Origin of the sequence: Bradyrhizobium sp. UFLA01-814 (genome assembly GCF_046718885.1) — a bacterium.
GTDB lineage: Bacteria > Pseudomonadota > Alphaproteobacteria > Rhizobiales > Xanthobacteraceae > Bradyrhizobium > Bradyrhizobium elkanii.
Window position 1 is genome coordinate 1 of the sequence record NZ_JAQOSR010000053.1, and the last position, 48430, is coordinate 48430.

Consider the following 48430-nt stretch of genomic DNA (forward strand, 5'->3'; position numbering starts at 1 on the left):
CCATAGGCCTCACGGTAGTTCACCGTGATCCAGTAGCCGTAGAGCTTGGCGACGCCATAGGGCGAGCGCGGATAGAACGGCGTGGTTTCCTTCTGCGGCACCTCCTGCACGAGCCCGTAAAGCTCCGAGGTCGAAGCCTGGTAGAACCGCGTTTCCTTTTCCATGCCGAGGATGCGAATCGCCTCCAAGAGCCGCAGCACGCCGATCGCATCGGCGTTGGCGGTGTATTCCGGGCTCTCGAAACTGACCTGGACGTGGCTCTGGGCGGCGAGGTTGTAGATCTCGGTCGGCCGGATCTGCTGCACCAGGCGGATCAGATTGGTCGAATCCGTCATGTCGCCATAGTGCATCAGGAACGGCACGTTGCCGGCATGCGGATCCTGGTAGAGATGGTCGACGCGGGCGGTGTTGAACGAGGATGACCGGCGCTTGATCCCGTGCACGGTGTAGCCGAGACCGAGCAGATATTCGGCGAGATACGCGCCGTCCTGCCCGGTAACGCCGGTGATCAGCGCAACGCGCCGCTTTGAGTCCTGAGCCATCATTGCCTTTCCAGTTGCGCGAACAGGCATCCTGGCATCGTCTTTTGGAATTAATTTTCAAGAAGTCAGATAGGGCCTGCTATCACCTTGAGGAGAGCGATATTTCACCTAACCATACACATCATATCGGCAAGCACATCATATACATTGATTTATAGCATTGCAGACCCCGAACATTTGTTCAGGCGTTAGGAGCTAGGACATCGCGGTTAGCGCGCCACAGACAAGCATGCAACAAACGTATCTCAGTGCACATGCGTTCGAGGCCGTATCAAAGCGACGTGATCACGGCGAAGAAAGTCCCTAATACGAAGTCGGCGTGTGGCGTTGTGTTCCGCCGCGGTCACTGTCACCGGCATGCCGTTCGGCGGGATACGCTGCGGGTTGCACCTCGATGCATACGGACGTGCTGCTCTTCGATATATGCGATAGCCATGGACCGAAATCATTCCCGTCACAGGCTGTCATAGCCATAGAATGTGGTCAGGGAGCTATCTGACCCGCCGTATCCGTCGTAGCGGCATTGTCGCGCGCACAAATCCGCAGCAAATGTTCTTCGGAATCGGGCGCGCGGCGGATTGTTTCAGCATTTGCGACCTGCGTCTGCATTCCGCGAGGAGTGCCTTCCTGGGATCGGGGTGGGAAGTAGTGGCGCTTCACTCCGGCAGTACGAATGAAGTCTGCGAGACCATCAAAAAACAGCTTGAATCTCACGCAGCGTTAGGTTGTAGGCTTGAACCATGCCTAAAGCGACGCGCCGGCGTCAACAGTTCGTGGCAGATCAACGGTCGAACGTCACGCCTCACTTGCGATTCGTACCTCGAGCGCGGCAAGCGACGGCGTCGTAGCCAAGTAATTGGGCGAGTTTCTCTCGAGCGGTCGTAGCCTGCACCAGATGGTCGGAAGCGGATTAGGATTTCAAGCGCGAGAAGATCTCACTAGCGAAAGAAAGCTAACGTGTTTCGTTATGTCGGGCTTCTGCTCGATATGCCGAATTGGTCAGAATCATGGAAGACGTCTTGGCTGGCGGGGCACGAAGGTACCAATTCCCCGATCAATGAGGCAGACCGCGATGAATGCACCGTCTGTTGAGGATCAACATCTTGAAACTGTGCTGCGCTAGCTCGATGCCCATCAAGAGAAAACCGACCGTGCTCATTCATCGCGATTCGTTCTCATGCACCTTGTTGCTGGCTCTTATGGCGTCATTGTCTGCGTTCGGCGTTGACATGATTGCCCTAAGTCTGCCGGCGACAGGAATCAACCTCGGAGCGACGGCAGGCGACGTCGTTGTGGCGATGAGCGCCTATGTCATGAGTTTTGGAATGACGCTTCTCGTTTGCGGACCGATATCGGATTGCTTCGGCCGTAAGCCAATCGTTCTAGGCGGTTGCGTACTCGTGGTAGTTGCAGGCGTAGGGTGCGCTCTCTCCAACTCCTTGTCACTGTTCCTGTTCTTTCGCACGCTCCAGGGTATCGGTGCTTCTATCATCGGGATTGCTGCGGTCGCAATTGTGAGGGACCTCTTCAACAGCGAGACCGGAAGGGTACAGATGACCAACGTCGTTCTGGCAATCTCCGTTGTTCCGATGGTTGCACCAATGGTTGACATTGTCATTCCAGCGCACGGTTTACGGACCCTCTACGTCGTACCTATCGCAGGAGGATTGATTCTGCTTACGGCGATGTCGTGCTTCAGAGAAAGTGCCAAAGTCCATCAAAGCGTTGGATTCGATCCTACAACGATCGTCCGAAACTATCGTCGCGTGCTGCGTCACCCGGTCTGCGTCGGAAACATCCTTTGCAATGCGGCGGCGGCCGGAGCCGTATTCGCCTCCGTCACTGGATCATCGCTGTTCTTCTCCAACGTTCTCGGTCCCAACGCTTATGGTACGATCGTTGGAGCAAGCTCGCTGTCGATCGTGACAGGTGCCTGGCTCAACAGGAGTTTCTGTGGCCGCGGTGCATCGTCCGCGCAGCTGCTTGCGGTCGGCCTCACACTCTCGACCATCATGGGTGTATCTTTGCTTCTCATGGCATTGGTGGGGGACAAATCGGCTGTTGTGGTGTTGTTGATTTTGGCGGGCGTCGGGTCGTCGTTCGGCTTGATTTCGCCGTACGTTATCAGCGAGGCAATGCGGCCTATGCCAGAAATCGCGGGAACTACGAGCGCGGCACGAGCATTCGCACAGATGGCAGGCGCCGCGTTGTCCAGCGCCTTAGTCGTCGGGCTCTCTGACGGGCATTCGCTGCTTTCGATGGCAGTGGTAATGCTTGCTTTTTCGTTATTGGCGGTAGCCGCCTACGTCGGTGTCGTTCTTCCCGCCAATGCGTCGCCGTGGTCGGCCCAAATGCAAGCTCGAGCCAAGAGGAGAAACCGTGATCTCCCATAAGTTCAAACTGGTCTTGTTGGACCGCTACGGGTGTACGTTTGTGGCACGTTGAGGTCTGATCGGCCGCCGCGCAGACCCGGCGCTCCTCCTGATCAATGGTTCGGCATCTTCTCGCCACAGCTCATCCATTTCGCGCAGAGGCGGTGGACCGTGGCGGTCAATCTTCGGAAATGGCTTCAGTGACGCCCCGAGGTGTATACCGTCGCAGGGTTTGCCGACGATATCGCTTGGCAATGCGCTGAACTTGAGCTGTTCAAGGCGGTCGTGATCGGCCACAGCATGGGAGGTCGGATCGCGTTCTAATTGTGCGGCCACTATCCGCAAGCTGGCCGCGGGTTTGTTATGATTGATACAATTGTCAGGCCATCGCTGATCTTACGCAAATCTCGCCAGGTTAAGCCGCCCCTGGACGGTGAAGGGGATTCGTCTATCTAAGCGATCTTGAAGGCGAATGCGTGAAACCGGGCTGTGATTTCGACGGACCCGATCAGCGAAAGACGGTCTATGAGACCCATGTGCTTCCGCATTGCGAGAAACGCCGTCGCATGCGGTCTATCGATGATACGGAACGCCATTTTGAACTATGACCCGATGCTGGCGGAGAAAGCCTGCGGGGTTCCCCCTGGCCTATATTGATCGCTGATGTTCCGCTAGTGAACATGGCGTGCGGCCTCGATCAGGGAGATCTGTCCAGAGCTGGTTACAGCGATGACGATGCTCGACGGACGTTTCACCACGATCGAAGTTGCGGATTAGGTGCATGCCATGCTCGATCGCTTCTTTGCTGTCGATCCCCGCAGACACAGAGGTCGATTTAGAAGCCTCAGATCCGATCTGGAAAAGCTACGCGGTGAGGAAGCCGTGACCGTATGCCTTTAATCTCACGTCACTAGGTGAGATCGGATTTGGCAGCGTTTTGCGTGTGTCTGCGAGAAGTACACGGCCGGCGCCTTTTGCGCTAGCAACGAGAAAGGGTCCTTAGGACGTGGCCCGTTTGCGCGGTAGCGTTGGCGTCGGTGGAAGCGGTTACAAACGCTCGTATAGTTCTTCAAACGTTTCGATATCGGGGCATTACCTCCGTACAATTGAGCCATCGTTCTCTCTTGACCTAGTCTTGCTCCTATCGAATTAACGCAGCTTGCATCAATCTTGGCATCGCCCTCCTTAAGGGCTGGATCCTGCCAAAAGCGATTCACGATACGCGTGACGAGACGCATAGCAGGTTGAGCCACGTCATTCAGCCGCAGAACATATCCGGAGAGAAGATGAGAAGCGGATTGTTCTTGTGAGATTTGACGAGAGGACAATGAATGCGCTTGATGGGGCGCGGGGCAAGATGAGGGGCCTGCGATTATGAAGTTCTACCGCAGGGTAAGCGGTTCGTCGCCCTCGATCGAACCCCGTCTATCTCAAGGGCCAGCCGGCTTGCAAGACGTATCCACGCAGCCTGTTCAATGCGACCCTGATCACCATCTTCCGTATCGCGCGAAGGGGCTGCTTACGCGCGAACTGGCTGTCACGCGCGTTCGTCAAGACTTGCCTGAACGTTCGGCTCATCTGGGACCCGCTTTCGTCTGCTGTCGTATTTCCGGTTAGCCAGCGGTGGGTCGCCAAGCAGCGGTGAAGCTGATTGAGCTTAGATGGCTAAAACGTTCGATCTAGCTCGCACTTTGCGTGACGCTGATGGATGGACGGAGAACATCCAGCCCTGGTCCATCCGCGCCAGGCCTCTACAGCGAATCCGCCATCAATTTATTGTTCTGTGGTTCTGAAATCATCGTCGTGGTTTGACGTGGGGGCGCATTGATCGGCATGTGTGGAGTTATTGGCATCCTAGGTCGTGGTCCGGTCGTCGGACATTTGGTCGAGTCACTCCAGCGACTAGAATATCGCGGATATGACTCGGCAGGCATCGCCACACTCGAGAACGGCTACCTCGAGCGCAGGCGTGTCGAGGGCAAGCTGAAACGCCTTTCGGAGAAGTTGCATCACGATACACTGTCGGGTCACGCTGGCATTGGCCACACGCGTTGGGCCACCCATGGCAAGCCCACCGAGCGCAACGCACATCCACATATGGCGGACCACGTTGCAGTCGTTCATAACGGAATCATCGAGAATTTCCGTGTGCTACGTGCCGAACTGGAACAGAATGGCGCGGACTTCGCCTCCGAGACCGATACCGAGGTGGTGGCACATCTCGTCGAATCCTACTTGAAGAATGGCTACTCGCCGCAGGACGCGGTGAAGGCTTCGTTGCCGCGGCTGCGCGGTTCCTTCGCACTGGCGTTTCTGTTCAACGGCCACGAGGACCTCATGATCGGCGCGCGCAAGGGATCGCCGCTTGCGATTGGGTATGGTGATGGCGAAGTGTATCTAGGGTCGGATGCTATTGCGCTTGCGCCATTCACCGACAGCATCATCTACCTTGAAGACGGCGATTGGGCCGTGCTTACCCGTGCGAACGGCGTCATTTATGACTCGAGCGGCAGCATCGTCCACCGCGAAGCGTCAAGCCATGGCACGTCGTCGCTCTTGGTCAATAAGGCAAATTATCGTCACTTCATGGCCAAGGAAATACACGAACAGCCGGAAGTGGTTGGGCAGACCCTGGCGCACTATGTCGATATGGCTCGCAGGCGCATAGAACTGCCATCCGAAGGGCCGTTCGACTTTAAGGCCATACAGCGCATTTGGATCACGGCTTGCGGTACGGCGAGCTATGCCGGCCAAATTGCCAAATACTGGTTCGAGCGACTGGCGCGCGTGCCGGTCGAGATCGATGTGGCCTCGGAGTTCCGCTATCGCGAAGCGCCGTTACGCAAGGGGGATCTTGCGATCTTCATCTCGCAGTCCGGGGAGACCGCCGACACGCTAGCCGCGTTGCGCTACGCCAAGGCACAGGGGCTGCACACGATCTCTGTGGTCAACGTCCCGACGTCAACGATCGCGCGCGAGAGCGAAGTTGTGCTGCCGACCTTGGCGGGGCCGGAGATCGGCGTTGCTTCGACCAAAGCCTTTACCTGCCAGCTGATGGTGATCGCGGCGATTGCGATCGCCGCAGGTAGAGAACGAGGCGAACTGTCCGAAATCGATGAAATCAAGCTAGTCAACGAACTGATCGAAGTTCCGCCGCTGATTGCGGCAACGCTGGCTATCGAGCCGCAGATCGAGAAGCTCGCGCATGAGATCGCCAAATCGCGTGATGTGGTCTATCTCGGCCGCGGCACGTCATCTCCCCTGGCGATGGAGGGCGCGCTCAAACTGAAGGAAATCTCTTACATTCATGCAGAGGGCTATGCCGCCGGAGAGCTCAAGCACGGTCCGATCGCGCTGATTGACGAGGCCGTGCCGGTGGTGGCGATCGCGCCGTACGATCGGCTCTTCGAAAAAACGGTCTCGAACATGCAAGAAGTTGCGGCTCGCGGTGGTAACATCATCCTGATTACCGATGCAAAGGGGGCTTCGGAAGCCGCAATAGGATCTATCGCAACCATTGTTCTGCCCGACATGGCTGCAACCTTTACGCCGATGGTCTATGCTATTCCGCTGCAGCTTTTGGCCTACCACACGGCCATCCTGATGGGCTTGGACGTCGATCAGCCACGCAATCTCGCGAAATCGGTAACGGTCGAATAAGCCGATAGTCGCCGGAAGTGCTCCTCGCGGTTTGTGCATGTCGTTCGGCGTGCATGCCGGCAAAGCGGCGCTCGATCAGATGCAGGATAGAGCGGACGGTTTGTTGGCTCAGTCGCCGCCGCCGCCGCGGCGCTTCTGCAGTGCGGTATCAAGGCACTTGATCAACATATGTGCGGTGAAGGGCTTCGCCAAAAACCCAACGGCTCCGGCACCCAGCGCAGCGGCACGAACCCGGTCATTGGGAAATGCCGTGATGAGGATGAAAGGCGCGTCGTAATTCTGAGCTCGCATCTCCGCGACCAGATCCAAGCCGTTCATCACCGACATCTGCACATCCGTAATTACACAGGACGTTTCGTCCAGCTGAGGCGACTCCAGGAACTCCTTGGCCGACGCAAATGTATGGACGATGTAGCCGCGCGACTTGAGCTGGTTCTCTATCGCAGCCCGGACTGAGGCGTCATCATCGACAACGGAAATCAAAGGCGTGGACAAGACCAGCCCTCCTGACCCTGGAAAGCGCTTGCCGACGGCATCAGCACCTTGGAAGATAAAGTGGGCATGAGGAGCGAGCTTGTAAAATCATACTTAGGTTTGTTCGCCGCGGTTGGCGTGAAGTCCGAGCTTCTCAGCCATTCTGATCAAATCGGCGAGCGAGCGCGCACGCATTTTTCTCATCACGTGCCCCCGATAGATCTTGACGGTAATCTCGGCGAGCCCGAGCTCAGCAGCTATTTGCTTGTTCATCAGGCCAGTAGCGACCAGCTTCAATACCGCTTGCTCGCGTGGGCTTAAGGTCTCGAACAAAGATCGCAGATTCGCAACTGTCTGCTCGGCCTCACGTCTCTTGCGATCCCGTTCGGTCGCCGCCGCCACCGCATCAAGAAGTTCCTGCTCGCGAAACGGCTTGGTGAGAAAATCGACCGCTCCTCCCTTCATGGCCCTGACGCTCATTGGAATGTCGCCGTGGCCGGTGATGAAAATAATCGGAATGCGAATATTCGACTTTGCCAGCTCAGCCTGGAACTCGAGCCCGCTCTGTCCCGGTAGTCGGATGTCCAGAACCAGACAGCTGACAACGTCCGGAACGTTGCTCTGCAGCATTTCGTGGGCTGATCCGAAAGTCACCACGTCCAGTCCAACTTGTTGAAAAAGGTTTGTGAGCGACCGACGCATCGAGGCGTCATCTTCGACAACGAACACGGTCGCACTTGTCGGCTCCGTTGCCGTTCTGCTTTCTCGCGGCGTATCAAAGCGCCCAATCACGATACAATCTCCTTATGCAAGGGCAGAACAAACTGGAAGGTCGCGCCCGGCCCTTGTTTGCGGACGATTGACAGGCGCCCTCCATGGGCCTCCACAATGGAACGGCAGATCGACAGGCCCATTCCAAGGCCGCTCGCTTTGGTGGTGAAGAACGGATCCAAGATGCGGTTCGCATCATCCTCGGCGATCCCGATGCCGCAATCAGTCACCGAGAGTTGCACCCGGCCCATATCATCTAGGGATGACTGAATCACGAGTTCGCGCGTGCGGTCGTCAATCGTTTGCATGGCTTCGATCCCGTTCATCACGAGATTGATGATCACCTGCTGCAGTTGAACACGGTCGGCCAGAATCGCGGGAAGCGTCGGCGCCAACTTAGTCCGCAGGGTGACTTGGTGATTGGCCAACTCGCGTATCACCAGCGCGATGGCGTCCTTGACGACATCGTTGATATCGATTGTGACCATTTCGATCTCGCCTTTCTTCGCAAGTGCCCGGATGCGGCGGATCACTTCGCTTGCCCGGATCGCGTCTTCGATGATCCACTCCACCGAGCTGCGCGCAGCAGGAAGATCAGGTGTCTTTCGACCCAGCCAACCAAGGCACGCATCGGCGTTGCTGATGATGGCGGCGAGCGGTTGGTTTACTTCGTGGGCGATGGAGGCTGTCAGCTCGCCAAGCGTCGTTACGCGCGTCACATGCGCTAACTCAGCTTGGGCCTTCCTCAGCTCTTGTTCGGCCTGATCTGCCCGAATCATCGCGGTGATGTCGGTGCTGACACCCCTGTAGCCAAGAAAGTTGCCGCTTCCGTCAAAAAAGGGCTTGCCGCTGGTCCGGACGTAGGTCGGACGGCCGTGCCGGTTGACGGTTCGGTAGATCAGATCTCGAAATGGGAGACGTGCGTCTAGCGTCGCCTGATGTTGTCGCCACTTGTCGGGTTCTTCTTCGACGTCGCGCGCAATTTCCCGGCGGGGCAGACCGATGACCCCTTTCGCCACGACGCCCGCGGCGCTGGCGTGCTCCAAGAATTGGGTAAGCAGGTGGTCTGGTCCGGTTTCCCATAACCAGTCGGACGCCGTTTCGGCGTAGTCGCGAAAGCGCTGCTCGCTTTCGCGCAGCGCAGCAAGGGTGTTTTCTAGACGTTCCCTGGCTGCGTGATGCTCGGTGACATCCATATGCGTTCCGATGAGCTCGACGGTGGAACCATCGCTTCCTACCACGGCGTGCGCAATGGCGTGTATGTACCTTATCGCGCCACCTGGAAGGCGGATTCGGAAGTCATATTCGAAGTTCCCTGTCCTCTGCTCGATGGCCTGACGCTGCACTTCCTGCTGCAGGGCCAAGTCGTCTGGATGGATGCGCGACCTGATGGCATCAAGCGATATAGGCTCTTCCGGGTCGAAGCCAAACAGGCGGCTGACTTCGGCGGAGCGATACGCAAAGCAGCGACGGTTGCAGTCCCAGGACCAGGTGCCCGTGTGACTGAGCCGCTGCGCGTCGGCCAGATAGGCTTCGCTCCGGCGCAGCTGTTGTTCCACCTGCTTTGCTGCCGTGATATCAGTCGCCGCCCCGACAAACTCGATATCGCCAGACGCGGTTCTCGTGGCCTGTGCCAGCGCGTGAATGTACTTTACCGACCCATCGGGCATCAGCAGTCGGTACTCGTGCTCGAAATCCTGGCCTTGAAACGCTCGATTCATAACGTCTTGGACGGAAGCCTTATCTTCGGGGTGGGTGCGGTCAAGGACGAGCTGCGGTGTCGGTTTGATCTCAGGATCGTATTCAAAAATACGATAATTCTCCCTGGACCAAAAAACCTCGCCGGTGGCGATGTTCCAGCCGAAGCTGCCGGTGTGGCTCAATTCCTGCGCCTGGGCCAGATGGGCTTCGCTCCGCTTCAGAGCAAGTACAGTCCGTCTTCGCTCAGTGATATCTTCGCAAGCGATAAGGACGATGGGCTTGTCATCAGCCCACAGCATGGCTTTGGCGTTTTCGCGCACCCACAGCACTGAGCCGTCCTTTCTCACCTTCTCGATATCCCAGGTGTGCGATTGGCCGATATTTGTAAGACACTCTCCTATGCATTTGCGGACAACTTCGCGATCTTCGTCCCGAAAGATCTTCAGCACAGATAGGCCGACTAATTCCTCGGGCGCATAGCCGAGTTGTGTCGCGCCGAAGGTGTTGACGTTAAGGACCGTTCCGGCTTCATCGACCATGAAGTACATGACCGGATTGTGCTCAAAGATCGCGCGCCATCGTTTCTCGCGGTCACGCAAATCGGCCTCGCTGTTCCGTAGCTTGGCTGCGATCTCACGCGCAGTCTCCCTCTCGTGGCGAACGTTTCTGATTAGCTGCGTTCCGACAATTGATGCGGAAAGGAAAGCGACAAGCACAAGAAGGTCTTGGGGGTCGTCAATCTGGAGACTGAATGTTGGTGGCGTAAACAAGTAGGCCAAAGCCGCGACGGAGAGGATAGAGAGCGCAGATGATGCGATGAAGCTACCCATCAGCGAAAACAGCAATATCACCACCAGATAGGCAAACGCTGTCGCCGCGAAGTGGCTGTTAACGTATCCGGAAGTTAGCGTCACCGCCGCCAGCGTAATGCTACCGAAAGCAAGCTGCCCTACTGAATGTCCGAACTTGGTGAGCTGATTATACATGCCTGCAGCCGTCCGCCATTCTCTGGCGGAAGAGGTTAACATATTGGGCAAAAATGCGGCAATTCCTTTCGCCCCGAACAGCACTTTGGGGGCGGTGCCGAAAACGGTCGGCGGTCACTAAACTCAGCATGAGCCGAAGCAAGGCGCATTACAAACGTTCGTATAGTTCTTTTAAACCTTCCAATATCGAAGCTGCCAACCGTGCCCGAGCTACCTCAAGCATTTTTGGCCCGCATCTCCACCCCACTGCGATCGATTGCTGAAGCGGATCGTCGTGGACTGGTCTGCTGTAAACGCGTGTTGTACAGGCGCCTAGGGCGTCTCGCAGATTGACGCTTTTTGCCACAGCCGAGAGGAGTTGATCAGTTGGTCGCCGACTGGGCTTTGAGTGCTTCCGAGCGCGGCGAGGTTCCGACTACAATCCGAGACAACCATCCGAAGTCGCGCACAATGAAGCGAACGGTCATTGCGATGACAACGATTGACACCCCAAGCATGCCGGCGACGGAGAGTCTGGTCGAGATATCCCATAATTCTCCGAACTGAACGAAGTCCATGAGGCGAAAAACGGTGCCCTGGAGCAGATAGAGAAGCAGCGTGCTTTGGCCAAGCTCCACCGCGATAAAACGAGCTATTCGATTTGAGGAACTGAGTTTCCAGAGCTGAGCGATTATTTCAAACGCGATCCAAGAGGCCGCTGCAGAGCCAGCGAACATCAGCAACACTTGCTCAGCCGAGGCAGTGTCGTGAATCAGGGCGAGATTGTTGTAGACGTAAGTCTCTTTGCTCCAAGCAAGAAAGCACGCGCAAGCAATTGCAGCGGGAGCGAACATCAAGAGGATTTTGTTGCGTGGAAGAAGGCGTGTCTGACGTTCGGTCGACTGGGAGAGCAAGAATCCGAGGCAGAAGAATGGGTAAGTGTATCTAAGCAAGGGCGCTATGGAAAAGGTGACGGGCATGACTGCGACAGCAAATGCAGACATGCCTACAATCCACATCGATAGGCGACGGAAGATCGTCAGAAGACCCTTTACGACAAGGAAAGAAGCAAATGTTGCCCATATAAACCAGTAAGAACCGACTAAATCGTTCAAAAAATCTCCGCCAACTATACTGCCCGAGGGCAAAAACACCGCAACTTTAACCGCCTCCAAAATGGCCCACCAAAACAGCGTTGGCAGCAACAATTGGGTTGCGCGCTCTTTGATGCTACGAGCGAATGATTTTCCAAGGAGGGCTCTCGAAGACAGATATCCGCTTATCGCCATAAAGAGAGGCATATGAAACATGTAGATCGACTTGAAATACGGCGAATCCCAGTAGCCATTGTCTCGGTAGATGACGTATTGAAGCAAATGTCCAATGATCACCAAGATGATGAGCATGCCTTTGGCAAAGTCAAAGCTTAGATCTCGCTTGTCTGCTCCGGCCGCGTGTGAGCCGTGGCCAGTCGATGGAGTTGCGCGATAAAGCATAAAACCTCTAGCTTGGTTGTGCCGCAGCACCGTTCCGGGACATCCGTTCCTTAAAGATAGTTGTGCGGCCTCTAGGCAGACGACTTGCATCAAGGGTTTACTCAGGCCGTGTAGTGGTGTCCACGGCCTTGTAATTCTGGTGTGTCGTCCAAAACGTCAAGTCCGGCCGGCGCTGCGTCACGCTGCATCGTTTCAGATGAGTGCGCTGGCGAGTAGATGCGTCGCTCGCGTCGAACAGGCGAGGTCCGTGTCCTGGTCGTCCAAGCGCGGATTGCGCTTTCTTTCGTCTGCAGATTGTCACCCGATCCGATTGAACTAAGTTGAGCATTCCGCCATGAGACTGAATCGTTTCTTCCTGCCTGAATGTGCGTTCAAGAGTCCGGCTTGCGCCGAGTAGGCCAATCACATTTCTCGGGAGCAAGCCACAGGGCTCGGCATCCACCGTGCATGAAGACAACCGCGGCTCCACGACAGGGCTGAGGCGACCAGGCCGAGCCGTTCCGAAATCAATTTTGGTCGTGCTTCAGGAGCCGCGTGGCGATTTGATCGATGCGTGATCCATAGTCACGGATGTCCCTAAACGCGCTGCGTCGCTCCGTGCCCGGAGGAAGGCGAACCGTTGCCTCGACTAGGGTAAAGAACTGCTCTAACAGGCTGTCTAGCTCGCGAAAGTTCACCTTCCATCCTTCTAAAGCTGCGGGGAACACAGAGAGGTGCGGACGACCTCCGCACCTCATGCTTTCGTGGATTTACAAGAACCCGATGGAAATCCATGGCAATGCAGCCACCACGATCGTGCCGAGGAGCAAGGCCAATATGTATGCAACGATCGGGCCAATGCCTTCGTCGGGATGAATCCGACTGATGGCGCACGCCGCGTAGTATCCGACCCCAAATGGCGGCGCGAAAAGCCCAATTCCCATCGCCAGAACGACAACCATCGCGTAGTGGACCTCATGCACGCCGACTTGACGTGCAATGGGAAAAAGCAGCGGGCCAAAGAGCACGATGGCAGGAATGCCTTCGAGTACGCTCCCTAGGATAACGAACGCAATGATAGTGACGATCAGAAAGACCGGCACACCACCCGGCAAGGAGGTCATGAACTTCGCAAGCGATGCCGAGAAGCCCGACTGGGTTAAAGCCCAGGCCATTCCTGTTGCCGCGCCGATGATGAAGAGGATCGCGCCGGAGAGAGCCGCGGTCTCAACCAACATCGGATAGAGGCGACGCCAGTCAAACTGGCGATAAATGAGAAGCCCAGCCAATATGGAATAGACGATGCCTATCGTCGAGACCTCGGTGGCGGTCGCGACCCCTTCGACAACCGCGGCGCGGATCAAAAAAGGGAGCGCGATAGCGGGAATCGCGATCAGGAAGGCACGGCCAATTTCTCGGCTCGTCGCTCGCTGAACATGGGACAAGTCCTCCCCACGGTATCGCCACCACACGACCGCACACAGCCCGATTGCGAGCACGATTGCTGGTAGTAACCCGCCGGTGAACAGAGCCGCAATCGACACGCCGGTCACCGATCCGATCGTGATCAACACCAAGGACGGCGGGATCGTCTCGGTTTGAGCGCCGGTGGCCGCCAGGAGCGCGACGAGGTCGCCACGCTTTGCGCCGCGCTTGGTCATTTCGGGGAAAAGCACGGGCGCTACTGCCGCCATGTCGGCTGCCTTGGATCCCGAGATACCTGAGACCAAGTACATCGCACCGACCAGCACATACTGGAGGCCACCGCGAACGTGGCCGAGCAGGCTGGCAAGGAACCCGACCATGGCGCGGGCCATGCCGGTCATTTCGATCAACAAGCCGAGGAACACGAACAGCGGGACCGCGAGCAGAATGAGGTGGCTCATGCCTTCGTCCATGCGACCGATCACGACCACGTCGGGCGTGCTCGTGGTAAGTGTTATGTATCCGATGGTCGCCAAGCCGAACGCGAAGGCGATCGGCACCGCCGCGAAAACCATAGCGCCGACGATGAACACGAAGAAGATCAGCAAGTTGAGATTGCCGAGCGGCTTAAAAGCCGGCGCCATAAACGCGAGAATCCCGATCAGCGCCGCGACGGCGGCGACGGCCGCCACGAGATGCTTGACATTGGCCGTGGCCACCAATCTCAGACTCGCGACGATCAGCATTAGCCCAATTCCGACGGGAAGGGCGGCGGCGCGCCAAGTGTTGACGATTCCCAAAGCGGGAGTAGTCACATACACCTCGTCGGCCGCGAACTCGTATGCCGGGTGAACGACCAGCAGCAGGAATGCCAACGATGCGGCCGTCGCGAAGACGTCCAGGAATAGCCTCGCTTCCGGGCGGATCATGCCGATGATCGCTGTCATCCGCATATGTTCGGCTCGTTGGAAAGCAACGACCGATCCCAGCATCGCGAGCCATAGGAACAGGATGCCGGCAAGTTCGTCCGACCAGACGATCGGCGCGTGGAGCACGTAGCGGGAGATGATGCCGACAAAGAGGACGATCACCTCCGCAACGACGAGGAGTGCGGCAGGGATGGCGACGACAGGCTTGAGCGCCCGGTTCACGCTCACGACAACTTTTCGCCATCCGGAGGGCGGTTCGGGCAGGGCGAGGGTCGCCCCTTCTATGTGTCCGTGTTCCATGGCGCTCACCCAAGCTTGCCAGCGGCTTTCTCGAGTTGCGCCCACGCTTCTTCACCGAACTTGGCTTTCCAGTCGGCATAGAAGCTCGTTTTAGCCAGCGCCTCGCGGAAGACTGATCGGTCGACTTCTAGGAATTGCATCCCCTTTGCGGTCAGATCGGTGCGCAGCGACTCACTGAGCTTTGCGATGTCAGCTCGCTCATCTTCGGCCGAGCGGTCGAACTCGCGCGTCACGATTGCCTGCATGTCCTTTGGAAGCTTCTCGAAGGCGCGCTTGTTGCCGAGGATCCAGTAGTTGTCCCAAACATGACCCGTCAGACTGCAGGTTTTCTGTACCTCGTACAGCCGCGCTGTTGCGATGATGGGAAGTGGATTCTCCTGACCGTCGACGACCTTGGTCTGCAACGCGGAATAGACCTCATTGAAGTTAATTGGCGCCGGTCCTGCCCTGAGCGCAAGGAACAGCGAGGTCAGGTTGGGTGCGGCGGGTACCCTCAGCTTGAAACCCTTGAGGTCCTCCGGCGTCTTGATCTCGCGACCCGACGACGTGATGTGGCGGAACCCGTTGTCCCAAGGTTTGGAGACCGTCATGATCGGTGTCTTGGCGATCTGCGCCCGGATGTAAGCACCGAGCTCACCATCCATGGCTTTCCAGACCGCATCGTAGTTCGGAAAGAGGAAGCCCAGATTCACGATCCCGGCGGCCGGCACCAGGGTGGCGAGGATTAGGGAAGACAGGTTGAAGAACTCGACGCTACCGTTGCGGACCTGTGTCAGAAGATCCGTATCCGAGCCGAGCTGATTGGCCGGAAAGAGATTGATTTCCAGGCGGCCGCTTGTCGCTTCCTTGATGCGATCGGCAGCCTCCTTGGCTCGAACATTCACCGGATGCGTCGGATCCTGTCCGGTCGCTAGCTTGTAGGTAAACTCCGCCGCCGCAGCAGGGCGGCTGAGTACGGCGCATAACGGAACGGCCGCGCCGGCCAGGAGCAGCTTGCGACGAGTTATGGCAATCGGTTTGCGTTGGGTCATTGCTTCCTCCTTGTTGATATGAATCGGTGTGCTCGTCGGCGGCGGCACTTGTCTGCAGCTTTGGACTGTTCTCGGGCACCAGCCGTCAGGCATTAGCCATCGTTCTCCGCAGCGATGCCGCGTAGGCGATGTTTCCTCAGGCGAACTTGACGAATCGCGCTGCGCGCTTAGCGCAGCCAGCCCTTGATCTGCCTTGCAACTTCGGCAGTGGAAATGCCGTAGCGATCATGCAGCGTGGGAAGCGCCCCAGCGGCAAGAAACTCGTCGGGCAACGCGATCTGGCGGAAGGCCGGATGAATGCCGGAACGCATCAACAATGCCGCAACCGCCTCTCCGAGGCCCCCGATGATGGTGTGGTTCTCTGCGACGACGACGAGGCGGCCGGGCTTGCCGGCTTCGCGCAAGATTGCTTCGTGATCGAGAGGCTTGATCGTCGATACGTGCAGCACGGCCGCATTCACGCCGTCGCTGGCGAGCTCCTTTGCGGCTTCCAGCGCCCTCATGGTCATGATCCCCGAGGAGATGATCAGGACTTCCCCACCATCGCGAATGAGGGATGCCTTGCCGAGTTTGAATTGATAGTTGTACTCGTCGAGCACAAGCGGCACCTGACCGCGCAGCAGTCGCATGTACACCGGCCCATGATGCGCCGCGATAGCGGGAACAATCTGTTCGATTTCATGCGCATCGCAGGGATCGATCACGGTCATGTTCGGCATGGCGCGAAACAGGGCGAGATCTTCCGCCGCCTGGTGGCTCGGGCCGTAACCTGAAGTGAGGCCGGGTAACGCGCATACGATTTTCACGTTGCGGTCTTCTTCCGCGATAGTCTGATGGATGAAATCGTACGCGCGACGCGAAGCGAACACCGCATAGGTCGTGGCAAAGGGCATGAATCCTTCAGCCGCCATTCCCGAAGCTGCACCGTAAAGCAGCTGTTCTGCCATACCCATCTGATAGTACCGATCGGGGAACTGCTTCGCAAAAATGTGCAGATCAGTGTACTTGCCGAGGTCGGCGGTGAGTCCCACGACCTCGGGGCGGCTTCGTGCCAGTTCGACGAGTGCATGACCGAACGGTGCCGGCTTCGTCTTTTGGCCCTCGGCCGCGATCGACGCGATCATCGCAGAGGTGGTGAGCCGCGGTTTCCCGGGCGAGGCTGAGATTGTCGACTTCATGACCTGTCTCTCGCATCAAGTTCTGCCAACGCCAGTTTCCATTCGTGCGCCTCGACTCGAATGAAATGGTTCTTTTCGCGCTGCTCTAAGAACGGAACTCCCTTTCCCATCAGGGTGTCAGCGACGATCACGCGCGGTTGCGGTTCGGTGTGCGAACTCGCCGCGTCAAAGGCCGCCACAACGGCGTCGAGGTCATTGCCGTCGACCCGGCGCACAAACCAGCCGAAAGCCTCTAGCTTTTCGACCAACGGCTCGAATCCCATCATCTGCTTCGAGGGACCGTCGGCCTGCTGGTTGTTGACGTCGATGATCGCGATCAGATTGTCGAGCTTGTGGTGTGCAGCCGACATCATCGCCTCCCACTTTGAACCCTCGTCGAGCTCTCCGTCCGAGAATAGCGTGAAGACGCGGCTTTTGGAGCCCTTCCGCTTCAACCCGAGGCCCATGCCGACCGCAATACTCAGTCCGAGCCCCAGGGAGCCGCCGGACATTTCCATGCCGGGCGTGTAGGAGGCCATGCCGGACATCGGAAGGCGGCTTTCGTCGAAGCCATACGTCTCTAGTTCGGCTTCGGGGATAATGCCGGCCTCGATCAGTGCGGCATACAGGGCGATGGCGTAGTGACCGTTGGAAAGAAGAAAGCGATCGCGATCTTCCCAGGTGGGTTCCTCCGGCCGGTAGCGCATCGCGTGAAAGTATGCGACCGCCAGCACGTCGGCGATGTCGAGCGCCTGCGCGATGTAACCCTGGCCTTGAACCTCGCCCATGCGCAGGGCATTGCGGCGAATGTTACGCGCGCGCTGCGAAAGGGTAGGTGCGTTAATAAGCGTAGTCGTGGTCATCCTTCTCTCCGTCGCCGCCCTCAGTGAATGAGCATCCCGCCATTGACATCGATCACGGCACCGGTGACGTAAGCGGAAAGATCCGAAGCGAGAAACGTGTAGATTCCCGCGACATCCTTCGCTTCCCCCAGCCTTCCGAGCGGAATGCCTTCCAAAACCTTCGCTTTCATTTCGTCTGTGAGCTTTCCGGACGTGATGTCGGTGCCAATCAACCCCGGTGTAACGCAGTTGACGCGAATTCCATCGGCGCCAAATTCCCGCGCCATGGCCTTGGCAAGCCCAAGGACTCCGGCCTTTGCCGCCGAGTAGTGTGGACCGCCGAAAATGCCGCCACCGCGCTGGGCTGATACTGATGACATGCACGCAATCGATCCGGCCTTGCGCTTCTGCATGTGCGGAATCACGGCCTGAGAAAGGAACAGTATGCCCTTGAGGTTGACGTCCTGGATTCGGTCCCAGTCGCCCGGCTTGATGTCCAGGAATTTCACCGGCTGGGTAATGCCGGCGTTGTTGATCAAGATGTCGATCTGACCGAAGTCGCCGGCGACGATTTCGACTGCCTTCAAGCAAGAGGTCTGGTCGGCGACGTTGCAAGCCACTCCAATATGGGCGTCGCCAAGGCCTTGCGCGGCGGCTTGTGCGGCGGGCCCGTCGATATCGAGGATGGCGACCCGAGCGCCCTCTTCGGCAAACCGTCTGGCGGTCGCAAGGCCAATCCCGCGGGGCGAAGCCGCCCCTGTAATAATAGCTGTTTTGCCGCGAAGCAGCATTCGATCCTCCCTGTATCTATTCTTCCAGGCGCCGCGATAGGCAGCCGGTCCTCTTGACCAAATTCCTAGGTCGGAGGCGCTTCCGAGACAAACGCGCTGTTGTCTTGGATATGTGAATCTGGTTCACTTATGGGCATGCTGTTGTCGAGTATCCCGATCTCGGCTATCCGAGCCTTCGAAGCGGCTGCGCGCACCGGCTCCTTCAGCAACGCGGCTGACGAATTGCATTTGACACCGAGTGCAGTCAGCCATGCGATCCGTAAGCTGGAAAGCACGATGAGCACTACGCTCTTCGAGCGAAGTGCACGTTCTGTTCGGCTAACGCCCGCAGGCGAGAACCTGATGCGTCATGCGGGAGCGGCTTTTGACAATCTGCGGCGTGGGATCGAAGAGGTTGCCGGCCGGGGACCGCAGCTTTTGAGGGTGCATTGTGCTCCAAGTTTTGCAGCACAATGGCTAGCCCCACGCCTGACGAAGTTTCTCGCCGCCGAACCGCAGCTTGAAGTGCGGCTCGCCGCCAATACCGAATATGCTCGTTTCACCAACGACGACTTCGATCTCGACATCGTCTACGGACCGCCTCGTAGCGAGGGTGTCGATGTGATCCCGCTCGGCGAAGAGACTGTCACCCCGCTTTGCGCCCCTGAGGTTGCCAAGAAGATCCGCAAGCCAAAGGATCTATTGAGCCAGGTGCTCATCCGCTCTGACGTGAAGCAAGTGCAGTGGCATCAATGGTTCACTGCGAATGGGCTCGAGCCGCCTGCCATTCACGGGATGCGCTTTGATCGTAGTTTCCTGGCAATAGCTATGGCATGTGGCGGAGTCGGCGTAACCTTGGAATCAACTCGTTTGGCCGAACGTGAAATAGAAGCTCGTCGCTTGGTGGCGCCGCTGGTCGGTCGTTCAACTGATATCCGCTATGTCGGCCACCATCTCGTCTTTCCTCGCGCCGGGCGTCAACGTCGGGCCCTTCGCGCCTTCGTGGATTGGATCACGTCAGAGCTCGCGCAGGCGGACAACAAGGGTTAATTCGAATTGAGCTCCCGATACCGCCAGCATGCTGCGTTCGCGTTGTCCAATCCGGCGATTTCGCTTCTGGCCCGTTCGAACCAATAGGCGAACTTTCAGAGCTCTCACGTCGAAATGAAGGGGCTGAGCGGGCGACCGCTAGTACACCTCGACATATGGCTTTGATCCGGCTCATTCAGCCTAACTAGTTCGGATCCGGGTCCTTTTTCTATGAGTGCGTCTTCTCGGTCGAGTTGCCGCGCTACGTAGATCACCATCCGTCGGCGGCGACTATTAAAGGCCAACTAGTTCCGCACAGGCCTGTCGACGTACTCAGTCGTGTCAGCTGGAGATACTCGGGATGGGTTCCCTGATGCCGTCTTCTGGCTGCTTAGGCGAGTTTCACACATAAAAGATACGTTTGGAGATCGTTTTGCGTCAAAATGATACGTAAACGGATCTTTCCCTTTGACATATTGAATGAATAATGATATCTTTAGGTATCTTTCAAGTGCTGGAAGATACGAAAACAGATCATGAAGCGGAACTCGGAAGCAACCCAACAGCTAGGACGGCTCCTCCGCGACGCAAGAAAACAAGCGGGGCTAACTCAACAGCAGGTGGCCGAACGCGCGGGCATTTCTCGGCCCCGCTACCGGGATATAGAGCAAGGCGACGCCGCTGCACGTGCGACCACGCTGATCAACGTCGCGCGTGCGCTCGGCATGGAACTGATGTTGATCCCACAGGCAATGGTACCCGGCGTCAACGCACTACTTCGCCCATCCGCAGGCGAAGACCGGCCGGCGTTTATTACCGATATGGATGATAATGATGAGCACTAGGGTCCGCGTCCCTAATACCATCCAGTCGCTGGATGTGTTCCTTCAAGACCTCAAGGTCGGAACGGTCGTGCGTACGCCGGGCGATTTCAACGCCTTCAGTCTCGACCCGGTCTATCGAGCCATGGCGAGACCCCCAATATTGAGTCTTTCGTTTCGCTCGGCCGATGGTGGCCTTCGCAAGGACCCGAAGCCGGCAGCGCACATGCTGCCGGCGTTCTTCGCGAACATGTTGCCCGAGGACAAGCTCCGCGAGGCAATGGAAAAGCACCACGCGGGAGCGGTGAGGCAAGGAAACGATTTCGACCTCTTGGCTGCGCTTGGCGCAGACCTGCCGGGAGCTGTGCGCGTCTTACCGAGCGACGGCAGCACCACGATTGCGGCTCAAGAAAATCCACGTGAGATCAAAGCGCGCTTTTCTTTGGCGGGAGTTCAGATGAAGCTCTCCGTAGTGAAAAACACCGGCAAGGGCGGTGGATTGACCTTGCCCATTGGCGACGAGGAAGGTCAGTACATCGCAAAATTCCCTTCAACCAATCTTGTTGGAATGTCTGAAAACGAGTTTGCCATTCTGGCACTGTCCGAAATCCTCGGAATGGACGTGCCGGAACGCGAGCTTGTCGAGAAATCTGATTTCGAGGGCATCCCCGAAGAATTTAATACCCTTTCGACTGGCAAGGTCCTGCTCGTGAAGCGCTTCGATCGGGGCCCGCAAGGCGCCCGAATTCATATCGAAGACTTCGCTCAGATCTTTGGCCGGCAGCCATCCAAAAAATACGATGACGCATCGTACCACGACATTGCATCCGCGCTGAACATGGCGGTGTCGACCGACGCCGCACTCGAATTCATTCGCCGGCTGGCGCTTGCCGCGCTTGTCGGCAACGGCGATATGCACTTGAAGAATTGGTCTACGATATACCCAGGCGATGGTTGTATTCCAGCCATCGCCCCCGTTTACGATGTCCTATCGACCACCGCTTATTTTCCAAAAGACGATTTAGCCCTCTCATTGGGTGGCGAGAAGTCCTTCAAGGCGCTCACTCCGGATCGCTGGCGAAAGCTCGCCAACCGCGCACGGCTACCCGAACCCGCTGTCATCTCGACCGTCGAGGAAGTCGTTTCGTCAGTGAACGATCATTGGTGGCATCTCCCAGAAAGGGATGTCGTTCCCGCCGCCGTCCTCGAAAAGATCGATGCCAAAATCGAAGAAATGAGCTTGGTTCTAGATCCGAGTCACATTCCGAAATCTTCGGTGCCTAAACCCTAGGGTTGGCGCGTTCGGAACTAGATTCCCGCCGGCGCGTTGGTTGTCGACGCTGGCCTACCTATAAAACCGCTGCTGGCGTCGTCGCGCGCACGCTTGATGGCCAGTGGTCGTTAGAATCGACCACCTGTCGCTTGGCGCGGAAGTACCGCGCCGCATTCAATTCATGACCGATTTTAATCCGTCGCATCGCTGAGCGGGTGCGCTTTAACCTTTGCTCCGTCGAACTCGGAGAACTCGGACGATGGCTAAGTCGCCGCAACGAAAAGAGTATCCGAGAGGTCAGCCCGGAATTTGCTGCTTTTGCTGATAAAATTGGCTAAGCTGCACCGGCCTCGGCATGCCGTTCATGCCGACATCCAGCGACTCAACCTGTCGAGCGCGTTTCAGCAACGCTTCCTTTTATGTATCTGTGGGCAGGCCTTTGGCCTCGGCACGAAGGCGGATTGCTTCGTCGGCAACCCGAATGGGCTTTTTCGACTTGGCGTCCTTGAGTTCATGCTTATTGCCACACAGGTGCCCATGACCTACTACCTCTTATGTTTGTCATGCTGCGCTCTTTTCTTCCGCTTTGGCGGCTGTATTCTCGAGAACGAAGGGCGCGCGCACGCCCGCGCTGAATGCTTCTGCACATTCGAGCGCCTCTTTCACGCGCGCGGACGGGTCAGTCCATTCGCGAGTTGAGCGAAGCGAGCCGAGCGCGATCAGGTCGCCGCAGCCGCAGGCGTCAAAGCCGTGTGACGACTCCCCGACTTGAAAGTCATCAGAAATATGGAAAAGGCGGCCAGAATACCCCACCAGAAAGCTGCCGCCTTTCTCTGCCCCCTCTCTAATGCGCGCAAATCCGCCCTCTTTCATCCGCGCGCGGGCGGCGTCGATAAAGTCAGTGACCATATAGGTCATCACGTCGATACCGACGCGCCGTGCGGGCGGATGAAATTTGAATGCGAGAAGTTGGCCCATGCGGAACGACGACGTGAATCCCATCACGAAATCGCCATTGCGAAAAACCTTGCGGTCATTGCGGACCACAAGCGCAAGACGCTCCGCGCTGACGCCAGCGCTATCCCCGCCGATGAAGACTTGGCCTTTGTCAACAAGGCCGACGATGCAGGTCATTCAAAGCCCCCAGCTAGGTGTAGTGGGTGCGAGCGCTAAACGGATAAGCATGCTTGAGTTTGAGGGCTTCTTCAACCGTTTCGCTCCAATAAGCTGATCGGTCTTCGCCCGTGTACTGGACTTGAACGATCTTCCCATTCTGATTTTGTGAGCCGAAGCTCCGCGCTATCCTGTGCCACATGGTTTGGGGCTCGCCTCCCCCTTGAAATGGTAGTAGCGCGGTTCGCGTGATTGAGTATCCTGGCGTGGCGATACAACAGCGCGAGCCGTCGCCACGCCAGGCGGTTGGTAGCAAGCCACAAACGGCACAGCGCCGCCCGCTTAAAATACATACGAACGGCGCTGGCATCGCGCACCAGGAGGGAGAGCAAAATCCTGGCCCATTTGATGGGCTCAAATCACGGAAAGGATTCGGAAACGCTACTCCGTTCAGCGACCGTGACACCGTCCTTGGGGATGCGCGGCGCGCCGAAGGATTTGTCCAGCACGACGTTGCGGCCTTTCGGCCCGAGTGTCACCTTGACGCCGTTTGCCAGCGTATCGACGCCGCGCAGCATGCGGTCGCGAGCTTCCGCAGAGAATTTTACCTCCTTGGCAGCCATGACGTTCTCTCCTTTTCCCTTCAATGACTGTCAGCTCGACAGCGCCGGCAGAAGTTTCCGCGATGACGTTGGCGCGACAACGCGGAGCCGTCGCCTGGGTGATCTCAGGCGGGACGGCGCAGCTCTCCTTGCCGATTTCCGCAGTGCTGTAGGTCCGTCCCTTCAAGTTACTCGGCTTACGCGGCCGTGGGCGATTCCGAGGCCGTGTCCGTGGAAGCCGGCCGAACACGCAGCGAGTGCCGATAGCCGGAGCTGGGCGTCGGAAGCCTGCGAACCATCCTCTGGTAGATTCGGCCGTACTCCGCCGCCATGCGGGCGGAGGAGAAACGTTCCTCGAACCGGGCGCGGACGGCCTTGCGGTCGAGCTGCAGCAACCCGGGAACGGCGCGCACCGCCTCGTTGACGTCGGACACGACGCGTCCGGTCAGTCCGTCCTCGACGATTTCCGGGACCGACCCGCAACGGAAGGCGAGCACCGGCGTGCCGCAGGCCATGGCTTCAATCATGACCAGGCCGAATGGCTCCGGCCAGTCAATTGGGAAGAGCAGCGCGGCCGCTTCGCCGAGAAATTCGCTTTTGGCTTTCTCATTGATCTCGCCGATGAACTCAATTCCTGGCTCGTTCAGCATCGGGGCGATGACGCCGCGGAAGTAGGCGTCGTCGGCCTTGTCGACCTTCGCTGCTATCTTGAGCGGAAGGCCGGCTGCCCGCGCAATCGCGATGGCACGGTCGGGACGTTTCTCCGGTGAGATCCGGCCGAGAAACGCCAGATAGCCGCCTTTCGGATTGTAGCTCGGAATGTGCAGATCGAGCGGAAGGCCGTGATAGACCGTCGCTACGAAGTTCGCGCCTGGAAGCGGCGACCGTTGCGCGTCCGAGATCGAAACCAGCGGCATGTCCGCAAACCGGCGGTAGAACGGCATATGATCAAGAAGATCCTGCCTGCCGTGCAGCGTGGTCAGCGTCCTGCCGCGTTCAGATCGGAACAGCGGAAAATGCAGATAGTCGGTGTGGAAGTGGAGAATGTCGAACTCGTCGGCGCGCTCGCGCACCTTGTCGAGCATGATCATCTGGTGGGGAAGAGCGTCGCGGACGTCGGGGTCGAGGCGCAGCGCGCGAGACGTGCAGGGGGCGAGCTCGGCGGAGGTGATGGAGTCCTCGCTCGCGAACAGCGTCACTTGGTGGCCTTGTCGGACCAACTCCTCGGTCAGCCAGGAAACGACCCGCTCCGTTCCTCCATACAGCCGGGGCGGGACGCTCTCGAATAGCGGGGCTATCTGTGCAATCCTCATTTCTGTCTCTCCGCAGAAGCCGCTGCGCCAGACGGGGGCCTCCATCCGCCGGGAAAGCCAGGAGGCAATCCATCCAAGTGAGCCCCGAGCGCGTCCCTGATCTTTTGTAGTGCGCGAACTTCGATCTGGCGGATGCGCTCGCGTGACACGCCGAAAGTGGCGGCGAGCTCCTCCAGGGTCTTCGGCTGTTCGGCCAGGAATCGCTCGCCCACGATATGGCGCTCGCGGGGGTTAAGGAGCGCGAGCGCGTCGTTCAGTGCGCTCCATGTCCGGTTGCGATCCTCCGTTTCCGATAGCAGCGTTTCCGGGTCAGGGGCCGGATCAATCAGCCAGTCCTGGATTTCCTCGGACCCCTCCTCCCGCGTGATGGGCAAGTTGAGCGAAGTATCACCCCGAATCCGCCCGTTCATCTCGACGACCTCACGCGGAGCTACCTTCAGTTCGCCCGCGATATATTCGGCCTGCTGCGGCGATAGGTCGACTTCCTCGCTTGCAGAAATCCGGTTCTTGAGTTTTCGCAGGTTGAAGAACAGCTTCTTCTGGGCTGCAGTGGTGCCTATTTTCACCAGCGACCAGGACCTGAGAATGTATTCGTGGACCGTCGCCTTGATCCACCACATCGCATACGTCGCGAGCCGAACGCCTTTCTCGGGCTGGAAGCGCTTCACCGCCAGCATCAGGCCGACATTCGCCTCAGAGATCAGGTCAGCGACGGGAAAGCCATAGCCGCGATACCGCAGCGCCAGCTTGGCGGCCAACCGGAGGTGACTTGTGACCAGGCGATACGCCGCATCGCGATCGCCGTGTTCGTGCCAGCGGCGAGCGTGCATGGCCTCGTCCGCCGCACTCAGCAGCGGAAATTTGCGAATGGTGGCGAGGTAACGGGAAAGCCCGCCGTCCGAATGGATCGCGGGCAGATTCGATAGAACCGACAGGGTGCTCATTTCCAATTCCTCCTCAGAGCGAAGTGGGTTGAGCTACCGAGCATGGCTTGGGCCCGGAACGGCGCCCGTCATGCCGGCGGCGTCCACAGAATGTCGAAGCCGGCGGTTTGTTCCTTCGAGATTTGAAAGTCGACGAACCAGATTGCCGGGAGCACGGGCCCTGCCGATAGGGGCGTGGACGAAGCAACTGGAGCCGCTCGGTATCGTGCGATGTTCGGCTTGGTGGCTATTGGACCGGGCGTCAGAGCGGCATCGCGGCACGACGCCCGAAGTTGTCACGGCATGACGGTTAAAGCTTGTGCTGGCGAAGTCGTGCAGCTGTCCGCCGTAGGGAAGCCCCGCGCGGCGTCAAGAGGCGTCAAGAGGTGAGAGCTCGGAATGGCGGCTCGCGCGGGTTAGTTGCGCAGCGCCGAACGTGGCCACCCGCGGCCGGCGCTGATGCGGTGCGCGCGGTTCTCTCGAGGTCGGGCCAGGGCAGAGGAAAAATGCAATTCGTGCGCGGGTGTCGCCCTTGAAATCACCCGAGACCCTTCTAGTTCTTGTGGTGCCACAGGTGTGGCGCCGGATGCCGTCAGGGTCCGGCCGAGACCGCCGGAAATCCCGGCGTTGCCTCTATCCATGTTGCTCAAGGAGGATGTGGTTATGAGAACCTACGAAATGTCCCCGTTCTGGCGTTCGAGCGTCGGATTCGATCGCCTCTTCGACCTCGTCAACAACGCGACGAACGACAGCGACAATTATCCGTTGTACGATATCGCGCGTACCGGCGAGAACCAGTACCAGATCACGCTGACGCTGGCGGGCTTCAGCCCGGAGGAGATCACCATCACCGCCGAGCCATCGACGCTGATCGTCGAGGGCCGCGAGCCCAACAAGGGTAATCGCGACTACCTGTACCAGGGAGTCTCCCTGCGGCCGTTCAGGCGCGTTTTTAACCTGGCGGACTATGTCCAGGTCAAGGATGCGACTTTCGAAAACGGCATGCTGACGATCACTCTGGTTCGGGAACTGCCGGAGGCGATGAAACCGCGTCGCATCGCGATCAAAACCGCCGGCAACGACAACCTGCAAATCGAGCAGAAGCAGACGGCCTAACGGAGTTCCGTTCGAGGTTGTCGGACCGCTTGTGCGCGGCTTGGCCGCGCGCGGCGGAGCTCTGTCCAGTGAACATGAAGAACAGAGAGGAGGACAACTATGGCACTACGCGATCTCATTCCGTGGAACGACGGCTCTCGTGATCTGAGCTTGCAGCGCAACGAGCCCAATCCGTTCCTCGCGCTTCACCGCGAGATGAACCGGCTTTTCGACGACGCGTTCCGCTCGTTCGACATCACTGCGTTCAGCTCCCAGGCGATGGGCTGGCCGAAGCTCGAGGTCAAGGAGACCGCAAAGGAAGTCAAGGTTATCGCTGAACTTCCCGGTCTCGAAGAGAAGGACGTCAACGTCGAACTGAGGAACGGCATGTTGACGATCAGCGGTGAGAGGAAGAGCGAGACCGAAGACAAGGAGCGCCGCTTCAGCGAGCGCTACTATGGGCGCTTCGAGCGTTCGATCCCGGTTGACGATATCGACCAGGATAAGGTCGGAGCGTCGTTCAAAAACGGCGTTCTCAGCGTAACGCTGCCGAAGCTACCTACCGCGCAGCCGAATGTGAAACGGATCGCCATCAACGGCAAGTAACCGCGGGGCGGGCGGGAGTCTTGTGCTCTCGCCCGCGTCGAGCCCATTGCCAATCAACAATGACAGGTCAATCGAACTCGAATGAATGAGAGGAGCCAATGTAAGGAGTTGCAACCATGAACACCGCCTGGAAAAAGGACATAATCGCTAATGTGGTCAACCTTGCAATCGGCCTGGGCTTGTTCGTATCGCCATGGGCCATCGGATTCGCCGCTGAAAGTCCCACGAACTGGAATGCCTGGCTGAGCGGCATCCTGATCGCTGCGCTGGCTGTAGCAGCGCTGGCGCTCTTCGCCGAATGGCAGGAGTGGATGGCACTTGCCGCCGGCGCTTGGGTCGCCGTGTCGCCCTGGGTGCTGCTCTTCTCGGCCAAGGCAACGGTGACACCGCTCCACGTCATCGCCGGAATCCTGGTGGCGGCTGTTGCTGCCCTGCGAATCTGGCAACTGCACCAGAGCCATCCGCGTGTGATGGCCTGATGCTCGGCGAGGGAGGTCGCTGCCAGCCTCCCTTCGCATTTTATCTGCGAGACTGCGCCAATTTGCTGGCCAAGCTTGTTGCCCGCGAGATCAACCATGATGGGTGCTGCAGTGAAAGGGAACATGCCAATAGCTTCTCAGTCGGCCCTTGCGCCAAGCAGAGAAGCCGTGCCGCTGACTTCGTGCTTGTACACGCTTGATAAGAAGCGTCGCCGAGTGCTTGTGGGCCTTACTCCCGAGGAGACGACCGAATTCGAACTGTTGGATGCTCAGCTTCCGCTCGATGGCAAGCCGGCTTGGAGGCCTTCCGATCTACCGCTCTCTCCAAAAGAGCAGCGGTGGCTGGAGCTATTCCGAAGAATGGAGGCCGCGCGGAAGCAGACCGCTGCCTGAAATCGATTGCGCGTGGTGAGTATGGAGGGTTGGCCGAAATTAGCGTCCTTCGCAAGAATTGGATCTTGGGCAAGGAGCCTGTTCGCCGGCATGAGCGAGAAATGCCGCGCACCCAGCACAGTGAACGACGGTGCGCAGCGGCAACCAGGTCCGCAGATCCTCGCGCGAAAGGCACCGCCCGGGCCCTCAAGCGACGACGGCCGGGTGGATGATTTTTCTCTTCCGGAAGGATTGAGAAGACCGCGCATGGGACCCCTCAACAAACATACTGGCCGCAGGCCCAATCGGCGATCCGAACTTCGCCGTTGAGCACGGAAACATGGCGCTCGCCGGCTTCCCAAAGGCAGGCTGCCTTGGGGGAGGATTCAGGGTAAGCCCGTCATGCTCACTGATTTCACCATCACCGCCTTTGCAACCCTGTTTGTGGCGATCGGACCCATCGATACCGCGATCGTGTTCGGCGGCCTGACGGCGGGCGTTCACCGGCCCGAGCGGTTTCGTCTGGCCTGGCAGGCCGTCCTGATCGCCGGAATTGTCCTGCTCGGGTTTGCACTGTTCGGCAATCGGGTGCTGGCCGCCCTTCGGGTTTCTCTGGATGCCTTTCGAGTTGCGGGCGGCATCCTGCTGCTGTTGCAGGCCATCCAGATGATCTTCGCCCATCCCTCAGGTCTGTCTTCGCTCACCGCGCTCGAGCGGCGTGAGGCGATGGCGCCCGGCGACATCGCGATTTTCCCCCTGGCATTTCCGGTGATCGCGGGACCGGCCGGCCTCACGGCGGTCGTTCTGCTGATGGGGCAGGCCGCCGGTGACCCCCTCGGCTCGATGATCGTACTGGTGGCCATGCTGCTGTGCCTTCTACTGACCTATCTCGGTATGATCTTCACGGACGTCTTGCACCGGGTGTTGAGGGCCACCGGCGCCAACGTGCTGGCGAGGCTCGCCGGCATCCTGCTGGCGACCCTCGCGGTCCAATTCATTTTCGACGGTATTCGAGGCGCTCGGCTCCTCGCAGCCGAGTGAAAACCTGATGCGCCCCTTGCTTTTGACTTATCTCAACGTTTGACGGCTTCCTGGTCGCACCCTCGGGGTCGGGTCGACCACCCGCAACGTCAGCGAAACCCGGCTTTCAGTATCTGGCGGGTCTGACGTCAAGCACCCGGAAAACTTCCCATGACGCGCTTGTGCCCGTCCGGCAAACGGCACTACGCAGGCCGCGGCGGGGAAGTCATGTTGCTGCTGCAGCGGTCCGGAAGCCGTGCCCTCATTCCGGGCGGCCCATGAAGCTTGTCCGCGACGAGACGGCAACGAGCCCGCAGCGCTATGTCTGCCCCGATTGCGAGGACGATCCGCTGCACGATCCTGTCGCCCGGAAGTGGATCGAGAGCTCGCTGAAGCCGCCGGCGAAATAGCTGGCCCGGAATATTCGGTGCTAATCCGGATCCCGATCAATTCTCAGGGTCTCGATGGCCACTTCCGTTTCGGATGCTTCGTGCGGTCCGTTCCACCACTCGCCGTTGGCATCCAGCTTGAGCGGCCGCTCTCACTCCTGAAATGTCGGCTGTTCGTACCTCGCAGCACGACTCTCCGTTCGGACGGCTGATCCTTCAACAGTTCGATCAGTTCGCAGACTTTCATGCGTACTTCCGCGAGGCTCACAGCGCGCTCAGATCACCCGGCACGTCGCCGAATTTCCGGATCACCTTGGCATCGCCGAATTCGCCGGTGGCGGGATTTCCGCTGCGGCTGAACGTGACCGCGCCGGCGCAGCCGGGCTTTTGCGAGAGCGACTCGGCTCGCATCACCGCGGTGTTGGCGCTCAGGCACTCCACTGCTTCGCCGGCCGCGACCCGTCGTCGGCGGCCACGAAGGCTAGGGCGACGTAGTAGGTCACCTCGCGCGAGAGGTCGAACCGGCCGCGCGAGTAGCCGGCAGAAACCGAAGCGCGGAGCTCCTCGACCTGCGCTTCGAGAAAACCGTTGGCCACTATCAGCGTCCGCCTCGCGGGGATCGCCGCCGCAGGCCGCAATGGCCTGGTCGGCAGCGGGCTCCAGATCTCCGGCGGAGGGCGCGGAAGGTTCGGGCGCAGCGGGTATACCCAATGTTCCCTTTTTGTTCGCATGGAGTCAAGCCGCCCGAACGCGGATTCGGCCGCTTCGACGCCCGGTTGACGGATGAATTCGCGAGGAAGGCTGGCGGGATGTCGGAACTGCCGGCGGCCAATCGTCTTGAATCAAATCGTAACGGAGTTCTGCGTATGGCCCCGCGCGCCAACTGGAAAGGCTTCCTTCGGCTGTCGCTCGTCACCTGTCCGGTCGCGCTCTATCCGGCCACCTCGGAGTCCGAGAAGATTTCGTTCAACCAGCTCAATCGGAAGACCGGCCACCGGATCAAGTACGCCAAGGTTGACGCAGACACCGGCGAGGAGGTCGAGAACGAAGACATCGTCAAGGGCTTCAAGGTCGACACCGACACCTACATCGAGGTCTCCAAGGAAGAACTCGAGAACGTCGCGCTGGAGTCCACCCGCACCATCGAGATCGACGAGTTCGTCGACCGCAGCGAGATCGACCCCCGTTACCTGATCCGACCCTACTACCTGCGTCCTGACGGCAAGGTCGGGCACGACGCCTTCGCGGTGATCCGCGAGACCATCCGCGAGATGGACAAGGTCGCAATCGGCCGCGTGGTGCTGACCAACCGCGAGCACATCATCGCGCTCGAGCCGCTCGACAAGGGTCTCATGGGCACGCTGTTGCGCTACCCGTACGAAGTCCGGGATCCGCAGGAATATTTTGACGAGATCCAGGACGTCAAAATCACCAAGGACATGCTCAACCTGGCGAAGCACATCGTGAACCAGAAGTCCGGGCGGTTCGAGCCCGAGAAGTTCGAGGACCAGTACGAAACTGCGCTGATCGACCTCATCAACCAGAAGCGCGCCGGCAAGCCGATCACGCCGAAGGAGAAGCCGGCCGCCGGCAACGTCGTCGATCTGATGGAGGCGCTGCGTCGGAGCGTCGGCGGAGCGGCGGCCAAGGCCGAGGCGCCGAAGAAGCCGGCCAAGAAGCCACGCAAGGCGGCCAGCGGGCAGAAGGAGATGCTGATGGCGATCGAGGGCAAGAAGCCGGCCAAGGAGGCGACGGCGAAGAAGCCTGCGGCCAAGCCGCAGCGCAAGTCCGCCTGAAGGCAGAGCAGGAGAGCCGCATGGATTTGAAAGAAGCCTCGGCGATGACGGAAGCCTCTGGGCTTGTGGACGATCAGGATGGCAGCGGGCCCGCTGCCGGCGCGATGCCGGGCGCCTCGGCGCAAGTGGGAGGAAGCCCTCGGCCATTCCAGTCTCCCGCGCCGGAGGCCGCGATGCGATGGGCCGACCAGTTGCGCAAGGTGACCGCTAAGGCTCCATTGCAGTCGTTGTTCGTCGCGTTCCTGCTAGGTGTTTGGGTCGCGCGCCGGCGCTAATGGCGTCGACTCATAACGCGCGGCCGGCCATAGCCGGATAGATGTGAGTGGACAAAGGCGAGGTAGTTGGCGGCGAACCTGTCGCAGCGCGTCGCCACCCGACGACATTGTTTGATCTTGTTGAGAATCGTTCGACTTGCTCCCTCTCATCCTACGCAGATTTATTAGCTCTCTTTGGGTTTTTTTATCATGACTAGGCGCCGACAAAAGCGAAGACGAAGCAATTGCCATCGCCCAGACTTGAGCTTGTTTCAAGGAGCCGGGCCTCATCATGCCCGGTCGAGCGAAAGCGCTCGGCCTTGTCCGCGATCTCTGCGTGCCCTCAGAGCTCCAAAGCGCCTGGACCCGGGAGGCCCCGAGGGCGTGGTCTCGTCCTTTGCGATCGCGAGCGAGTTGCCCTGGGTCGGCTCCAGGTTGCAGAAACCGAGCAGGTTCTGGTCGTCGAAAACGAGCGCCCAGATCTGCTCGCGATACTCGGTCGGAACCAGGAAGCCCTCGCCGCTGGCGCCCTGGTTCTGCTGGAAATTGGTCGGCGCTGCGCCAGGCGCGGATCGAGGCCGCCGCCCGTCATGGCGGTCCGAACCGAAACCGCCAATTCCGCGACGCTGCGGAAAGCGCCGGTCCGCCCCGGATTGATATCGTTGACGACGTCGCCAGCGGCGGACCGCCGAGCGCGGTCGAAAAGCCGAACAGGGCCGTGCGGCGCAACTTCTTTTCATCGGCCGCGATCTGCTTGTCGAGCTCGGCGACCTCGGCCTCGAGCGCGTCGACCTTGGTCTCGAGCTCGCCGACCTGCGAAGTCTTGGCGTCGGTCAGGGTTGCCTTGCCCCGTAGCGTATTGAGCTGCTCGAGCGCGGTTTTGCCTCCTTTGCCTTATTGGCGCGGGCGGAGAAAGAGCCCGCGTTCCCGCTGTCCAGGCGACGGCGCGGGTCGAGCAACTCAGGAACTGAAGAAAGAGGCGTTACACACCCCGCGCGCTTTGCGCGGTACCGGCGGTGGCTCTAGCCGGAACGATTCATGATGCTGCCGCTTCCAGAAGCGGCTGGACTTGATCCGGTAGTGTGGAAACGAAGCGACCTCGGCGACGCCCCCTCGCGCTGAGGCCTTTTTTGGCTCGGGCGGCCGTGGTCGGGAAAAACAGAAGAGATTCACTTTTGCTAAAGACCTGACGAGCGAATGGTCCGAACCATTGTGCCTGCTGCTGTCAGCGATGTGCTCGTCAGCGCCGTGATTAAAAGCCGCCATCTCGGCTCGAGCCCGGCTCCGGGAAGATACCGAATCTGCCTCGCTGCAACATTAGGAGCGTCGCGCAAAATGAACGAGTTTTATGACTGCTGCAAATACGCTCTCATACTTCACGCTTCCGAGAAAGAATTGGTTGGCAAGGGCGTCATCTTGTCCGATGGCAAGGCCGGTACAATTGATCACGTCTTTGTAGACGACATTCACGGGCTTCGGATTGGGCCGCGTTCCGTTGATAGGAGCCCGGATCATGCGCGCTCTCGACGGCTTCGGAATGTTGGGTTCTGGGATTCGGATTCTCGGGACCAACGCGATCTACGGCTATGAGGCCTCTTCGGGCGTCAGACTCGATCCGGGCTTGGCCACGACGGAAGACATCGATCTGCTGTTCGACGCGCGCGGCGGGCTTACGTTCGTCGCAGACGACGACGTCTCTGAGTCATCGCTCATGAAGATACTCAAGCGAGTGGACACCAGCTTCGAACGCGCCAAGCAGACGTTCCGCGCTGTAAACCGGGACGGCTATCTCGTCGATTTGATTAAGCCGATGCAGAGCCCACCCTGGAAGAAGGCTCCAGACAAGATCGGCTCGGATCCGGAAGATTTGACCGCCGTGCAAATCGAAGGACTCGATTGGCTGCAGAATGCTCCCGCGTTCGAGGCGGTCGCTATCGACGAAAAGGGCGAACCGGTACGCATCGTAGCTCCGGATCCGCGGGTTTGGGCCGCCCATAAGCTTTGGCTGTCCCGTCGGGCGGACAGGGAGGCGCTCAAACGCCAACGAGATGCAGCGCAGGCTGAAGCCGTAGGCGCTCTGGTGGCGAACTATCTCACTCACCTCCCGTTCGATGCAGAGCAATTGAGGATGCTTCCGAAAGAGGTGGTGGACAGCGCGGCGCCTCTTTTCGCCAAGAAAGATGGTGCTGCGCGAGCCTAGCGGCCAGGTCGGCCACAACGGCTCCGGCATATCCGGCGCCGCCGATCATCAGCGGCACCATGATGATGACCAGCATGCTGCTGCTCATCGATATGCCGATGATGATGCCGGCATCATCAGGGGCCGCCACCCGCCTCGATGAGGAATAACTGAGCTGCACCAGTTTAAGGCCCCGGTCACCCCGGGGTCCTTTGCTTTGTTGTCGTCCGTCCGCTTTGCGCCACTCGAAATCGAGCTATTGGCTCGGGGCAGGCACGGAGCGGAGCTAAGATCCTGACCGACGGGCGCTCAATAAATCCTAGCCGCAGGCTCGGTGTAGGGCGGTCCACGCACAGTGGCCCAACGGCCTGGGCGGTCGAGCACGGATGAAATGGTTCATGGCGGCTCCGTTTTGCCCATGGAGCGGTGATTTGCGATTCGCCGTCAATGATGATTGCGATGATGTTCGCGATGGTCGTTTCGATGGAAAAAAAGTTATTCAATGTCAATGGCGTTGTTCGTTGATTTATTCACAGCGCAAGCCGTTGGCATTTTACCAAAAATCGGTAATCGGCAAAAAAGCAACTTTCCAAGTGGTCAAAAACCGCCCTGCATTTTTCAGGGTATAATCGTTGCATCCAGCCGAATCGGCGTGTCGAACCACCCGAATCCTAGTTTAGAACGAAATCGGACGGTGCCCTTGGAAAGCACCGCCCGACGCCTGATGGAGATCCCCTAGGACGCTCCGCCTGAACAACGTAGGTTCTCGCTCTCCTCAGGCACCTTTGTCAATCGCTCCGCGAGTGTCGTTTCTCGCCACAGGAGACCTATGCCTATGCGAAAGAGTTTGGTTCACGTTCGCCGTTTTGTCGCCCGCAACTGGAAGTTCTTGGTGCAGACTGGAGTGACTATCCTGACCATCCTGCACAAATAACCGCCTCTCAAGCAGTCGCATTGATCGGTATGCGCTTCACAATCAGCTTGAAAGGCTTGCCGTCTCGAAGGGCTCTCCACGTTGACGGCCGTTGTCGTTGAGATATTTGCGGACAGTACTTTGGTCGATGCTGCGGCTTGTAGAACTCCCGCGGCGCGAGAGCTTTGTCGATATCGAGGGCTGGCGGGTTACGGTCGATGCCGATGCCCAGAAGGGAGGCGTTGCCTAATGAGCCATCATGCGCTCATTCAACGCGGCGGCGCGTGCGCAATCCAAGAACGCCCGTGGGCAAGCATTCTTGCTGTTGGGTAAGCCGAACGTAGGGCGCATCGATCCGCCGAAGAACCGATCACCATGGACGATGTCGGCCGATCACTTCGCGAGCTTCCCGAGATGGCCAGGAGCTTAGCGGAGGGATCGGGCCATCACATCAATGGCATGTTTTTTCCGTGAGGTCGCGGCAGCCTTCGTGCCTTGTCCGAGGCAGTAGCAGGCAATGTGAAGTGCGAATCAGTGTTCTACTTCAGCGCGAATTATGATGTGGATATCCCGCCAAAGCTGCCCCCAGCTCTCGCTGGAATCGCTGCGCTTCCCTTACGATCCCGTTGCTTTCATTCGCAGTCGACGTGGCGTTTGCTCCCGTTATGTTCGATGGGAAGTTTCACCTCAAGGCTACTGCCCATGACTACACCGTTTGTGATCCCTTGAAGCATACCGATGAGGTCGCTGGCTCGCTATTAATCTTGACGCCGCCGTAGAAATTAGCGCGCGAAAAGTAAACGCTGGCCGATCTATTTCGATGCGATTGGCTGTCACAGCTGGCGTTCGGGAACGTTACCTAAGTACAAAGTATAAAATCTGACCGCATGATGCGCGCTGAATGAAGCTCGGAGTTACGTCGTGTCTATTCGCTCTGCGATTGTCGGGATATTTCACTCCAGAGTCTGGCGCTGGATAGAGAAAGCAGCCCACTGGCTCGCCGTCCTGCTTGCTATCGCCGCCATCGGCTGGATCTGGGTGCGTCCTGCGGAGAAAAGTGGCGGTCAGCCAAACTTTGCAGGCGCAGAACAGCAACAAAAGCGCCTCGTGATCTTCCTCGACGGCACATGGAATAGCATAGACAGTAACACGAACGTTTGGCGCATGCGGGCCCTATGCGCAGCCAAAAGCAAAGATGGCAAACCCCAGATGGTCTACTACGAGATCGGGGTGAATGGCTTTCTGGGCGGCGTGTTCGGCCAGGGGCTCGATGAAAATATCCGCCTTGCTTACGAGTGGCTTGTCGAAAACTATAATGACGGCGACGAAATCTTCATTTTCGGATTCAGTCGCGGCGCCTTTACCGCCAGAAGTCTGTCCGGGCTTGTCGCGCTCGAAGGTGTTCTGAAAGCGGGCTCACCCGTCGGCCTTGGTCAACTGTTTGCTCGCTACCAGAAGGGCAACGAAGAGAGCATCTGGACCCTGAAGGACAAAGAGGCATCGGGAGACACAAGTAAGCTAACACCCGAGGAACATTCCCTACTTAAATATTCACAACCCGCCAAAGTTAAGGTGGTCGGCGTCTGGGATACGGTCGGATCGGTTGGTTTGGCCGCGGGGAATATTCCGCACATTAGCCGCTCACAATTTGACTATTTGCAAACAGGATTGTTCCTGCCAATCCAAAACGGGTACCACGCACTCGCTATCGATGAGCACCGCAATGACTTCGCTCCCACACTGTGGACTATTCATCACACCAAAGACGGTAAAGGCCCGTCCATGCGGCCGCTTGCGTCCGTTGAACAACGATGGTTCGTGGGTGCGCATGCCAATGTTGGAGGCGGTTATGAAGACGATCTCCTCAATCAGGCTCCGCTGCGCTGGTTGATGCAAAAGGCAGAATCGCACGGGCTTACGTTCCGTTCAGAAGTCACGCTCGATGGAGATGCCCTGAAAGCGCCGATCATGGATTCGTACCACTCATTCGGCGAGGGGTTCTACGCGCTCGTCACGCCTGCCCTTTACAGGCCTATCGGCCCAGAGCCCGAGGTCCGCAATAACGGCACTCACATCAATGTCAACGAGACGATCGACGTCAGTGTCTTTCAACGTTGGCGCGCCGACCCAAAATACCGTCCACGGAACCTCGTCGAATGGTCACAGCGCAGAAACGTTGACCCTACTCAGCTGCGGACTTCTGTACGGGCCGATGATCCTCGCATATCGGTGCCCGACAACTAGGGTTCGCCCAATCTGACCCCAAAACTAGTTTACTTCTCGCGCAAGGCCGACTTTACGGGCTGAGCGCACCAACGGCAGCCTTCAGCTATAGAGCGGAGGTGGTCGCCGCCTCGGCCGAGATCCAACGTCGTAGCCAAGAGCTAGTCTAATGGTCGCCGAAAATTTCGGGTACCAACTCTGTCAAAGTAGTCGTAGGCACAAAATTGGCACAAAAGTTCGCCGGCGCCGTTGATCTTTTGCTCGCGCTTACGCGCTCTTGGTCTACAAGTCGCCCAAACTTGCCGACACATGCGCGAGGCGGCGGCTGGCCTCTCGGCTGTTCTTGACGTCGAGATGAACCTGCATGTGAAGCTCTGTGCCGGTTGGGGTCTTTCCGCGAGCGACCTTGAGCAAACCTCTCCCGCCATCGAGATGCTGGCCTACACACGCTACGTGCTCGACGCGGGAATGCGCGGCGATCTGCTCGCACTCAAGGTGGCACTTGCCCCCTGCGTGATCGGCTACGCGGAGATCGTAACACGGCTCGCCTCGCGCCCCGATGCGAACGCTGCGAAAAACCCCTATCGCGTTTGGATCGCCGAGTACGCCGGCGTGCCATACCAGGAGGTCGCGATGAAAGCACGGGCGCACCTGGAGCATCTTGCCAATCTCTACGCCACGCCGGCCCGCGAGGCAGAGCTGATTGCGATCTTCAAGGAAGCCACCCGACTCGAGGCGGACTTCTGGGAAATGGGCTGGCGCGCGGGCCAGCCTGTTGAATAGCCCTCGGCAATTATCAGGCTCTTAATCTGCGGCTCTGTCGGAGCGTCTCCAACCGATGGGTGGGCGACTATTACATTCACCGCCGCCAAAGTCGATCTGGCGCCATCGAGCGGATTTGCGGCGCACGAAACGAAAAGAGCACGTATCTGGTGCGGTTGCTGGTGCGGCCGCGGCGCTACGGGCAACGAGGACCCAGTAAGATATTATTATTATTATTGATCCTCTTGGTGGGCCCGGCAGGACTCGAACCTGCAACCAGACCGTTATGAGCGGCGGGATAATGGCCGCCGCCATTGATTGTCCTGCGCTTTTCGTAGAATTCGTTACATTCGCCGCGCTTCGTGCGGGTTGTTTCTGGTGCGAAACCGGTGCGGCTCGTCCGCAATCGAAACTTAGACGTAGGGCATTGCGTTCTGTCGGTGATATCGTGAGCACGCAAGTCAGTCCCGGCGACCGACGGCAAGCGAATGCCGTACGCCATCGTTGCCGGCTGATCGCCGCGGCCTATCAAGGTCAGCGTCCCGGTTCGCGCGCTATCGGTAGCGAGCAAAGAGGTTCATGGGAAAGCAAGCCAGGCGAAATAGATCGTGAGTTTCTTCGAGCGTCTAAAGACAGAAGCATCCGCTGAGTGGCGGGCCTACACCGAGCATCCCTTCACGAACGGATTGGCAGACGGCTCGCTCGCCGAAGCGGCGTTTCGTCACTACCTCGCTCAGGACTACCTGTTCCTCATCGAGTTTGCGCGCGCCTATGCGCTCTCAGTCTATAAGTCGCCCAAACTTGCCGACATGCGTGAAGCAGCGGCCGGCCTCTCGGCCATCCTTGATGTTGAGATGAACCTTCACGTGAAGCTCTGTGCCGGTTGGGGTCTATCTCCGAGCGACCTTGAACAAACCCCCCCGGCGGTCGAGATGCTGGCCTACACACGCTACGTGCTCGACGCTGGAATGCGCGGCGATCTGCTAGCACTTAAGGTGGCGCTTGCCCCCTGCGTGATCGGGTACGCGGAGATCGCCACGCGGCTCGCCTCGCGACCCGATGCGGAAGCTGCGACCAACTCCTATCGCGCTTGGATCGCCGAGTACGCCGGCGCGCCATACCAGGAGGTCGCGGCGAAAGCGCGAGCGCACTTGGAGCATCTCGCCGATCTCTACGCCACGCCGGCCCGCGAGGCAGAGCTGATTGCGATCTTCAAGGAAGCCACCCGACTGGAGGCAGATTTCTGGGAGATGGGCTGGCGCGTGGGCCAGCGTGTCGAATAGCCGTTCGGCAATCGTCAGGCTCATAACCTGAAGGTCGTAGGTTCAAATCCTATCCGGGATTTTGACCTACCCCTTTTACGCGGGGATAGATCGCTCACGAACGGCGCTCTTGGCGGACTTTCACAACTGGGCTTCGCGAACCAGGCTGTTCTCCGACAGTGGCATGGCGGGACCTCCGCCACCGTGCCAAGTGCTCACGCCACCATGCTAAGGACAACCAGCGGTTCGTCGTGTCGGCGGTTGCGTATGATTCCCTCCCTGGGCAGCAAACCACGCTGCGATCTTGTACGATAGTGATCGGCGCGAAGGGCGTTCGCGGATTTCTCTCCCTAAGCTGCGCAGTGAATCTGCTCGTTCTGGCTGTACATGGCGTACTTAAGCAGGATCGAAGCCGATAGCCTTAGCAATGACGAGAAACTCGGCCTCGCTCAATTTGAATAATTTGAAGGTCAAGGTCTACCGCTGTTCAACCCTGGTGCGCCACAGGGCATCGAAAGTATTCCCGTGCGTCGGCGCCAACTCTTCTGAATCTATCGGATCGCTAGGCTTGAGGGCGCTTGCAAGCTCTTGAGTGGGACGCGGCTGCGTCGAAACCTGCACGGGCCACTCCAATAATGATTTTGAAAGCATGGGCTTGCCTTCGTACCAGCATTTTCGTCCGTCGATGAGGCGCCAAGACCAATACTCGTGCCGATTTGGTGGCATCGCGGCACTGCATTGTTGTTTCGCCTGCGCAGTTGGCGTTCCCACTAACAAGAATGTAGCGATGCAAGCGGCCAAAGGAATTAATGGAAATTGTTTCGTCATCTGAGCACTCAGAGACTACTTCGTTGCTGCAACCGGCTCACTGCAACTATCAAATCGGGCCGCTCAAGAACCTCCACCAACCTGTCGAGGATGCGCTCATTGTCGTGGGGGCGGGGCTGAAGGTATTCGTTCAGTATGCATTGGGCTTCGCTGACGGCCTGAAGAGCCAACTGTTGATCGGTCATCACTTCTTACCCATTCGAATGGTTGGAACGTCGCAATTTCAAAGAAGGATAAAAGATCAAGTCGTCTTTTAGACTTATCCCATCAAATTTTATTTCAATGCGGAGCTGTCGCTCTGGATTGGGTGCTCCGGTCGCGAAATTAGGCAACGCGCCGCCAGAGGCTCGCGATGGACGTCACCGCCACTGAAATCGTGCGCCTAGCTCGATTTTCAGTTGGTTTCAAATTGCCGTGCGTCAGAACGAGGCGAAGAGCCGCGCCCCTGCGAAGCTTGCGCGCGGTGCGCCTGTCAGTTCGACGCCCGATCGCAGGAGAAACGCAGCGATCTCGGCGGGATCATCAGACAGGAGCAATGCACTTTCGAAGTGGTTCTTTGCGAGGCTCTCGATCAGCGGATAAACCGGCTTTCGCAAACGATCGAGCGGCGCCGGCGTTGAGCCGTCGGATTTTGCCGGATGCCAGAAATCCAGAAACACCATGGGAGTTGGTGTGTAATCGGAACAAGTAGCTTGCATTTGCATGCGCGGCGCTGATTTCGATTTTATGTGCTCAGCGCTTCCGTTAATTTATATAGCAATTTCAATTACATAAGAGTTCGCGGTTTTGTTCGGAGTGGCGCGCCATGCTGCGACATTCCGCGATGTTCTGCGACATTCTACGATGCCGCCCCCGTCAGGTAGCGCTATGTCGCTTGCTCACCGCGGAAACGGCCCGCGAGCTGATTTGAACCTTCGGAACAAAGTTCCCTTTAGGCGTGTTATCGAAGCCCGAGGACAACACTTGAGGCGCGCTGGCGGTTCGCTCGCGACTAAGCAGTTGAGCGAGGCGTCACCCGATGTGATGTAGGCGGCAGGGTAGGCCGTTTACGTCTTGATCCGGCGCTTGAACTCCTCGCGCAGCCGCTCGATCGCAGGGCAAAGCATGGCGCTTGAACGGGTGGATGACGACAGCTCTGGATTTGCGAGGCCGAAACTCGGCCTCGCATTTGCTGCTCGCCATGCTGAGACACCGGTCGTGCTCCTGGTGCTGGGCGTGGCCTTGGTCATCGGGCTTGCGACCGCCGCGGATTACGGGCTGTCCACCGACGAATTCAACACCGACGAGTACGGCCCCAAGGCGCTTGCCTGGTACACGAGCGCCTTTGCGGACCGGTCTCAGTTTGAGGCGGTCGAAGAGTATCTGTGGATGTATGGACCGTGGTTTCAGATGCTTGTCGCGGCCGTGCAGTCGCTTGAGCTCGCGAGCCCGATCACGGTCCGGCACGCAATGACCTTCCTGTTGGGCCTCGCTGGGCTCGCCGCCGTCGTGCCGATGGCACGACTCACGGTCGGATACTGGGCTGGATTGACGGCACTCACCCTGTGCCTGCTGACCGGCTACCTGTACGGCAACCTGTTCTTCGCCCCGATCGACGTGCCGTTCCTGTTCGCCATGAGCTGGTCGACGCTCGCGATCGTCCTGATGGTGCGGCAGGAGGTGCCGAGCTGGCCTCTGACCCTTGCGACCGGCCTTGCCACTGGCCTCGCTATCGCGACGCGCACCGGCGGGGTGATTACGCACGCCTACCTCGTCGGCGGCATGAGCCTGTGCGCGCTCGAGGCGCTGCTGCGCCATGGCCGCGCAGGCTATGGCCAATTGCGCCAGATCGCCTTGCATATGTTGCTTGTCATCCTCATCGCCTGGCTGACGGCGATTGCGCTCTGGCCGTGGTTGCAGATTGGAAATCCGCTCATACAATTCCTTGAGGCTTATAGGCACTTTGGTACGCTCGACACCTCGTTCGAATTCCAGAACTGGGGCCGGCTCACGTTCACCGATAACGTACCCGCCTCGTACATCCCCGGACAGCTCCTGGCGCGTCTGCCGGAGGGCTTTTTGGCGTTGCTGTTGCTGGGCATGGCGGTCTGGATCGGTGCTGCAGGGTCGTGGACCTGCGCCACCCTCGGCGCCCTGCGCCGGTCCGGCATCGTGGGACTGCGACAAGTCGCGGCCGAGCTCGCAGGATCGCGCGCGGTGCTGGTCGTCGGTGTGGCGGCGTTCGGGCCGATCGCGGTGCTCATCCTGCAGGGCTCGACGCTCTATGACGGTGTCCGCCATGTATTGTTCGTGATCCCAATGCTCGCCATCGTGGCCGCGCGCGGGCTTGCGAGCCTCTTGCCCTTCTTCCGACGCCTCCCGATTGTGCCCGCGGCCCTCGGGGTCGCGCACACGGCCGCCATCGTGGCGACGCTCATCATCCTGCATCCGCTCGAATATATCGCGATGAACAGTCTGGCAGGCGGCGTTGCCGGCGCTTACGGCCGCTTCGACCTCGATTATTGGAGCATGGCGGCTCCCGAGGCACTGCGCCGCCTCGAGGATCGAATTGACGCCGAAGGCCGGTTCGCGGGCGATCCGCCGCGCGTGCTGATCTGCCTGGCCTGGCGCGAGCAACTGGCGGGCGTGATGTTCCGTCGCAACTGGATTGCAGAAACGCATCCGGAAGAGGCCGACTACCTGATCGCCACAGAGCGCTGGCCTTGTGCCGACGGCACGACGGCCGTACCGGTTGATGAGGTCACGCGATTCGGTCGCCCGTTCGCCAAGATCTACGCGAATCGTCGCGGGCTCGGCGAGTGACGCCAAGTCAGGCGCGACTTGGCAATGGCATCTACTTCTTCGCCTGCGATTCAATCGGGGGCGCCGCAGCCTTTCGGCCCAACATGACCGGGCGACGTTTTCGCGGGAGGACTGCCTCACGCCGGCTCTCCTTGGCGCGATCGATCGCCACGGCGCGCGCCAGCCGCGTGATCATGTCGAGCTGGAGCCGCAGCTTGAGATGCAAGTTGAGCATGATGAGCAGGCTGATCACGACCCAGATATAGACGATGAGGTCGGAGCCGCGCCCGATTCCCACGAGGGCCGCAAGTGCTGTGGCGTGCTCTTGCATCCAGACGAAGTAGAGGCCGGCGAGCGCCGCGCCGCTCGCGAGCAGGCCGATGATCGGCACTGTCCGATGCGCAGACCAGGCGTAGACCAGAACCAACGTCAGAAGGGCCGTCAGCAACAGCTGCGCGATCATCGGTAGAGCCTCCGCGCAAACAGATCGATCAGGATGGTCAGCGCATCGGTGATGCGTTGACCCTTGCCGAGCGAATAGGCGCTGTACTCGATATTCACCGGCACTTCGACAATGCGCAGGCGGCTCAGCGCGATCTGGTGCAGGATCTCGGACGCGTGCGCCATTCGGTTCTGTCGCAAGGAGATCGCGCGGGCGCCGCGCGAGGTCATCGCCCGTAGACCATTGTGGGTATCGGTGACCGGCAGTCCGGTGCTTGCGCGCGTGAACCAGAGCGCGACGCTGAGCAGGATGCGGCGCGCCATCGGCAGATTTGCGGTCGCGCCGGTGAGAAAGCGGCTGCCGAGCGCGAAATCGATGCCGGGCTGCTCGATCGCCGCGAGCAGCGCCGCGATGGCCGCGGGGGAATGCTGGCCGTCGGCGTCGAACGTGACAAGCGCATCCGCACGCTGCTCGAGGGCGTAGTCGATGCCGGTCTGCAGCGCGGCGCCCTGTCCGAGGTTGATCGGATGCCGGACGACGACCGCGCCTGCGAGCGACGCGACGTCGCCGGTGCGGTCGCCGGAGCCATCATCGACCACGACGACGGTGTATCCGGCGCGGCGAATGCCGGACACGACGCTGCCGACCACCGGCGCTTCATTGTACGCCGCGACAACGACCCAAGGATTGCGAATCCGGCCGGTCATGTCTCATCCATCCGCAACAAGAACAACCCGTGGGAGGGCTCGTATCATGGGGACGCCTTGCTCAAGACCACGCGCATCGCGTCGAACAAGTTCACCGGAATTGCAAACCGGTTGCCGGTCGGGCTGGCCGCGATCTTGCGGTCGAGCATGCGACCGACCTGGAAGGCGATCAGTGAGAGCGGCACGAATTTCCAGGGGTGATCGGAACTCTCGACGCGAAGGCCGACCGAATGGGCCAGAGACGCGATGCTGTCGCGGTTGAAGAACCACAGGTGCTGCGGAGGCGTCATCAGGCGCCAGTGCGCGCCGGTCGACCGCGCCGCCAAGGAACCGAAGTCTCCGGTCGTCAGCACGATGATTCCGTCTGACCGGAGATGGTCCGCGAACAGCGCGAGGGCTTCCTGCGGGTCGGGCAGATGCTCGATGACGTCGAGCAGGACGATGACATCCAGGGTGCCAAGCGACTTGAGAGTAGCTTCGCTCAGCAGGCCGCAGACGACGTTCAAGCCGAGATCGCCAGCGTGCGCGGCAGCCGCCTCCACCGGCTCAATGCCGCTCACCTCAAATCCGGCGCGGCGGGCTTCATCGAGAAAGAAGCCGTAGGCGCAACCGATCTCGAGCAGGCGGCCCTGTGGCTTGCGGCGCTGGATGAATTCGACCGTGCGGGCGAACTCGCGCCGTAGCACGGGCTCGGCGCCGCGATAGTCGGCGTAGCCGTCGGACTGATGGCCGGAAAAGTAGCCATCGTCGTAATAGGCGAGGGGATCGAAGTTCGATGCCTCGGTGCGTCCCAGTCCGCAGTCACGACATTGAAAGATGTCGCAACCGTTCTTGGTGTAAAGCAACCGATGCGGCGTCGCCCGACTGCACGCGGGACACTCAAGCGTCAGCGCAGCTCGGTCGTTTCGCATCAGCACCTGCGTCCCCTCCAATGGCGCTTCTTCCGTGCGAAAAAACGCTTCCGACGCCGAACTGTTCCGCTCGGCGAACCGCCACGGGGTCGCAGGCTGCCTGGCTGGCCGCTGCGAAATAGATCGAGGATGGTCCACACTCTCGCCGGTGCAGCACGGTGAGACGGCGGTCGCCCGAGGGTACGACGCCGAAGCTACCGGGCGCTAGCGTCGTCACGCTGGCGCAACGTCAGCTGAGGCTGATCTCGAGCTGCTTGGGCGCGTTGTCGCCCAGGATGCTGGCGGGCTGCTCGTCCGTGAGCTCCAGCCTCTTCATGACCGATCGGATAGGAGGGCACGGCGTGCTCCCGGCTCCCTCGCCTTACTCCATCTGCACTTAATGATTCTGAAATTATACAGCAATCTCAATTACATAAGAGTTCGCAGCTTTGTTCTGGGGGCGCACCAAATATCCGCTATTCCACGACATTGTACGATACGGCTCCATTCGCGAGCGCCTTCCTGCTCGACGACTGATTGATCTTGCCGGCCGCCTGAGCAGTTGCCGCCTTGTGCTCATTCGCGCCCCGGTGACGGAGCTTCGAGCACTCATCGCGCCTTGGCGGGGCAATCCCGACCACGAATCAAGCGGCGAGCGTCCCTCATTTCCGCTATGATCAAGCCATGACGATCGGGATTACCGGACCCGGCCGGAAGGTACCACGGCAAAGTGGCGTGGTCAGGCTGATCGTTGCGGCCGTCGTCATCACGATTGGCCTGATCCTGCTCTCGCTCGCGAGCTACTTCCTGGTCGATTGGCTGTGGTTTTCCTCGATCGGCTACCTGCAGGTTTTCTTGACGGCGATCGGCGCCAAGGCGATCGTCTTTTTCGTTGTCTTGGCGGCGACCACCGTTTTCCTCTGGCTGAACGGAACGCTGGCGGCGCGGTTTGCCATCCAGCGGCCGCTACAGATCGCAGCCGCCCCGTGGAAGGTGCCCGATGTTACGCCGCCGCCCGATCCGTTGGTAATACTGCGCGATCAATTAATCCGGCCGCGGTTTATCGCGCTCGGTGCGGGTTTGCTCGGCGTGCTGGTTGCCGCAGGCGAAGCCGGCAATTGGGGTATCTTCCTGCAGTTTCTCTACCACGTGCCCTATGGCGCGGAGGATCCGCTCTACAACAAGGACATCGGCTTCTATCTCTTTTCGCTACCCGCCTATATGGCGATCAAGAACTGGATGCTGCTCGCAATCGTCCTGAGCGCGCTGTTTGCCGGAGCGATCTATTGGGCGCGCGGCGACATCGAATACGATCTTCACCACCGATCAATCTCGCCGACGGTGATCGCGCATGGCTCGGCGTTGGTTGGCCTTCTGTTCGCGGTGAAGGCCTGGTCCTATGGGCTCGACCGCTATCTGCTGCTCTACGGCGACAATGGTGTCGTGGTCGGGGCGAGCTACACCGATGTCCATCTGGGGCTGCCGGCTCTGTGGCTGATGATCGGGCTTTCGATCATCGCGGCGTTCATCGCATGGGCCAATTTGTGGGCGTGCACCTACCGGCTTCTTGCCGCCGGGGTCATCCTCGTCGGCGCCGGCTCTGTCGTGCTGTCGAGCCTCGTCCCTTCGCTGTTCCGGCATTTCGTCGTCAAACCGACGGAGTTGCAGCTGGAGAAGCCCTACATCGAACGCAACATCGCGCTCACCAGGCAGGCCTACAATCTCGACCGGATCGCAGCCAAGCCGTTTGCCGCCGAACAGAGGCTGACCTTCAAGACCCTGGAAGCGAACAAGGCGACCATCGACAACATCCGGCTCTGGGACTGGCTGCCGTTGTCGAATACCTACGCGCAGCTGCAGGAGATCCGTACCTACTACAAATTCCACGATCTTGACGTCGATCGCTATTGGCTCGACGGCTCCTACCAGAGCGTGATGCTTTCGGCTCGCGAACTGCGAGCCTCCCTGCTGCCGGCGAACGCCCAGACCTGGGTCAACCGCCACGTGCTGTTTACGCACGGCAACGGCGCGGTGATGAGCCCAGTCACCCGAAAGAGCACAGAAGGACTGCCGTTCTTCTATTTGCGCGATATTCCGCCCGTTGCCGACGGCGGTCCCAAGATCGACGAACCGCGCATCTATTTCGGCGAAGAGAGCGACGACTACGTCATCGTCAAGGCCAGCATCCCGGAGTTCGATTATCCGAAAGGGAAAGACAACGCCTACGCGGCCTATGACGGCATTGGCGGTATGCCGATTGGAGCATTGGGATGGAGAACGCTGTTCGCCTACTACTTCAACGACGCGAACCTGGTCCTTTCAAGCTACATCACGGCCGACAGCCGGATCATGATCCGGCGCAATATTACAGAACGGGTGCGCACGATCGCTCCATTCCTCAGGCTCGATCATGATCCCTATCTGGTCATCAGCAACGGGCGGATGTTCTGGATGCAGGATGCCTACACCACGAGCTCCTATTTCCCCTCCGCGCAGCCCGTGCCGGAGCTCGATCTCAACTACATCAGGAATTCGGTGAAAATTGTTGTCGATGCCTATAACGGGACCGTCGATTTTTATCTGATCGACCCACGCGACCCCATTGCAGCGACCTACCAGCGCATCTTTCCGAGCCTGTTCAAGCCGTTCATGACCATGCCGGCGGATTTGCAGACGCACATTCGCTATCCGGAGGATCTGTTCCTGATTCAGGCGCGGCTGTATCAGACCTACCACATGGAGCAGGCCGAAATTTTCTACAACCGCGAGGACTTCTGGCAGTTTCCGCGACAGCCGGGCGGCGACGGCACCTCGGTGATGACCCCCTATTACATCATCATGCGGCTGCCCGGCGAGCCGCAGGCCGAGTTTTTCCTGATGCTTCCCATGGTGCCGAGCCGCCGCGACAACATGATCGCGTGGCTCGCCGCGCGCTGCGACGCGCCCGACTACGGCAAGCTGATCGTCTATGAATTCCCCAAAGAAAAGCTCGTCTACGGGCCGTTCCAGATCGAGGCGCGGATCAATCAGACTACCGAGATCTCGCAACAGCTCACGCTATGGAACCAGATGGGCTCGCGCGTGATCCGCGGCGCGAATTTGCTTGTGATCCCGATCGACAACTCGATCCTTTATGTATCGCCACTCTATTTGCGAGCGGAGCACGGACATCTGCCGGAGCTGAAGCGCGTGATCGCAGCCTACGGTGAGCATGTCGTGATGAAGGAGACGCTCGCTGATGCGCTGGCCGCGTTGTTTGCAGAGCCCGGTGCGGTGCCGGAGGTTTCAAACGCAATGGAAACGGTGTCCCGTGCGGGCGGGGCGGCGAGTCCGGCGCAGCAGGCGCTCGATCGCTACAACCAGGCGATAGAGCGATTGAAGGCCGGAGACTGGAAAGGGTTCGGCACGCAGTTCGATGCCCTGCGCGAGCCCCTGGAGGAAATGAACCGGCGCTCCGTCGGCCACTAATGGCCCCGGGGAATTGTGAGCGTGGACGCGCGCCTCAACCGGGTATTGTTAAAGGTTACATTGCAATTTCAATCACATAAGAGTTCGCAGTTTTGTTCTGGGTGGCGCGCCAAAATCCACGATATTCCGCGATATTTTGCGATGGGAGCCCCGATTGGGAGTGGCAGCCCCTCGATCGACTGATCCTGCAAGCGGTGGTGGGCAGGAGTCTCGCCTTGGCTCGGTGACTTTGCCAGTTCTTCGGGGTTTCTTAGACGCCTGTCGACTGCAAACGCGATTTGTCCATCTACCGGCGTCCATTCGTCGCCACACACGATTTGCTCATTCCCGCTCCATCATGTCGGCGATCGCCTTGATGCGGCTTCTGGCGTATTTCGGCAGGCCGGCGCTCAGCGAATTGCCGCTGTTGAAGGAGCTCTTGCCCATCAGCAGTTGCGCGGGCACGAGGTTCCGCAGAATGGGTGTATTGCTGTATT

General features: G+C 59.1%; 40 protein-coding genes and 3 pseudogenes. 21 read left to right on the forward strand and 22 right to left on the reverse strand.

Features of this window, described 5'->3' with window-relative positions; translation table 11 throughout:
* Positions 1–545, reverse strand: a 545-nt coding sequence (locus PMN64_RS17925; RefSeq protein ID WP_411781582.1) for a GDP-mannose 4,6-dehydratase, incomplete at its 3' end; no start/stop codon positions are given.
* A gap of 1124 nt (positions 546–1669) precedes the next feature.
* Between PMN64_RS17925 and PMN64_RS17930 the strand changes: the two genes are divergently transcribed.
* The 3 genes from PMN64_RS17930 (at position 1670) to glmS (ending at position 6574) form a co-directional block, all read left to right on the forward strand.
* The gene (locus PMN64_RS17930) at positions 1670–2935 is read left to right on the forward strand and encodes an MFS transporter (protein ID WP_411781583.1); all 1266 of its coding nucleotides are present in this window, start codon (positions 1670–1672) and stop codon (positions 2933–2935) included.
* Positions 2936–3127: 192 nt separating this feature from the next.
* Positions 3128–3238 carry an alpha/beta fold hydrolase gene (locus PMN64_RS17935; protein WP_411781584.1) on the forward strand — a complete coding sequence of 37 codons (111 nt, stop codon included), beginning with the start codon at positions 3128–3130 and terminating at the stop codon, positions 3236–3238.
* A 1509-nt stretch (positions 3239–4747) separates the two neighbouring features.
* Positions 4748–6574, forward strand: coding sequence for a glutamine--fructose-6-phosphate transaminase (isomerizing) (gene glmS, locus PMN64_RS17940; RefSeq protein WP_411781616.1), 1827 nt, complete (start codon positions 4748–4750; stop codon positions 6572–6574).
* Positions 6575–6682: 108 nt separating this feature from the next.
* Here the strand turns inward: glmS and PMN64_RS17945 are convergent, their stop codons facing one another.
* The 9 genes from PMN64_RS17945 to PMN64_RS17985 form a co-directional block, all read right to left on the reverse strand.
* A complete protein-coding gene (locus PMN64_RS17945; RefSeq protein ID WP_411781585.1) occupies positions 6683–7069 on the reverse strand; it encodes a response regulator transcription factor in 387 nt (128 codons plus the stop codon).
* Positions 7070–7162: 93 nt separating this feature from the next.
* On the reverse strand, positions 7163–7840 hold the full coding sequence (locus PMN64_RS17950) for a response regulator transcription factor (RefSeq protein WP_411781586.1): 678 nt from the start codon (positions 7838–7840) through the stop codon (positions 7163–7165).
* Positions 7837–10506, reverse strand: a complete 2670-nt coding sequence (locus PMN64_RS17955; protein ID WP_411781587.1) for a PAS domain S-box protein — start codon at positions 10504–10506, stop codon at positions 7837–7839. Before PMN64_RS17955 ends, PMN64_RS17950 begins: the two co-directional genes overlap by 4 nt.
* 362 nt (positions 10507–10868) lie before the next feature.
* Positions 10869–11981 (reverse strand): nodulation factor fucose acetyltransferase NolL, encoded by a 1113-nt coding sequence (gene nolL, locus PMN64_RS17960; protein WP_411781588.1) that lies wholly within the window; start codon positions 11979–11981, stop codon positions 10869–10871.
* 749 nt (positions 11982–12730) lie between these two features.
* Positions 12731–14614, reverse strand: a complete 1884-nt coding sequence (locus PMN64_RS17965; RefSeq protein WP_411781589.1) for a TRAP transporter large permease subunit — start codon at positions 14612–14614, stop codon at positions 12731–12733.
* Between the two features lie 5 nt (positions 14615–14619).
* Positions 14620–15645 carry a TRAP transporter substrate-binding protein gene (locus PMN64_RS17970; protein ID WP_411781590.1) on the reverse strand — a complete coding sequence of 342 codons (1026 nt, stop codon included), beginning with the start codon at positions 15643–15645 and terminating at the stop codon, positions 14620–14622.
* A 167-nt stretch (positions 15646–15812) separates the two neighbouring features.
* A complete protein-coding gene (locus PMN64_RS17975; RefSeq protein ID WP_411781591.1) occupies positions 15813–16823 on the reverse strand; it encodes a transketolase family protein in 1011 nt (336 codons plus the stop codon).
* Complete coding sequence (locus tag PMN64_RS17980; protein WP_411781592.1) at positions 16820–17665, reverse strand: transketolase; 846 nt, start codon at positions 17663–17665, stop codon at positions 16820–16822. The genes PMN64_RS17975 and PMN64_RS17980 overlap by 4 nt, the downstream gene beginning before the upstream one ends.
* A gap of 20 nt (positions 17666–17685) precedes the next feature.
* Entirely contained in the window at positions 17686–18435 is a 750-nt protein-coding gene (locus PMN64_RS17985) for an SDR family NAD(P)-dependent oxidoreductase (protein ID WP_411781593.1), read from the reverse strand.
* A gap of 138 nt (positions 18436–18573) precedes the next feature.
* On the opposite strand from PMN64_RS17985, the gene PMN64_RS17990 reads away from it, so the two are divergent.
* From PMN64_RS17990 to PMN64_RS18000, 3 genes are all read left to right on the forward strand, one after another.
* Positions 18574–19464 carry a LysR substrate-binding domain-containing protein gene (locus PMN64_RS17990; RefSeq protein WP_411781617.1) on the forward strand — a complete coding sequence of 297 codons (891 nt, stop codon included), beginning with the start codon at positions 18574–18576 and terminating at the stop codon, positions 19462–19464.
* A gap of 515 nt (positions 19465–19979) precedes the next feature.
* On the forward strand, positions 19980–20288 hold the full coding sequence (locus PMN64_RS17995) for a helix-turn-helix domain-containing protein (RefSeq protein WP_411781594.1): 309 nt from the start codon (positions 19980–19982) through the stop codon (positions 20286–20288).
* Positions 20278–21555 (forward strand): type II toxin-antitoxin system HipA family toxin, encoded by a 1278-nt coding sequence (locus PMN64_RS18000; protein ID WP_411781595.1) that lies wholly within the window; start codon positions 20278–20280, stop codon positions 21553–21555. Before PMN64_RS17995 ends, PMN64_RS18000 begins: the two co-directional genes overlap by 11 nt.
* A 543-nt stretch (positions 21556–22098) precedes the next feature.
* Here PMN64_RS18000 and PMN64_RS18005 read toward each other — a convergent pair.
* From PMN64_RS18005 to rpoH, 4 genes and pseudogenes are all read right to left on the reverse strand, one after another.
* Positions 22099–22671: a hypothetical protein gene (locus PMN64_RS18005; RefSeq protein WP_317248413.1), complete on the reverse strand. Its 573-nt coding sequence runs from the start codon at positions 22669–22671 to the stop codon at positions 22099–22101.
* 404 nt (positions 22672–23075) lie between these two features.
* A pseudogene (gene groEL, locus PMN64_RS18010) lies at positions 23076–23273 on the reverse strand (chaperonin GroEL); the annotation flags it as partial.
* Positions 23274–23449: 176 nt separating this feature from the next.
* Positions 23450–24565, reverse strand: a complete 1116-nt coding sequence (locus PMN64_RS18015; RefSeq protein ID WP_411781618.1) for a glycosyltransferase family 4 protein — start codon at positions 24563–24565, stop codon at positions 23450–23452.
* Positions 24562–25509, reverse strand: a complete 948-nt coding sequence (rpoH, locus tag PMN64_RS18020) for an RNA polymerase sigma factor RpoH (protein ID WP_411781596.1) — start codon at positions 25507–25509, stop codon at positions 24562–24564. Before rpoH ends, PMN64_RS18015 begins: the two co-directional genes overlap by 4 nt.
* A gap of 642 nt (positions 25510–26151) precedes the next feature.
* Here rpoH and PMN64_RS18025 point away from each other — a divergent pair.
* The 5 genes from PMN64_RS18025 to PMN64_RS18045 all read left to right on the forward strand — a co-directional run bounded on the left by PMN64_RS18025 (position 26152) and on the right by PMN64_RS18045 (position 29470).
* A complete protein-coding gene (locus PMN64_RS18025) occupies positions 26152–26604 on the forward strand; it encodes an Hsp20 family protein (RefSeq protein ID WP_411781619.1) in 453 nt (150 codons plus the stop codon).
* Positions 26605–26703: 99 nt separating this feature from the next.
* Entirely contained in the window at positions 26704–27189 is a 486-nt protein-coding gene (locus PMN64_RS18030) for an Hsp20/alpha crystallin family protein (protein WP_317248411.1), read from the forward strand.
* Positions 27190–27305: 116 nt separating this feature from the next.
* Positions 27306–27668: an SPW repeat protein gene (locus PMN64_RS18035; protein WP_411781597.1), complete on the forward strand. Its 363-nt coding sequence runs from the start codon at positions 27306–27308 to the stop codon at positions 27666–27668.
* Between the two features lie 774 nt (positions 27669–28442).
* Positions 28443–29081, forward strand: a complete 639-nt coding sequence (locus PMN64_RS18040; protein WP_411781598.1) for a MarC family protein — start codon at positions 28443–28445, stop codon at positions 29079–29081.
* 257 nt (positions 29082–29338) lie between these two features.
* Complete coding sequence (locus PMN64_RS18045) at positions 29339–29470, forward strand: hypothetical protein (protein ID WP_411781599.1); 132 nt, start codon at positions 29339–29341, stop codon at positions 29468–29470.
* Positions 29471–29713: 243 nt separating this feature from the next.
* On the opposite strand, the gene PMN64_RS18050 is transcribed toward PMN64_RS18045, so the two are convergent.
* Positions 29714–29890 (reverse strand): hypothetical protein, encoded by a 177-nt coding sequence (locus PMN64_RS18050; RefSeq protein ID WP_411781600.1) that lies wholly within the window; start codon positions 29888–29890, stop codon positions 29714–29716.
* A pseudogene (locus PMN64_RS18055) lies at positions 29878–30112 on the reverse strand (hypothetical protein). The gene PMN64_RS18050 and the pseudogene PMN64_RS18055 overlap by 13 nt, the downstream one beginning before the upstream one ends.
* A 203-nt stretch (positions 30113–30315) precedes the next feature.
* Between PMN64_RS18055 and PMN64_RS18060 the strand changes: the two are divergent.
* From PMN64_RS18060 to tenA, 8 genes and pseudogenes are all read left to right on the forward strand, one after another.
* Positions 30316–31245, forward strand: coding sequence for a Ku protein (locus PMN64_RS18060; protein WP_411781601.1), 930 nt, complete (start codon positions 30316–30318; stop codon positions 31243–31245).
* Between the two features lie 20 nt (positions 31246–31265).
* Positions 31266–31520 (forward strand): hypothetical protein, encoded by a 255-nt coding sequence (locus PMN64_RS18065; protein ID WP_411781602.1) that lies wholly within the window; start codon positions 31266–31268, stop codon positions 31518–31520.
* Between the two features lie 1314 nt (positions 31521–32834).
* Positions 32835–33089, forward strand: a complete 255-nt coding sequence (locus PMN64_RS18070; RefSeq protein ID WP_411781620.1) for a hypothetical protein — start codon at positions 32835–32837, stop codon at positions 33087–33089.
* Complete coding sequence (locus PMN64_RS18075; RefSeq protein ID WP_411781603.1) at positions 33013–33699, forward strand: nucleotidyltransferase domain-containing protein; 687 nt, start codon at positions 33013–33015, stop codon at positions 33697–33699. The genes PMN64_RS18070 and PMN64_RS18075 overlap by 77 nt, the downstream gene beginning before the upstream one ends.
* Before the next feature lie 365 nt (positions 33700–34064).
* Positions 34065–34307, forward strand: coding sequence for a hypothetical protein (locus tag PMN64_RS18080; protein WP_411781604.1), 243 nt, complete (start codon positions 34065–34067; stop codon positions 34305–34307).
* A 1205-nt stretch (positions 34308–35512) separates the two neighbouring features.
* On the forward strand, positions 35513–36835 hold the full coding sequence (locus PMN64_RS18085) for a DUF2235 domain-containing protein (RefSeq protein ID WP_411781605.1): 1323 nt from the start codon (positions 35513–35515) through the stop codon (positions 36833–36835).
* Positions 36836–37070: 235 nt separating this feature from the next.
* Positions 37071–37597 (forward strand): annotated as a pseudogene (locus tag PMN64_RS18090) (TenA family protein); the annotation flags it as partial.
* A 587-nt stretch (positions 37598–38184) separates the two neighbouring features.
* The gene (gene tenA, locus PMN64_RS18095) at positions 38185–38859 is read left to right on the forward strand and encodes a thiaminase II (RefSeq protein WP_411781606.1); all 675 of its coding nucleotides are present in this window, start codon (positions 38185–38187) and stop codon (positions 38857–38859) included.
* A gap of 456 nt (positions 38860–39315) precedes the next feature.
* Here the strand turns inward: tenA and PMN64_RS18100 are convergent, their stop codons facing one another.
* The 3 genes from PMN64_RS18100 to PMN64_RS18110 form a co-directional block, all read right to left on the reverse strand.
* Entirely contained in the window at positions 39316–39666 is a 351-nt protein-coding gene (locus PMN64_RS18100) for a hypothetical protein (protein ID WP_411781607.1), read from the reverse strand.
* A gap of 8 nt (positions 39667–39674) precedes the next feature.
* Positions 39675–39851 carry a hypothetical protein gene (locus PMN64_RS18105; protein ID WP_411781608.1) on the reverse strand — a complete coding sequence of 59 codons (177 nt, stop codon included), beginning with the start codon at positions 39849–39851 and terminating at the stop codon, positions 39675–39677.
* Positions 39852–40085: 234 nt separating this feature from the next.
* Positions 40086–40370, reverse strand: coding sequence for a hypothetical protein (locus PMN64_RS18110; protein ID WP_411781609.1), 285 nt, complete (start codon positions 40368–40370; stop codon positions 40086–40088).
* Positions 40371–40770: 400 nt separating this feature from the next.
* On the opposite strand from PMN64_RS18110, the gene PMN64_RS18115 reads away from it, so the two are divergent.
* A complete protein-coding gene (locus PMN64_RS18115; protein WP_411781610.1) occupies positions 40771–42468 on the forward strand; it encodes a hypothetical protein in 1698 nt (565 codons plus the stop codon).
* Between the two features lie 31 nt (positions 42469–42499).
* Here PMN64_RS18115 and PMN64_RS18120 read toward each other — a convergent pair whose 3' ends face one another.
* The 3 genes from PMN64_RS18120 to PMN64_RS18130 are packed head-to-tail and all read right to left on the reverse strand — an operon-like array spanning position 42500 to position 44645.
* Complete coding sequence (locus PMN64_RS18120) at positions 42500–42910, reverse strand: DUF2304 family protein (RefSeq protein ID WP_411781611.1); 411 nt, start codon at positions 42908–42910, stop codon at positions 42500–42502.
* Complete coding sequence (locus PMN64_RS18125; protein ID WP_411781612.1) at positions 42907–43596, reverse strand: glycosyltransferase family 2 protein; 690 nt, start codon at positions 43594–43596, stop codon at positions 42907–42909. The genes PMN64_RS18120 and PMN64_RS18125 overlap by 4 nt, the downstream gene beginning before the upstream one ends.
* Positions 43597–43640: 44 nt before the next feature.
* Positions 43641–44645, reverse strand: a complete 1005-nt coding sequence (locus tag PMN64_RS18130) for a class I SAM-dependent methyltransferase (protein ID WP_411781614.1) — start codon at positions 44643–44645, stop codon at positions 43641–43643.
* Positions 44646–45170: 525 nt separating this feature from the next.
* Between PMN64_RS18130 and PMN64_RS18135 the strand changes: the two genes are divergently transcribed.
* Positions 45171–47954, forward strand: coding sequence for a UPF0182 family protein (locus PMN64_RS18135; RefSeq protein ID WP_411781615.1), 2784 nt, complete (start codon positions 45171–45173; stop codon positions 47952–47954).
* Positions 47955–48430: the final 476 nt, after the last annotated feature.

Coding starts and splice junctions, on each gene's coding strand:
- PMN64_RS18045 (WP_411781599.1), top strand. CDS start 29,339: ATGAAGCTTGTCCGCGACGAGACGGCAACGAGCCCGCAGCGCTATGTC.
- PMN64_RS18005 (WP_317248413.1), bottom strand. CDS start 22,671: ATGACCTGCATCGTCGGCCTTGTTGACAAAGGCCAAGTCTTCATCGGC.
- PMN64_RS18000 (WP_411781595.1), top strand. CDS start 20,278: ATGAGCACTAGGGTCCGCGTCCCTAATACCATCCAGTCGCTGGATGTG.
- PMN64_RS18105 (WP_411781608.1), bottom strand. CDS start 39,851: ATGACCGATCAACAGTTGGCTCTTCAGGCCGTCAGCGAAGCCCAATGC.
- PMN64_RS18100 (WP_411781607.1), bottom strand. CDS start 39,666: ATGACGAAACAATTTCCATTAATTCCTTTGGCCGCTTGCATCGCTACA.
- PMN64_RS18035 (WP_411781597.1), top strand. CDS start 27,306: ATGAACACCGCCTGGAAAAAGGACATAATCGCTAATGTGGTCAACCTT.
- PMN64_RS17975 (WP_411781591.1), bottom strand. CDS start 16,823: ATGAAGTCGACAATCTCAGCCTCGCCCGGGAAACCGCGGCTCACCACC.
- PMN64_RS18120 (WP_411781611.1), bottom strand. CDS start 42,910: ATGATCGCGCAGCTGTTGCTGACGGCCCTTCTGACGTTGGTTCTGGTC.
- PMN64_RS18075 (WP_411781603.1), top strand. CDS start 33,013: ATGCGCGCTCTCGACGGCTTCGGAATGTTGGGTTCTGGGATTCGGATT.
- PMN64_RS18065 (WP_411781602.1), top strand. CDS start 31,266: ATGGATTTGAAAGAAGCCTCGGCGATGACGGAAGCCTCTGGGCTTGTG.
- PMN64_RS18070 (WP_411781620.1), top strand. CDS start 32,835: ATGAACGAGTTTTATGACTGCTGCAAATACGCTCTCATACTTCACGCT.
- PMN64_RS18135 (WP_411781615.1), top strand. CDS start 45,171: ATGACGATCGGGATTACCGGACCCGGCCGGAAGGTACCACGGCAAAGT.
- PMN64_RS18060 (WP_411781601.1), top strand. CDS start 30,316: ATGGCCCCGCGCGCCAACTGGAAAGGCTTCCTTCGGCTGTCGCTCGTC.
- PMN64_RS17980 (WP_411781592.1), bottom strand. CDS start 17,665: ATGACCACGACTACGCTTATTAACGCACCTACCCTTTCGCAGCGCGCG.
- PMN64_RS17985 (WP_411781593.1), bottom strand. CDS start 18,435: ATGCTGCTTCGCGGCAAAACAGCTATTATTACAGGGGCGGCTTCGCCC.
- PMN64_RS17995 (WP_411781594.1), top strand. CDS start 19,980: ATGAAGCGGAACTCGGAAGCAACCCAACAGCTAGGACGGCTCCTCCGC.
- glmS (WP_411781616.1), top strand. CDS start 4,748: ATGTGTGGAGTTATTGGCATCCTAGGTCGTGGTCCGGTCGTCGGACAT.
- PMN64_RS17955 (WP_411781587.1), bottom strand. CDS start 10,506: ATGTATAATCAGCTCACCAAGTTCGGACATTCAGTAGGGCAGCTTGCT.
- PMN64_RS18025 (WP_411781619.1), top strand. CDS start 26,152: ATGAGAACCTACGAAATGTCCCCGTTCTGGCGTTCGAGCGTCGGATTC.
- PMN64_RS18125 (WP_411781612.1), bottom strand. CDS start 43,596: ATGACCGGCCGGATTCGCAATCCTTGGGTCGTTGTCGCGGCGTACAAT.
- PMN64_RS17930 (WP_411781583.1), top strand. CDS start 1,670: ATGCCCATCAAGAGAAAACCGACCGTGCTCATTCATCGCGATTCGTTC.
- PMN64_RS18040 (WP_411781598.1), top strand. CDS start 28,443: ATGCTCACTGATTTCACCATCACCGCCTTTGCAACCCTGTTTGTGGCG.
- PMN64_RS18015 (WP_411781618.1), bottom strand. CDS start 24,565: ATGAGGATTGCACAGATAGCCCCGCTATTCGAGAGCGTCCCGCCCCGG.
- PMN64_RS18115 (WP_411781610.1), top strand. CDS start 40,771: ATGGCGCTTGAACGGGTGGATGACGACAGCTCTGGATTTGCGAGGCCG.
- rpoH (WP_411781596.1), bottom strand. CDS start 25,509: ATGAGCACCCTGTCGGTTCTATCGAATCTGCCCGCGATCCATTCGGAC.
- nolL (WP_411781588.1), bottom strand. CDS start 11,981: ATGCTTTATCGCGCAACTCCATCGACTGGCCACGGCTCACACGCGGCC.
- PMN64_RS17970 (WP_411781590.1), bottom strand. CDS start 15,645: ATGACCCAACGCAAACCGATTGCCATAACTCGTCGCAAGCTGCTCCTG.
- PMN64_RS17965 (WP_411781589.1), bottom strand. CDS start 14,614: ATGGAACACGGACACATAGAAGGGGCGACCCTCGCCCTGCCCGAACCG.
- PMN64_RS18110 (WP_411781609.1), bottom strand. CDS start 40,370: ATGCAAATGCAAGCTACTTGTTCCGATTACACACCAACTCCCATGGTG.
- PMN64_RS18080 (WP_411781604.1), top strand. CDS start 34,065: ATGAAATGGTTCATGGCGGCTCCGTTTTGCCCATGGAGCGGTGATTTG.
- PMN64_RS18030 (WP_317248411.1), top strand. CDS start 26,704: ATGGCACTACGCGATCTCATTCCGTGGAACGACGGCTCTCGTGATCTG.